The sequence below is a fragment of the Roseibium sp. SCP14 genome, from assembly GCF_040329475.1.
GTDB lineage: Bacteria > Pseudomonadota > Alphaproteobacteria > Rhizobiales > Stappiaceae > Roseibium.
In genome coordinates this window covers 1-57,497 of sequence record NZ_JBDZYH010000014.1, presented here as the reverse complement: position 1 = coordinate 57,497, position 57,497 = coordinate 1, and the positions used below count along the sequence as shown (strand labels likewise).

At 57.5% G+C, this 57,497-nt stretch carries 50 protein-coding genes and 2 pseudogenes (1 of these 52 running past the window's edge); 41 read left to right on the top strand and 11 right to left on the bottom strand.

What is annotated here, in order from left to right; all coding sequences use genetic code 11:
- The 7 genes in view from ABLQ08_RS31275 to ABLQ08_RS31245 are tightly spaced (at most 53 nt apart) and all read left to right on the top strand, a layout consistent with a single transcriptional unit that may run on beyond the window.
- Positions 1 to 1,212, top strand: the 3' portion of a protein-coding gene (locus tag ABLQ08_RS31275; RefSeq protein WP_352950674.1) for a glutamine synthetase family protein. It extends 99 nt beyond the left edge of the window; 1,212 of the gene's 1,311 nt are visible here — the last part of the coding sequence; its start codon lies off the left edge, out of view; the stop codon is at positions 1,210 to 1,212.
- Positions 1,212 to 1,943, top strand: a complete 732-nt coding sequence (locus ABLQ08_RS31270) for an ABC transporter ATP-binding protein (RefSeq protein WP_352950672.1) — start codon at positions 1,212 to 1,214, stop codon at positions 1,941 to 1,943. The genes ABLQ08_RS31275 and ABLQ08_RS31270 overlap by 1 nt, the downstream gene beginning before the upstream one ends.
- A gap of 26 nt (positions 1,944 to 1,969) precedes the next feature.
- On the top strand, positions 1,970 to 3,124 hold the full coding sequence (locus ABLQ08_RS31265) for an ABC transporter substrate-binding protein (RefSeq protein ID WP_352950670.1): 1,155 nt from the start codon (positions 1,970 to 1,972) through the stop codon (positions 3,122 to 3,124).
- A 53-nt stretch (positions 3,125 to 3,177) separates the two neighbouring features.
- Positions 3,178 to 3,882, top strand: a complete 705-nt coding sequence (locus ABLQ08_RS31260) for an ABC transporter ATP-binding protein (RefSeq protein ID WP_352950668.1) — start codon at positions 3,178 to 3,180, stop codon at positions 3,880 to 3,882.
- A 1-nt stretch (position 3,883) separates the two neighbouring features.
- Positions 3,884 to 4,780: a branched-chain amino acid ABC transporter permease gene (locus ABLQ08_RS31255; RefSeq protein ID WP_352950666.1), complete on the top strand. Its 897-nt coding sequence runs from the start codon at positions 3,884 to 3,886 to the stop codon at positions 4,778 to 4,780.
- Complete coding sequence (locus ABLQ08_RS31250) at positions 4,777 to 5,808, top strand: branched-chain amino acid ABC transporter permease (RefSeq protein ID WP_352950665.1); 1,032 nt, start codon at positions 4,777 to 4,779, stop codon at positions 5,806 to 5,808. Before ABLQ08_RS31255 ends, ABLQ08_RS31250 begins: the two co-directional genes overlap by 4 nt.
- Positions 5,809 to 5,817: 9 nt before the next feature.
- Positions 5,818 to 6,756, top strand: coding sequence for an acetamidase/formamidase family protein (locus ABLQ08_RS31245; protein ID WP_352950663.1), 939 nt, complete (start codon positions 5,818 to 5,820; stop codon positions 6,754 to 6,756).
- Between the two features lie 13 nt (positions 6,757 to 6,769).
- Here the strand turns inward: ABLQ08_RS31245 and ABLQ08_RS31240 are convergent, their stop codons facing one another.
- The 5 genes and pseudogenes from ABLQ08_RS31240 to dctP (ABLQ08_RS31220) form a co-directional block, all read right to left on the bottom strand.
- Positions 6,770 to 7,720: a 3-hydroxyacyl-CoA dehydrogenase family protein gene (locus tag ABLQ08_RS31240; protein WP_352950661.1), complete on the bottom strand. Its 951-nt coding sequence runs from the start codon at positions 7,718 to 7,720 to the stop codon at positions 6,770 to 6,772.
- On the bottom strand, positions 7,717 to 8,883 hold the full coding sequence (locus ABLQ08_RS31235) for a serine hydrolase domain-containing protein (RefSeq protein ID WP_352950659.1): 1,167 nt from the start codon (positions 8,881 to 8,883) through the stop codon (positions 7,717 to 7,719). The genes ABLQ08_RS31240 and ABLQ08_RS31235 overlap by 4 nt, the downstream gene beginning before the upstream one ends.
- Positions 8,880 to 10,520, bottom strand: a complete 1,641-nt coding sequence (locus ABLQ08_RS31230; RefSeq protein ID WP_352950657.1) for a TRAP transporter large permease — start codon at positions 10,518 to 10,520, stop codon at positions 8,880 to 8,882. Before ABLQ08_RS31230 ends, ABLQ08_RS31235 begins: the two co-directional genes overlap by 4 nt.
- A gap of 34 nt (positions 10,521 to 10,554) precedes the next feature.
- A pseudogene (locus tag ABLQ08_RS31225) lies at positions 10,555 to 10,782 on the bottom strand (TRAP transporter small permease subunit); the annotation flags it as partial.
- A 122-nt stretch (positions 10,783 to 10,904) separates the two neighbouring features.
- Positions 10,905 to 11,906 carry a TRAP transporter substrate-binding protein DctP gene (gene dctP / locus ABLQ08_RS31220; RefSeq protein ID WP_352950655.1) on the bottom strand — a complete coding sequence of 334 codons (1,002 nt, stop codon included), beginning with the start codon at positions 11,904 to 11,906 and terminating at the stop codon, positions 10,905 to 10,907.
- Between the two features lie 113 nt (positions 11,907 to 12,019).
- Between dctP (ABLQ08_RS31220) and ABLQ08_RS31215 the strand changes: the two genes are divergently transcribed.
- Positions 12,020 to 12,976, top strand: coding sequence for an AraC family transcriptional regulator (locus ABLQ08_RS31215; RefSeq protein WP_352950653.1), 957 nt, complete (start codon positions 12,020 to 12,022; stop codon positions 12,974 to 12,976).
- A 63-nt stretch (positions 12,977 to 13,039) separates the two neighbouring features.
- Here the strand turns inward: ABLQ08_RS31215 and ABLQ08_RS31210 are convergent, their stop codons facing one another.
- Entirely contained in the window at positions 13,040 to 13,942 is a 903-nt protein-coding gene (locus ABLQ08_RS31210) for an oxidoreductase (protein ID WP_352950651.1), read from the bottom strand.
- Between the two features lie 147 nt (positions 13,943 to 14,089).
- Between ABLQ08_RS31210 and ABLQ08_RS31205 the strand changes: the two genes are divergently transcribed.
- The gene (locus ABLQ08_RS31205) at positions 14,090 to 14,752 is read left to right on the top strand and encodes a TetR family transcriptional regulator (RefSeq protein ID WP_352950649.1); all 663 of its coding nucleotides are present in this window, start codon (positions 14,090 to 14,092) and stop codon (positions 14,750 to 14,752) included.
- 120 nt (positions 14,753 to 14,872) lie between these two features.
- On the opposite strand, the gene ABLQ08_RS31200 is transcribed toward ABLQ08_RS31205, so the two are convergent.
- Positions 14,873 to 15,859 carry an aldo/keto reductase gene (locus ABLQ08_RS31200; RefSeq protein WP_352950647.1) on the bottom strand — a complete coding sequence of 329 codons (987 nt, stop codon included), beginning with the start codon at positions 15,857 to 15,859 and terminating at the stop codon, positions 14,873 to 14,875.
- A gap of 11 nt (positions 15,860 to 15,870) precedes the next feature.
- Entirely contained in the window at positions 15,871 to 16,644 is a 774-nt protein-coding gene (locus tag ABLQ08_RS31195; RefSeq protein ID WP_352950747.1) for an SDR family NAD(P)-dependent oxidoreductase, read from the bottom strand.
- 114 nt (positions 16,645 to 16,758) lie between these two features.
- On the opposite strand from ABLQ08_RS31195, the gene ABLQ08_RS31190 reads away from it, so the two are divergent.
- The gene (locus ABLQ08_RS31190; RefSeq protein WP_352950645.1) at positions 16,759 to 17,673 is read left to right on the top strand and encodes a LysR family transcriptional regulator; all 915 of its coding nucleotides are present in this window, start codon (positions 16,759 to 16,761) and stop codon (positions 17,671 to 17,673) included.
- A 759-nt stretch (positions 17,674 to 18,432) separates the two neighbouring features.
- On the opposite strand, the gene ABLQ08_RS31180 is transcribed toward ABLQ08_RS31190, so the two are convergent.
- Positions 18,433 to 19,182, bottom strand: a complete 750-nt coding sequence (locus ABLQ08_RS31180; protein WP_352950643.1) for a class I SAM-dependent methyltransferase — start codon at positions 19,180 to 19,182, stop codon at positions 18,433 to 18,435.
- Between the two features lie 422 nt (positions 19,183 to 19,604).
- Between ABLQ08_RS31180 and ABLQ08_RS31175 the strand changes: the two genes are divergently transcribed.
- From ABLQ08_RS31175 to ABLQ08_RS31150, 6 genes are all read left to right on the top strand, one after another.
- Entirely contained in the window at positions 19,605 to 21,695 is a 2,091-nt protein-coding gene (locus ABLQ08_RS31175; RefSeq protein ID WP_352950641.1) for an alpha-amylase family protein, read from the top strand.
- 132 nt (positions 21,696 to 21,827) lie between these two features.
- On the top strand, positions 21,828 to 22,844 hold the full coding sequence (locus ABLQ08_RS31170) for a LacI family DNA-binding transcriptional regulator (protein WP_352950639.1): 1,017 nt from the start codon (positions 21,828 to 21,830) through the stop codon (positions 22,842 to 22,844).
- Between the two features lie 418 nt (positions 22,845 to 23,262).
- Positions 23,263 to 24,534 (top strand): ABC transporter substrate-binding protein, encoded by a 1,272-nt coding sequence (locus tag ABLQ08_RS31165; protein ID WP_352950637.1) that lies wholly within the window; start codon positions 23,263 to 23,265, stop codon positions 24,532 to 24,534.
- Between the two features lie 125 nt (positions 24,535 to 24,659).
- Positions 24,660 to 25,601 (top strand): carbohydrate ABC transporter permease, encoded by a 942-nt coding sequence (locus ABLQ08_RS31160; protein WP_352950635.1) that lies wholly within the window; start codon positions 24,660 to 24,662, stop codon positions 25,599 to 25,601.
- Positions 25,598 to 26,425, top strand: coding sequence for a carbohydrate ABC transporter permease (locus ABLQ08_RS31155; RefSeq protein ID WP_352950633.1), 828 nt, complete (start codon positions 25,598 to 25,600; stop codon positions 26,423 to 26,425). Before ABLQ08_RS31160 ends, ABLQ08_RS31155 begins: the two co-directional genes overlap by 4 nt.
- A 21-nt stretch (positions 26,426 to 26,446) precedes the next feature.
- Entirely contained in the window at positions 26,447 to 27,556 is a 1,110-nt protein-coding gene (locus ABLQ08_RS31150) for an ABC transporter ATP-binding protein (RefSeq protein ID WP_352950631.1), read from the top strand.
- Between the two features lie 110 nt (positions 27,557 to 27,666).
- Here ABLQ08_RS31150 and ABLQ08_RS31145 read toward each other — a convergent pair whose 3' ends face one another.
- Positions 27,667 to 28,863: an HAD family hydrolase gene (locus ABLQ08_RS31145; protein WP_352950629.1), complete on the bottom strand. Its 1,197-nt coding sequence runs from the start codon at positions 28,861 to 28,863 to the stop codon at positions 27,667 to 27,669.
- A 114-nt stretch (positions 28,864 to 28,977) separates the two neighbouring features.
- Here ABLQ08_RS31145 and ABLQ08_RS31140 point away from each other — a divergent pair, with 114 nt between their 5' ends.
- Positions 28,978 to 31,458, top strand: a complete 2,481-nt coding sequence (locus ABLQ08_RS31140) for a glycoside hydrolase family 95 protein (protein WP_352950627.1) — start codon at positions 28,978 to 28,980, stop codon at positions 31,456 to 31,458.
- Between the two features lie 106 nt (positions 31,459 to 31,564).
- Here the strand turns inward: ABLQ08_RS31140 and ABLQ08_RS31135 are convergent, their stop codons facing one another.
- The gene (locus ABLQ08_RS31135; RefSeq protein WP_352950625.1) at positions 31,565 to 32,554 is read right to left on the bottom strand and encodes a LysR family transcriptional regulator; all 990 of its coding nucleotides are present in this window, start codon (positions 32,552 to 32,554) and stop codon (positions 31,565 to 31,567) included.
- A gap of 105 nt (positions 32,555 to 32,659) precedes the next feature.
- Between ABLQ08_RS31135 and ABLQ08_RS31130 the strand changes: the two genes are divergently transcribed.
- The 24 genes and pseudogenes from ABLQ08_RS31130 to ABLQ08_RS31015 all read left to right on the top strand — a co-directional run.
- The gene (locus ABLQ08_RS31130) at positions 32,660 to 34,015 is read left to right on the top strand and encodes an aspartate aminotransferase family protein (RefSeq protein WP_352950623.1); all 1,356 of its coding nucleotides are present in this window, start codon (positions 32,660 to 32,662) and stop codon (positions 34,013 to 34,015) included.
- Positions 34,016 to 34,018: 3 nt separating this feature from the next.
- Positions 34,019 to 34,948 (top strand): 3-keto-5-aminohexanoate cleavage protein, encoded by a 930-nt coding sequence (locus tag ABLQ08_RS31125; RefSeq protein WP_352950621.1) that lies wholly within the window; start codon positions 34,019 to 34,021, stop codon positions 34,946 to 34,948.
- Positions 34,949 to 34,999: 51 nt separating this feature from the next.
- Positions 35,000 to 36,172, top strand: a complete 1,173-nt coding sequence (locus ABLQ08_RS31120) for an iron-containing alcohol dehydrogenase (RefSeq protein ID WP_352950619.1) — start codon at positions 35,000 to 35,002, stop codon at positions 36,170 to 36,172.
- Positions 36,173 to 36,176: 4 nt separating this feature from the next.
- The gene (locus tag ABLQ08_RS31115; RefSeq protein WP_352950617.1) at positions 36,177 to 36,623 is read left to right on the top strand and encodes an acyl-CoA thioesterase; all 447 of its coding nucleotides are present in this window, start codon (positions 36,177 to 36,179) and stop codon (positions 36,621 to 36,623) included.
- A gap of 87 nt (positions 36,624 to 36,710) precedes the next feature.
- Positions 36,711 to 37,715 carry a TRAP transporter substrate-binding protein DctP gene (gene dctP, locus ABLQ08_RS31110; protein ID WP_352950615.1) on the top strand — a complete coding sequence of 335 codons (1,005 nt, stop codon included), beginning with the start codon at positions 36,711 to 36,713 and terminating at the stop codon, positions 37,713 to 37,715.
- A gap of 72 nt (positions 37,716 to 37,787) precedes the next feature.
- Positions 37,788 to 38,336, top strand: coding sequence for a TRAP transporter small permease (locus ABLQ08_RS31105; protein ID WP_352950614.1), 549 nt, complete (start codon positions 37,788 to 37,790; stop codon positions 38,334 to 38,336).
- Positions 38,333 to 39,622 carry a TRAP transporter large permease gene (locus ABLQ08_RS31100; RefSeq protein WP_352950612.1) on the top strand — a complete coding sequence of 430 codons (1,290 nt, stop codon included), beginning with the start codon at positions 38,333 to 38,335 and terminating at the stop codon, positions 39,620 to 39,622. Before ABLQ08_RS31105 ends, ABLQ08_RS31100 begins: the two co-directional genes overlap by 4 nt.
- Positions 39,623 to 40,014: 392 nt before the next feature.
- Positions 40,015 to 41,433, top strand: coding sequence for an FAD-binding oxidoreductase (locus tag ABLQ08_RS31095; protein ID WP_352950610.1), 1,419 nt, complete (start codon positions 40,015 to 40,017; stop codon positions 41,431 to 41,433).
- Between the two features lie 129 nt (positions 41,434 to 41,562).
- Positions 41,563 to 42,378: a transporter substrate-binding domain-containing protein gene (locus ABLQ08_RS31090; protein WP_352950608.1), complete on the top strand. Its 816-nt coding sequence runs from the start codon at positions 41,563 to 41,565 to the stop codon at positions 42,376 to 42,378.
- An 80-nt stretch (positions 42,379 to 42,458) separates the two neighbouring features.
- Positions 42,459 to 43,214 carry an amino acid ABC transporter ATP-binding protein gene (locus ABLQ08_RS31085; protein ID WP_352950606.1) on the top strand — a complete coding sequence of 252 codons (756 nt, stop codon included), beginning with the start codon at positions 42,459 to 42,461 and terminating at the stop codon, positions 43,212 to 43,214.
- Positions 43,215 to 43,218: 4 nt separating this feature from the next.
- Positions 43,219 to 43,890, top strand: coding sequence for an amino acid ABC transporter permease (locus tag ABLQ08_RS31080; RefSeq protein WP_352950604.1), 672 nt, complete (start codon positions 43,219 to 43,221; stop codon positions 43,888 to 43,890).
- An 11-nt stretch (positions 43,891 to 43,901) separates the two neighbouring features.
- Positions 43,902 to 44,567, top strand: a complete 666-nt coding sequence (locus ABLQ08_RS31075; protein ID WP_352950602.1) for an amino acid ABC transporter permease — start codon at positions 43,902 to 43,904, stop codon at positions 44,565 to 44,567.
- Positions 44,564 to 45,307, top strand: coding sequence for an SDR family oxidoreductase (locus tag ABLQ08_RS31070; RefSeq protein ID WP_352950601.1), 744 nt, complete (start codon positions 44,564 to 44,566; stop codon positions 45,305 to 45,307). The genes ABLQ08_RS31075 and ABLQ08_RS31070 overlap by 4 nt, the downstream gene beginning before the upstream one ends.
- Positions 45,304 to 46,053, top strand: coding sequence for an SDR family NAD(P)-dependent oxidoreductase (locus tag ABLQ08_RS31065; RefSeq protein WP_352950599.1), 750 nt, complete (start codon positions 45,304 to 45,306; stop codon positions 46,051 to 46,053). The genes ABLQ08_RS31070 and ABLQ08_RS31065 overlap by 4 nt, the downstream gene beginning before the upstream one ends.
- Before the next feature lie 8 nt (positions 46,054 to 46,061).
- On the top strand, positions 46,062 to 46,796 hold the full coding sequence (locus ABLQ08_RS31060) for an aspartate/glutamate racemase family protein (protein WP_352950597.1): 735 nt from the start codon (positions 46,062 to 46,064) through the stop codon (positions 46,794 to 46,796).
- A 114-nt stretch (positions 46,797 to 46,910) separates the two neighbouring features.
- Positions 46,911 to 48,581, top strand: a complete 1,671-nt coding sequence (locus tag ABLQ08_RS31055; RefSeq protein WP_352950596.1) for a thiamine pyrophosphate-binding protein — start codon at positions 46,911 to 46,913, stop codon at positions 48,579 to 48,581.
- 6 nt (positions 48,582 to 48,587) lie between these two features.
- Positions 48,588 to 50,684 (top strand): hydantoinase/oxoprolinase family protein, encoded by a 2,097-nt coding sequence (locus tag ABLQ08_RS31050; protein WP_352950594.1) that lies wholly within the window; start codon positions 48,588 to 48,590, stop codon positions 50,682 to 50,684.
- Positions 50,681 to 52,300 carry a hydantoinase B/oxoprolinase family protein gene (locus ABLQ08_RS31045; RefSeq protein ID WP_352950592.1) on the top strand — a complete coding sequence of 540 codons (1,620 nt, stop codon included), beginning with the start codon at positions 50,681 to 50,683 and terminating at the stop codon, positions 52,298 to 52,300. Before ABLQ08_RS31050 ends, ABLQ08_RS31045 begins: the two co-directional genes overlap by 4 nt.
- Entirely contained in the window at positions 52,297 to 53,499 is a 1,203-nt protein-coding gene (locus ABLQ08_RS31040; protein WP_352950590.1) for a pyridoxal phosphate-dependent aminotransferase, read from the top strand. Before ABLQ08_RS31045 ends, ABLQ08_RS31040 begins: the two co-directional genes overlap by 4 nt.
- Before the next feature lie 12 nt (positions 53,500 to 53,511).
- Positions 53,512 to 54,327, top strand: a complete 816-nt coding sequence (locus ABLQ08_RS31035; protein WP_352950588.1) for an NAD-dependent epimerase/dehydratase family protein — start codon at positions 53,512 to 53,514, stop codon at positions 54,325 to 54,327.
- On the top strand, positions 54,324 to 55,529 hold the full coding sequence (locus ABLQ08_RS31030) for an NAD(P)/FAD-dependent oxidoreductase (RefSeq protein WP_352950586.1): 1,206 nt from the start codon (positions 54,324 to 54,326) through the stop codon (positions 55,527 to 55,529). Before ABLQ08_RS31035 ends, ABLQ08_RS31030 begins: the two co-directional genes overlap by 4 nt.
- Before the next feature lie 23 nt (positions 55,530 to 55,552).
- The gene (locus ABLQ08_RS31025) at positions 55,553 to 56,467 is read left to right on the top strand and encodes a LysR substrate-binding domain-containing protein (RefSeq protein ID WP_352950584.1); all 915 of its coding nucleotides are present in this window, start codon (positions 55,553 to 55,555) and stop codon (positions 56,465 to 56,467) included.
- 116 nt (positions 56,468 to 56,583) lie between these two features.
- Entirely contained in the window at positions 56,584 to 57,333 is a 750-nt protein-coding gene (locus ABLQ08_RS31020; RefSeq protein WP_352950582.1) for an SDR family NAD(P)-dependent oxidoreductase, read from the top strand.
- Positions 57,334 to 57,385: 52 nt separating this feature from the next.
- Positions 57,386 to 57,497 (top strand): annotated as a pseudogene (locus tag ABLQ08_RS31015) (electron transfer flavoprotein subunit beta/FixA family protein); the annotation flags it as partial.

The window sequence follows — 57,497 nt, the reverse complement described above, 5'->3', positions numbered from 1 at the left end:
CGTGGCATGGGCTGGGTGCCGACAAACGTGCAGATCACCTGCTTCGATACGATTGCCGACAGCCCCTTCGGTTCCTTTGGTGACCTTGCTCTGGTTCCCGATGCAACCGCCCAGGTTCATGTCGACTTCGAAGACGGAACGCCTCCTGAACATTTCATGCTGGGTGATATTCGCACGCTTGATGGTCAGCCCTGGGGGTTTTGCACACGGTCGATCCTGCGTCAGGCGCTTGAACGTCTGGAGAAACTATCCGGGGCTCGATTGCTGGCCGCTTTCGAGCATGAGTTTCAGTTCGCCAAGGGGGCAACGCTGATCCATCAGGGTTTTGGTCTGCAGGGCCATTCGGAACATGCGCAGTTCGGCGAGACCCTGATTGCAGCACTCGAGCTGGCTGGGCTGCAGCCGGACAGTTTCATCTGCGAATACGGTCCCGATCAGTTCGAAGTCACGATTGCACCTGAAGAGGGCATCAAGGCCGCGGACAGTGCAGTCATCACCCGGGAACTGGTGCGTATGTCCGCGCGGCGTACCGGCCAGCAAGCGACCTTCACACCAATCCGCGATGTGGCGAGCGTTGGTAATGGCGTGCATGTGCATATGAGCTTTGTCGGTGAAAGCGGGCCGATGACCTACGATCCGGATGGTCCGAACGGCATGTCCGAATTAACGGGAGCGTTTTCCGCGGGTGTTCTGAAATATCTTGAGAGCATTCTGGCGCTGACGGCGCCGTCTGTCATTTCCTATGAAAGGTTGACGCCGCACCGCTGGAGCGCGGCCTACAACAATCTCGGTCTTCAGGATCGGGAAGCAAGCCTGCGGATTTGCCCGGTCACGGCGAAGGACCCGCATGGCATCGCCCGGCAATTCAACATTGAGTATCGAGCTGCTGATGCCGCGGCTTCCCCACATCTGGCGCTTGCCGCAATTGTGCATGCGGGATGTCAGGGAATTGAGGAGAACCTTGCTGCTCCGCAAGTCACCGAAGAAGACCTGTCATTGCTCAGTGGTGAGGATCTTGCGGCCAAGGGGTTCGTTCGCCTTCCCGAAACGCTCGAAGAAGCGCTTGCCCGCTTTGCTTCTAACCCGACCGTCACCGGATGGTTCGATCCGCAATTCGCTGACGTTTACGTGGCCCACAAGAAGGCGGAAGCCGCCTTTCTGGAAAACATGGACACGGCGCAGCGCTGCGCTGCCTATGAGGAGGTCTATTGATGTCGGCGCTGGTGCTCGAAGGGATTTCGAAACAGTTTGGCGGTGTGCGGGCCGTCAGCAATGTCAGTTTCGAAGTGGCACCCGGTGAGGTTCGCGGTCTGATCGGACCGAACGGCGCAGGCAAGACCACCCTGATCAATCTGATTTCGGGTCTTTTGACGCCAACAAGCGGAACGCTCTCCCTGGCGGGAGAGATACTGGATGGTCAGGGATCGGCGGACCGGACCCGCAAGGGGATCGCCCGAACGTTTCAGAACCTGCGCATCTTCGAAAATCTGTCCGTGGGTCAGAACATTGAAGTGGCGCAGATTACCGCGCGATCGGAGGGACATGAGGACAGTCCCGCCATTGCTGAAGCTATTGAACGTTTCGATCTTTCCGGAAAACTGGCAATGCCTGCCAGCGCACTGTCCTATGGACATTTACGGCGCCTTGAAATCGTGCGCGCGCTCGCACTGAACCCGAAGGTGCTGATGCTCGATGAGCCCGCTGCCGGAATGAATGAGCAGGAAACGGAAGAACTCGCCGCAGGACTGGAATGGGTCAAAACCCGCTTCGGTTGCGCAATTTTGGTCATCGATCACGATCTCAAGTTCATCATGACGCTGTGTGACAGGATCACAGTGCTGAACATGGGGGCAATGATCGCTGAAGGTACGCCCCGGGAAATAACAACAAACCAAGACGTAATTGATGCCTATCTGGGCGAAGACCATTCAAATGCCGCCTGAGGCGGCACAAAAACAGGAGAGGGACAGTGAAAAAATTTGGACTTACTCTTGCCGGGCTCGCCTTTGCAGCTGCACCGGCTTTCGCTGCCGACACGGTCAAGATCGGCCTTGCGGTTCCCATGACCGGTGATTACGCACCTTACTCGGAGTTTCAGGGTGCGCGCTGCATGGTGGAAAAAATAAATGCCGATGGCGGTATCAACGGAATGCCGATTGAACTGTTCGTTCAGGACACCGGCTCCGACACGCAAACTGCAATTTCACTGGCACAGAAATTTCTCGATGACGGTGTTGTCATGCTCGGCACCATTCCGTTTTCGGACACCATGATCCCGGTCGCCCAGGTGGCCGCAGGCTACGGCGTTTCGATCTTTCAGCCGCAGTCGACGCAGGTCGAAATGCATGCCGGCATTGTCGACAATTTCTTCACCGGCGTATCGCCGGACCCGTTTACGGCAACGGCTGCCGCCAACTACGCACTGGAACAGGGCGTCAAGAACGTCGTCCTGTTCACGTCGGATGAAGGCGGTTCGTGGTCGGCACGCACACCACTGTGGTTCGGTGAAGTGATCGAGGCAAATGGCGGCAAGGTACTTTCCAAGCTCAACTTCAGTTTCGGCACCTCCGACTGGTCGCCGCAGATCGCTGAAATCAAGGCGCTGGAGACCCAGCCTGACGCCGTCTACATTTCTTCCATCATGCCGGATGTCGGCGTTCTGGTGCGTCAGCTGCGCAGCGCCGGTATTGATGCCTGGGTTGTCGGTTCCGACGGGTTCGACGATCCCTCCCTCGATGCCATCGGATCCGACGATCCGAGCCTTCTGGACAAGGTCTTCTTCGCAACGCTGGCTCCAAGCCACGAAGACAGCGCGGTCGTCAACTTCATGAAGGAATGCAAGGAAATGGGCCACGATGTGAACGGGCTCTTCCCGGCAACCGGCGCCGATACGATCATGGCGGTGAAGTTCGGTGTCGAAACTGCGGGCAGCCTCGATCCGGCGGCAGTTTCAGAAGCGATCCGCAGCGCCGACAGTATTCCGGTTCTGACGGTAAATTCGATTTCCTTCAAGGATACGAAGACCTACGCGCAACGGACGATCCCTGTGATCGGCTACAAGGACGGCAAGCGGGTGCTCGTAACCAACGAAATCCCGGCCAACGTTCCGGCCAACTGGAACTAGGATCCACGGCGCGGCCATCGTCTGGTGGTCGCGCCGCAGGATCATGTCTCATCATGCTCATACTTCAGGATTTACATGTCTTTCATGGTCCGATTGAAGCGGTCCATGGCATTTCCCTTGAGGTGCCTCAGGGAAAATGCATCTCTCTTCTGGGACCGAACGGTGCCGGGAAGACCTCGACCATCTCGGCGATCACCGGCATTGCGCGATCAACGGGAGAAGTCCGTTTTGAGGGCCGCGATCTTTCCCGTGAAAGCGTGGAAGCGCGCATTGCCGCCGGTATCGCCGTTTCGCCGGAAGGACGCCGGATCTTTTCAAACCTGACGGTCTTGGAAAACCTCACCCTTGGAGCTGCCCTGCAAAAGGACGCAAAGGAAAAGGCACGGGATCGCGATCATTGGTTCTCGCTTTTCCCGATCCTCGCGGAACGTCGGGATCAGCCGGCCGGAACACTGTCCGGCGGCGAGCAGCAGATGCTGGCCATCGCACGCGCACTGATGGCGAGACCCAGGATCCTGCTTCTGGACGAACCGAGCCTTGGGCTGGCGCCAAAGATCGTCCGGCAGATTTTCGATCTGATCGCCTCCTTGAAGGAGCGGGGCATGACGATCCTACTGGTGGAACAGAACGCAACGCAGGCTTTGAAGCTTGCGGACTACGCATATCTCATGAGTTCCGGACGGATAGTAGCGCACGGAACAGCTGACGAATTGGGCAAAAGCGACAGGCTGATGGCTGAGCTGACGGGGGTTGCCTGAGATGGAATATATCATTCAGCAGGTCTTGAATGCACTCAGCTTCGGTGCGGAATACGCACTGCTGGCGCTGGGCCTGGCAATCGTGTTTTCGATCATGGGACTTGTGAACTTCGCGCACGGTGAGATCATTGCCGTCGGTGGGTACACCATGGTGGCCTTTGCGTCGCTGTCCATCGGCAATCCGTTCATCGTCATGGGCGGTGCGGTGCTGGCGGCGATGCTTGCGTCACTCACCCTGGAAAGAGTTGCTTTCAGGCCGGTGCGAAAGGCCGATCCGACGACAGGACTGCTGACGGCCTTCGGTGTTTCAATCGTTCTGCAGAATCTTTTCCTTCTCTTCGTTTCGCCCCGACCGATTGCGGTGACATCACTCTATTTCCTTGATTGGCCAATCGAGATAGCGGGCATCAGGCTGGCGTCGCTTCAGGTGTTCGAAGCGCTGACAACGATAATTGTCATTGTCGCCTTGATGCTGTTCTTGCGCCGAACCGTGCTCGGGCTGGCTGTCCGGGCGGCTTCGCTGGATTTTGAAATGGTGCGGCTGACCGGTATCCGGGCGAACAGGGTCTTTGCGATGGCCTTTTTGATTTCCGGCCTGCTGGCCGGTCTCGCCTGCATCTTCATCATGGCGCGCCGTGGCAGCGTCGACCCGCATCTTGGATTTGAGCCGGTGTTGAAGGCCTTTGTCGCCTGCGTTGTCGGCGGGTTCGGCAGCTTGCCGGGAGCCGTTCTCGGCGGTTTCCTCCTTGGAGCTGTCGAGGTCGCGATGCTGGTAATGCTGCCCCAAAGTCTTGGTGGCATGACCGACGCATTCGTGTTCGTGATCGTTGCACTGATCCTGATCTGGCGCCCGGACGGCATTCTGTCTCCGGCGGTGGAGAAGGGAGACAAACTGTGATCCGGTTAAGTTCAAGCCAACGATCCGGTCTGATCGGTGCAGCGCTCCTAGCCCTCGTGCTGATCGCAATCGGGGTTCTGGTCACTTATTTCGGATCGCGCTACCAGATCCGTCTTGTCTACTCCGCCTATGTCAATCTCATCGTGGTGCTTGGGCTTCAGGTTTTCATGGGCAATGCGCGCATCACCAATCTGTCTCACAGTGCCTTCATGGGAGTTGGAGCCTATGCGGCGGCGCTCTGTGTGACGCCTGAGAAGATCAAGAAAATCTCGTTGCCCGAAGCACCTTGGGGTCTTGCGGAATTTTCGCTCGATCCCGTTCTGGCCGCCGTAATCGCGATCGTCGTGACGGCGCTGCTTGCTTTGTTCCTGGGCATGTTCATCGTGCGCCTGACCAGCACCGGCGCGACCATTGTCACGCTTGCGGTTCTGGTGATCGTCCACGCGATCTTCCTTTACCGGACGGATATTTTCAAAGGTAATCAGGCCTTTTTCGGTATTCCGCAGGTCTTTGACCTGACCTCGGTGATCGTCATTGCAATTCTTGCGGTGGTTGCCTGCCGCATGTTTCGTGAGAGCCGGTGGGGCATTCAGTTGAGGGCCAGCGCAGATGACGAAGTCGGGGCTGCTGCGATGGGTGTCCAGATCTACAGGCTGCGTTTGATTGCCTGGGTCCTCGGCGCTGTCATTCTGGCAGTCGCGGGCATTTGCTACGCTTACTTCCTCGGGACGATTTCGGCCCGGCCCTTCTATTTCAATCACGTCTTCCTGACCCTGGCGATGCTGATCCTGGGGGGCATGCGAACGGTTACCGGGGCAGTGCTTGGCACGTTTTTGATTTCCTTCGGCCTGGAAGGTGTTCGGTATCTGGAAACCGGTCCGGTTTTCTTAGGTATTGATCTTCCCGAAGCTCTTGGACTGTCCGGCATCGCGCTCGGGGCGGTGATCGTCTTGACTATGGCACTCCGACCGACTGGTATCATGGGCAATCGGGAAATCGAGGATCTGTTTGCCCGGCAAAAATCTTAGGAGGTTTTCGTGGCCTGTAACCACACAATTCATAAGCACACGCATCATTTCGGCTGGGACAACTCGATCGATCCGATCCTGACAGTGCAACCAGGCCAGACGATTGAAGTCGAAACCATCGACAGTTCCGGCGGCCAGCTGAATGAGAACTCGGCAACTGCCGATCTCGGCAATCTGAGTTTCGAGAAAGTCAACCCGGTCACCGGACCGATCTATGTTGAAGGTGCGGAGCCGGGCGATGCGGTGGCCATCACCTTCCTCGATTTCAAGCCCTCCGGATGGGGCTGGACAGCAAACATTCCCGGCTTCGGTCTGCTTGCCGACCAGTTCACCGATCCGGCACTGCATATCTGGAAATATGATGCCGTATCCATGAAACCAGCCCTTTACGGACCGGGTGGGGCAGTTCCGCTCAAACCCTTTGTCGGCACCATCGGGCTTGCCATGGCCGAACCGGGTCTTCACTCGGTAGTTCCGCCGCGCAGGGTCGGTGGCAATCTGGACATTCGTGACAACTCGGTCGGCACCACTCTCTATCTGCCGGTTGAAGTGGCGGGCGGCCTCCTGTCGCTCGGCGACACGCATGCGGCCCAGGGCGACGGGGAAATCTGCGGCACGGCGATTGAAAGTCCGATGGATGTTGCGATCAAGGTCGACCTGGTAAAGGGCGCGAATTTTGCCTTCCCGCGCTTTGAAACGGATGGACCGGTCTCTCGCCATTTCGACACCAAAGGCTATCAGGTAACAACGGGCATTGGCGAAGATCTGATGCAGGCTGCACGGGACGCGGTTTCGGGAATGGTTGACTGGGTCGCCGCCAACACCGGCATGAGCGCTCTGGATGCCTACATGCTGTGTTCCGTCTGCGGCGACCTGCGGATTTCCGAGATCGTGGACATGCCCAACTGGACCGTGTCTTTCTACTTCCCGAAGAGCGTTCTCGGCTAGAAGGCGACAGGTCTCAATCCTGGTTCCTGGAGGAGGAGTTTGCTTCCTCCAGTGCTGCAAGTGTGAACTGCAGCACGAGCCTGTCTCGACGGCGAGCCAACTCGGCGGGTGAGAGATCACCTGTTGCCGCCGTGAGGCCGGCCTCAAGAGTGTCGACAATTTCGGGCGTGAGGCGCGGCGCTCCAAGGTCATCCCACCAGCTATGCATCGGTTCGCCCAGATGCTCGCAAAAACCTCGAATTCCCCCTTCTCCGCCACCAAGATGAAACAGTGCGCTGGGTCCGAGGGCTGCCCATCTCAGTCCGGGACCAAACGCAACGGCCTTGTCGATGTCTTCAACACTCGCAACTCCTTCTGCCGCAAGGTGGATCGCCTCACGCCAAAGGGCTGCTTGCAGTCTGTTTGCGACATGACCTGGAACCTCCTTGTTCAAACAGATGCAGACCTTGCCGAGGCTCTCGTAAAAGGTCTTTGCCTGCTTTAGGACACCATCGTCCGTCTTATTGTTGTCCATGAGCTCGACCAGAGGAATGAGGTGCGGTGGATTGAACGGGTGCGCAAGCACAAGACGTCCGGATCTGGCAAATCCCGCCTGCATGTCGGATAGTTTCAGGCCTGAAGTCGAGCTGCCGATAATCGCAGTTTCTTTCATGTGAGGTTCGATCCGGGCATAGAGCGCGTGTTTTATTTCCAGTCGTTCCGGAACGCTTTCCTGAATGAAATCGGCTTCCCGAACGGCTTCACCCGGGTCGTCGGTGAAATGCATCTTGGAAACATCACCGGCATGTTCATGGCCAAGAGCGGACAGAGTATCGGACGCACTGTTGACCAGCGCGGTCACGCGTTCCCGTGTCTGCGGTGAAGGATCGAAGACGGAAACATGGCGTCCTGTGGCGGCAAAAAGCGCGGCCCAACTCATGCCGATCGTGCCGGCACCCAAAATGGCGATGTTTGGATTTTTCATGATGCGACTTTTCCGTTGAGGCCGGCATAGACGGCATTTCGAAGACCAATGCGATGCACAGTGCGATGATCGGGGGCGTGGGTCATAAAGACGACGATGAGCTCGTTTTCCGGATCGACCCAGAAATTTGCGCCTGAAATCCCTGGCCAAAGAAATTCTCCAGCCCCTCCGGGCAGATGGTCGAGACGCTTTGTGCGCACCGCAAAACCAAGCCCGAAGCCCAACCCGTTATCGGGCCAGGGTGCGGTTATGCCGAGCGCCGGTGTATAGGATCCATAGCGAACATTTTCCGGCAGATGGTTTCGAAGCATGAGTGCCAGTGTTTCAGGTCGAAGCAGCGTTATGCCGTCAAGGTGACCGCCATTCTTCAGCATGCGGGCAAAGCGCATATAGTCGGAAACTGTCGAGCAAAGGCCGGACCCTCCAGACCACCATGATTGATCTGTCGTCATCAAGGGAGCCAGGGTGTCGCGAACAGGAGATGCCGGGATGTCTGCGATCCGGTCTGGCTGCGGCTGGAAATCGGTGTTTCTCATGTTCAGAGGATCAAGGACCAGTTCCCAAACGGCGTCATCGAGTTGCTGTCCGGTCTGAACCTCTACAATGCGTCCGAGAAGATCCGTGGACATGCCGTATTCAAACACCTTTCCCGGCTGGTGCAGGAGAGGCAGTGATGCGAGTGTTTCCGCCATCGACGCGTTGTCCGACCGGAAATTGTAGACGTTCGTGTCCTGATAGCGCCTATGAAGCCCGTCTTCGCCGAACCAGCCGTAGGTAACGCCTGATGTGTGGGTCAAAAGGTCAAGAACGGTTGGAGGACGTTCAACATCCTCCACATCGCCGGAAGAGGATAGGACACCTTGTTCGCCAAAGCCCGGAATAAACCTTGAAACCGGATCATTCAGAGACAGCTTGCCTTTCTCGACCAGCCTCATCGCGGCGACGGAAACGATCGGTTTGGTCATCGAAGCAATCCAGAACATGGTGTCCTGCGTGACAGCCCCGCCATCGGAATTCCGCGTGCCGAAAGATTCTGAGAAAACTGGTTTGTCGGATTGGCGAATTTCGATTGCACCGCCTGTCAGACGACCAGCTGCAATTTCATTCGATAGCCAGTTTCTGACCTTCGCGGAGTTGAAAAGCGTTCGGGTCATTGTGATCATCGTAGGACCTCCGGCAAAAAGGTTACGAGATCGGGTAGGGCGAAGAACAAAAACACCATGGCAAGAAAGGCTCCGACAAAGGGCAGTGTGCCTATTGAGATCTGCCCGAGAGTTACCCGTCCTTCCGACACACCTGACAGGACATAGAGGATCATCCCGACCGGCGGCGTGATAAGGCCGATTTCCACGAGCATCACGAGCACGATGCCGAACCATAGGAGATCCCATCCGGCGGCCTCGATGACCGGCAGGATGATAGGCAATGTCATGAGGACCATGCTGATGGGTTCAACAAACATTCCAAGGATCAGGTAAAGGACAACAATCGCAATGAAGAGACCGATATCAGAAAGATCGAGCGACTGCACGAATGTCACCAGGGCTTGAGGCATTGAAAGAAAATCAACCGGGAAACTCATGACTGCGGCGCCGACTGCAATGATCAGCAGGAAAGAGGTTACCATGACGGCTTCTTCCAACGCGGCGATGAATTGCGGCAATGAAAGTGTTTTGCGCGCGAAACTTATGAGCAAGGCTCCCAGAACGCCGACGGCGCCGGCTTCTGTTGGTGTTGCAAACCCCGCATAAAGGGAGCCGAGAACCAGGGTCATAAGGATGAGAAAGGGGACAACACCCTTAAGTGCGGTAAGCTTTTCGCGTAAGGGAACAGGCAGGCCGCCTGGAGCTGCCGAACGATCAAAAGTGCTCCAGACAAGAACCACCAACGAGAAGGCCGCGATCATCAGCAGCCCCGGTATGATCCCGGCCATGAAGAGATCCGTGACAGGAACGCCTGCCATCGGGCCATAAACGATCATTGCGATGCTTGGTGGGATAAGAATTCCCAGCGTGCCACCAGCCGCAAGCACGCCATAGGCAAGTTCGGGTCGATAGCCCTCACGCATCATCTCCGGACCGGCGACGCGTCCCATGGTGGCCGCCGTTGCCAGACTGGATCCGGAAACGGCGGCAAAGATACCCGATGCGAGGATCGAGGCATGGGCAAGGCTTCCGCGCAAGCGTCCCATTCCCGTGCGCGCGGCAGTGAACATTTCAGAAGAAGCGTTACTGCGTACGAGAACTGCGCCCATCAAAACAAACATCGGGATAGCTGCCAGTTCAAAAGTGTTGACCGCTTCCCATGTCCGCTCTCCGATGGTGTTCAGCGACACTGGTGGCAGCCAGAACATCATGGCGAAGATGCCGATGGATAGCAGGCTGAAGACGACCGGCAGGCCCGTGAAAAGGAGAAAGAAGAGTATACCGATTAAGCTGGTCGACTTGAGCGCAAGATCAGCATTCTCGCTTAGAACGAAGAGCGAAGTTACCGGAACCAGAATGAGGCCAGACACCACGAGCGTTGGCCCTCCGCCCGACAGGGCTGCACCCAACGCGGTAAGCAAACCCAGGCAAACGACGGATTGCAGCGGTGAAGGGTTGAGCGGCAGGAAATCGGTTGCCTCCAGAGCGGCAAACACAAGCGCCGCGATCACAGACAGGAGGGCCGGTCCGTTGGATCTGGCGTCCTCGCTGAATGCCAGGGCCAGAACCAGACCGGCAAGTCCTGCAACAGCAGCTGATTGAGGTATCCAGAGCGGTGTGTTCAAAAAGGCTCCAGCTTCGCGCTCCGCTGTCAAAATTCTCCAACCAGAAGCCGGAGACTTTCCAGATCAACACCAGGGTTATGAACAGCGCGATCCATGTCAGCGCGGATCTCAGAACTTCCCGCGCCTTCGGCGAAAACCTGTTCAACAGCAGGTCGACCCGCACGTTGCTGTCTCGCCCTGCAACAAAGGCGGCACCAAGGAAAGTGATTGCCACGACAAGATAAGTCGAGACTTCCGTCACCCAGATCGTGGCATGACCGAAGAAACTCCGGCCAAAGACTTCGATGTTCACGCTGATCAGCATTGCCAGAACAGCGAGTATTCCGAGAGCGCGCGACAGGGCCTGGACGGAACGTGAGACAGCAAGGGGCTGACACCCCCTCGCTGCTGCTTCTGTCTGAAGGGTCATCCGGTTTACTCGACAGCACTCTTGGCGGTTTGAAGAACCGTGTCTGCGTCGAGGCCAGCGCGTTCCATGTCTGCTCGCCAGGCTTCGATGACAGGTGCCTGAATTTCAACTGCGTATACGCGTTGCATTTCCCGATCGGAGATTTCGGTAAAGTCGACGCCGGCTTCCCGCCATTGTCCCGGCAATTCGGCAGCCCGTTCTCGCCACCGTGCTTCAAAATCGGCTTCGATCTTTTTGAACTCAGCAGCCACCTTGACGCGAAGGTCCTCAGGCAATTCGTTCCATGCATCATTGTTGACCAAAACCGGGGAGGGAACCACGCTACCGAGTTTCCAGTTTGCGGCATGAGTAATGACCGCACCGAAGCCGGCGCCATAGGCCCAGCAGCTGTCGGTGATAACACCTTCAATGACACCCCGCTCAAGGGCTGGCAGCACTTCTCCGGCTGACAGGGAGACCGTCGTTGCACCGAGCTCCGCCCCGATCAGACCGGTTCCCCTGTTGTTCACGCGTAACTTGCGGTCCTTCCACTCCTCGAGGGTCGTGATGGGTTTCGTTGAAAACAGTGTTTGCGGACAGAAAGCGGTCTCCATCAACTCGGTCGAATTGTAGGTCTCGTCATAAACCGCCCGTACCTGATTGCCGTAGTCCGACGCCGAAAGCGCCTTCAGGTCGTCATAGTTCTCCGAAAGACCGGGCAGGCTCGGCACGGTGAACAGGGGCTGCGAGCCGGAGTAGTAACCGGTCAGTGGCAAGGTCATTTCAACAAGGCCATCGCGCACCGCCTCAAGCAGCCGGTTGCCCTTGATCAGGGACGAGTTTGCAGTGATGACCAACTGCCCATCGGTTGCGGTGGCAATGCGCTCTGGAATCGCCAGAGCCACTTCTTCGTATATGGTTCCCTTGACCGCGAGATAGGCAAGCGTCCACTCGGTTGGTTGTGCCTTGACATTCGTTACCATAAGCGATGCACCGCCCAGGAGTGCGGCAAAGATGGTTTTCCTCATATGTTCCTCCCAATTCTGCTGCAAATTACACAGGAAGGAGCGGCGCTTTCTTGTGCTGGAAACCATCGGTTTTTGTGATAGCGTCCACTGCGAAAAGCTCGAGGCAATCACAAATGAAACTTTCCAGGATGACGAAACTCGGCTCTTGCCTGCCATTGATCGGCCGCACCGCCGATGTCGGCGAGGAAAAGAGCGACGATCACTGGAAAGCGGTTTTCGGCGGTATCTGGGGAACGAGCGATATTCAGCCTGTTGTCGAGGGTCAGATATCGGGAAGCCTTCACAGCCGGAAGGTCGGCGATCTGACGTTCAATCGCATCGAGTTCGGCAACCAGCAATTCGAGAAATCGCACAATCGCGGCTCGGAAGAGGAACCGTTCTTCTCGCTCAGTTTCCCTGAAAGCGGTACGGCGGTCTGCCAGATCGCGGATGTGCAAGCACAGTTGCTGCCGCAAAACACATACCTGCTCAACAATGGCCTGGCAGCCAGGCTTCGTGTTGAACGCGACTACTCGACGTTTAACGTCAAGATACCCGTTACCTCGCTTGAACACCGGCTCGGCCGGAAATCCAGCATTCTGTCGCGTCCCGTCGTCCAGCCCGATGCGATTTTTCACATGTTGCAGAGGCTGATCGTAGAACTGTTGGAAAATGTCGATGAGATGGATGATCGAACCGTCGGCTTCATGACAAATCAGATGCTGGATACGGTTGCCTTTTTCCTGTCGTCCGGTGGCTGCGTGTCGGAAGACAGCCTTGCCGTTCAGTCCGTCCGGGCGCGGGTGTTGGCCTACATTGATACCAAGTTTAGGGATCCCAACCTGCACCCCCAGGCAATCGCCCAGGCTTGCGGGATTTCCCGCAGTTATCTCTACAAGGTGTTTTCCGACGGGCCATCGCTGATGGAACGCATTCGAAGCCGCCGCCTAGAAGCTGCCCGCGGAATGATCGAGCAGCGTTCCGGCAAACTGTCGATGACACAAGTCGCGATGACCTCGGGTTTCTCGAGCTCCAGTGAGTTTTCCCGCCTTTTCAAAAAAGAATTCGGCGTCGCACCCAGCAAACTTTAGTCCAGACGCAAACCGCTTGGTCGGGAGTGCGGACGCTGCCGTGAAGCGAAAGCGAAGTTTCTTTTAGCCCCGGGTTTCAAACCGGCAACCGGTCAAGTTTTCCGTGTAGGCCCAAAGCTCTTCGGCCAGCGCGTTATCCAGCGCCTTTCTCTTGACCTTGATCTTGCTTGCAGGACCACGAATGCCGAACCGGGGCCCGTAGAAATCGCCTTTGCCTGCAGCCGGGTCGGTTGCTGCCCGCAGTTGTGGCGCGGCACCTGTTTCGACGGAAGCAGCCAGCCATTTTGACAACCTGCCGCCAATTCCGATGCTTTGTTGTCTCTCTGTTGCCGCCAGACCCGGATGAGCTGCCAGTGACAGCGCATTCGCACCAGCCAGATCGAAGCGCGTTTGAAGAGCGTATGTAAACAGGAGATTTGCAAGTTTGCTGTCGCCATATGCCTTAGTCCGGGAATAGTGGCGTTCGTTCCAGTCCATATCGTCGAAACGGATTTCTCCAACCCGGTAAGCGCCGCTGGTGACCGTCACGACCCGAGCGTTGCCGGTTTGCAGAAGGAGCGGAAACAGATGGGCAGTCAGGGCAAAATGACCGTAGTGGTTGGTTGCCATATGCATTTCGTGTCCTTGTCCGGTATGGCGCAAAGTTTCCAGATTCACGACCCCGGCGTTGTTCAGAAGGATGTCGAGCCTGTCATGACAACTCACAAACGTATCTGCGAACCGGGTGACTGAAGTCAGGTCCGTCAGGTCCAGTGGCAGACAGGACAGTTTTGCAGCAGGCAGTTCCTGATAAATCCGGGCGATCGCTTGTCCGCCGCTTTCCGGTCGCCGGCAGGCGATAATGACCTCGGCCCCCTTGCGAGCCAGCTCCAAAGCCGACTTGAACCCCAATCCGACATTGCCGCCGGTGACAATGGTGCGCTTGCCCGTCAAGTCGGGAATATTTGAAAAAGTCCAGCCGCTCAATGACGCCTCCACTGGGATTGCAATATAAGAGAATCAAGTTCACTTAAATCCTGATATACAGCGCATGCCCTTGCCGCAAGAGGTTAAGTGAATATCGTTCTCTTAAGGCGAGCTGAACTTTTGGAGTGCATCTGCTAGAACGCAGCCATGACAGAGAAATTCCTCCGCGCACGAAGCACCGAGCAAAAAGACGTACGGCGCCAGCAAATTCTGGAAGCGGCACAGAACGTTATCCGACGTGAGGGAATAGAGGCCCTGACCTTGGCGGGAATTGCCGCCGAAACGGGCATTACAAAATCTGCTTTCTACCGATACTTCAAAAGCAAGGAAGAAATCCTGGCTTACATCTTGATATCGGAAGCTCACAGGATCACGGATCAACTTGGAGCGAAGGTTCACAGCTGCAACTCGCTTCGGCAATTTGCCGCCGTATTCGCAGAAACCTGCGCCCGACAAACCCTTTTCTGCACGCTTGCCGCAGATCTGGCACGTATTCTGGAGCGCAACATCGCGCTGGACCGGTTGACCGATATCAAGCGGGAATTTGCGAAGATCCTACGGGAATGGACGGATCTGCTGCTTGACGCCTCAGTTACAACGGACCGCGTCACTGCAATCGAATTTGTCCGAAGCGCTTACGTGACGCTTTCAGGTCTTTGGCCGATGACACAGGAACGGCCCGTTGTGCAACAGGCTATCAGGCAGGCCGGGCTGGACGGCGGGTTTTCAGATTTTGAGCGAGAGTACACCCGCCTCCTGAAGATTATCGCAAACGGACTTGTATGTGATCAGGCCGCTTCGCGGGTCTGAACGATCGTCTTCACTGACCGGAACCTGGCAGCGGATCCGGGCGTGAAGGCTGGACGTCGGAGCAGGAAACGTTTCTTGCCCCTTCGATCCAGACACCGGGGAACCGGACGAGAATTGCCTTCACCAATAGTGATGTACATGCTGCGCAACGCGGGATTGATAGAGGTCACGCAGGGTGGCCATCACTTCCGGAGAAAGAGAGGCTGCATCGCTGGCGGCGGCATTGGCCTTTGCCTGCACATCTGTCTTCGCCCCGGGAATGACAACGCTGACGGCGTCTTCCATAAGAATCCAACGAAGGGCAAATTGTGCCATGGTTACGTTTTCCGGCACCAACTGGCGAATCTCCTCGACCACATCCAGCGCCAGCTCATAGGGCACACCGGCAAACGTTTCACCCTTGTCAAACGCCTCGCCATTGCGATTGAACGCACGGTGGTCATCGCTCGCAAATGCTGTTGATGTGTTCATTTTACCGGTCAGGAGGCCAGAGGCGAGCGGTACCCGCACGATGATCGCCACATTACGTGCCTTTGCCTCACGGAAAAACAGGCCCGCCGGGCGTTGCCGGAAAATGTTGTAGATGATCTGAACCGAAGTGACACCGGGATATTCAATCGCTTTCAACGCCTCTTCGATTTTCTCGACCGATACGCCGTAACCCTTGATTTTCCCATCCTCAACGAGGCCTTCCATCACGTCAAAAACATCGGGGCGATAGAAGACTTCAGTCGGCGGACAGTGGAGCTGAACCAGATCAAGGCAATCGGTCTGAAGATTGTCGCGGGACCGGTCCACAAAAGCGGTCAGATTGTCTTTGGTAAAACCTTCTGGCACATGGGGTGACAGTCGGCGTCCCGCTTTGGTCGCCACAAAAGGACGTTCCCCATCGCGTTCTTTCAGGACTTCGGCAATGATCCGTTCGGAGCGGCCATCGCCATAGACATCTGCCGTGTCGATGAAGGTGGTTCCGGCATCCAGAGCGGCGTGTAGCGCGCCCCTTGCATCCGCTTCGGACACGTCGCCCCAACTGCCACCGATTGCCCAGGCGCCAAAGCCGATTTCGGAAACTTCGCGGCCTGTGCGGCCAAAAATTCTGGTTTTCATGAATATGCTCCTTAAGGCATAAGCTGGCCGCCGTTCACCTCGATGACCTGGCCGGTGAGGTAGCCAGACAGGGTGGGCGACGCAAGAAACAGAAAGGCCCCGACACAGTCTTCGGGACAGCCTTCGCGCCCCATCGGGATCGTGGCGATCTGGGCGGCAAAGACATCTTCGGGCGTATAGCGGTCATGAAAGGGCGTTTGGATGACGCCGGGCGCTACCGCGTTCACACGAATGCCGTCGGCGACAAATTCCTTCGCCTGCCCACGCGTGAGGCTACTGACATAGGCCTTGGCCGCAGCGTAGAGCGCCGCGCCACCGCCACCGCCATTGCGCGCCGCGATGGACGTCGTGTTGATGACAAAACCATTCTCCGCCAAACGCACATAGGGATATGCTGCGACGGTTGCTTCCCATGCCGAGTGCGCATTCAGGTTAAACACCCGCGTAACGTGCTCCGGGCTGGCCTCGATCGTGGGGATCCTGCCGAGCATGCCACCCGCATTGTTGATCAACCCATCAAGGCCGCCAAGTGTTTCGGCAGCTTGTTGAACGACCTGCGTTGCAGCGCCTGGTGTGCTCAGGTCTCCTTGAATGAGTTCGATATATTCAGGTGCCTGTGCTTGTAGGGCACTGGCTGCTGTTCCGCTCTCATTAAAGTGCAACGCAACTTTTGCGCCCTGTGCTGCAAAGGCAAGAGAAACCGCGGCCCCGATACCCGTAGAGCCCCCGGTGACAAGAATGCGGCGCTCAGCGAGATCGCCAATCTTGATCTGATCCAAAGCCATGTTCACCCGTTGCCTCTTGTCAGCCGTCGATGGAGGCAAATTACACCTGTGGAGCTTGCAAATGGATCGTGATTGAATGAACCTGATTCAATCTTGGAATGAAGCTTTTTCACAATGATTACTGGCAACCGAACCAACCTGGCAGATCTGCGACTGTTTCTCACAATCGTTCGCCGCCAAAGTTTCACCTCTGCTGCGATCGAACTTGGCATTACGCCATCAGCAGCCAGTCATGCCATGCGGCGGCTGGAGGAAAAGCTGGGCGTAAAGCTTTTGAACAGAACCAGCCGAGCAGTTATGCCTACCGATATTGGGCTGGACTTGGCGAAAAGCCTGTCCGACGGATTCGACGCAATTGATCAGGCTATTCATTCGGTTGACGCACCGGGTGCGGCAAGGTTTGGAGAATTACGGATCAATGCCTTTGCAGATGCGGCGCAACTGGTGCTTGCGCCCGCTTTGCCGGAATTTGCACGCAGATTTCCTGATGTCCGTCTAAGCCTGGCTGTCGAGGAACGTCCCATCGATATTGTCGCTGAGGGCTATGATGCCGGAATCCGCTATGGTCATCATGTGCCCGAAGATATGGTTGCCGTCCCGTTGACCGGTCCGCAGCGCTGGGTTGTTGTCGCAGCGCCCAGCTACATCGAGGAACATGGCGTGCCAAGATCACCTTCTGAGCTGGAACAGCACACCTGCATTCAATTGCTGCTTGGCGATGACTCCAATTATCCGTGGGAGCTACGCGAAGGAGACGGTGAAAAGGCATGGCGTGTTCCGGGCAACATAACCATAAAGGACACCGCAACGACGATCGCGGCTGCAAAATCCGGTGTGGGTCTGGCTTACATTCTCGAGGCCCGCGTGAAACAGGAGTTGGTGGAGGGCAGTTTGCAAATCGTCCTGGACGAGTACGCAGCTGCCGGAGAACCTCTGCATATCTACTATGCAAGCCGGCGGCATAATCACCCGGGACTGAGGGCATTGACCAATATAATTCGCCGGCACAATAACCTTTCGTCAATTTAGGATTTTTTTATGTCACACCCCAGATCACACACGTCGCACAACCTATCGGGGCGATGGCGGCACAGGCAAGTGAATGGCTTCTTGAGCGAATTGAAAGAAAGGGAAATCCGGCATTGCCACGGGAAAAGCTGTTTGCTCCGGAATTCGTTCTCGGGACGTCCTGCGCACCGCCGTCCAATTAGGAATTGTTCAGCGTCTTTCCGGTCTGGTGGCAAAACCCGGAACAAGCGGGTGTGCGTGCATGCCCGTTGGAACAGAATAGTTTGCAGTTTGTTGCGGCGCAGGAGCAAATCAAGGTAGCGATCATGCCGACAACGGCCCTGCTGTTGAACAGGTTCCTGAAAGAGAGCCTTGCGGCGAACGATCGAAGTGGCAGCGGTCGAATTCACGAGCGATGAGATTTCAAACAACCGAACCCTCAACTCGAATGCCCGGTCGACAGCCATCCGCGGTCCGTTTCGACGCTGACAGGCAGGTGCAAGGTCGCGATGCAGGAGGCAACGGCGTGCGTGATCCCGGGATTGGAGCGTGCAATGGCGTGCTCCGCGGACACAGGCTACTGTCGTAGCTTTCATGGTTCGCGATACCAAAGAAGGCATCGATATTGCGGCTTCGGATGAAGGTCTGTTTCCTTCGCGCACCCCCTCTGGATGTTGGACCAACTTGCATTCCTGTCTTGATCCAAGCCACCCAAGTAACCGTGGGTTCGTCACAGCCGGCGCAGATCGGTAAAAGGACGTGGATCCCGATTGGGGTGAGCTAGTCCTTTACGCAGTCTATGAGGATCGTAGGGGGATGTTCGAGAAAGTAACGCCAGTATTCGCGATCATCGCTTCCATCTGGAGACGGCGATAGCTCGGGCGCATGAACCGTAAAGCCGTGGAACCCGGCGTCGCTGAAAGCGGCTTCGTAGGCCGCAACCGGCAGGTAGTAATTCTCGACCTCAATCCTGGAACCGTCAACATAACCCGACCAGGTGATCGGTGCGCCGTCGCAAACCTGATCAGCCAGCTCAATGTCAAAGCCATAATCTTTGTAGTTGGGGGGGGGTCGAAAATCATAGACGCCTGGGTTTGTGGTGAACGTTACGAAGCGCCCTCCCGGCTTTAGTCGGCTGGCAAGACCCCGGCACATGCGTGCAAGCTCGGTGCGGTCTCTGGCATAAACCAGCAGCCAAGCTGCAACGACCAAATCAAATTCCTGGCTTGGAACCACCGATCGAGCGTCTTCGACCCGATATTCGATCCCGGTCGGCGCCTGAGCTTCCTGATCGCGAGCGAGTTCAATCATCCGTTCGGAAATGTCTACTCCAACCACCTTCGAAGCGCCTGCCCGACGAAGAATTCGGGTAAAATGCCCCTCGCCGCAGGCGACGTCCAACACCTTCTTGCCGGAGACGTCCCCAATCAGTTTCATCAACGAATATGTCTCGATCCGCGATCTCCACTGCTGTTCCTTCACCTTTTTGTATTGCTCAGCCAGGTGGCCTTTGTCGAAGTCAGTGGTCATGATCGCTGCATACTTCCGCGGTTGAAGGGATTTGGTGATGTGCCCGGTTGAAGTTTTTCTCAGTTCAACTTCTGACTATCGTGCACGGGATTGTTGTGCCAGGCAACCCGCCCCTGACACCTGCTTTCTGGCGCTTCGGCAACTCGCTTGCACCGGAGGCGCCTCATAGTCGAACAGAGCGATCTGACTTGTTGCGGCCGGTCAGAGTTTTCATTTCAATCCTTGGAACTCAATTGCCGTCTCGCCGACCGTTTCGATGAGCGGATGTAATGCCGCTCATGCCTCAGTCCCTTGCCTTCTTGCTTGACACACAATCAAAATTGAAAAAAATGAAAACGATATTAAAATAATTCGCATGCGATTGAGTTTAGCCAAATTCCGCTCGCGTGCTGATGGCAGATTAGGAAAAGCGATCTCTCAGAATGGCGAATAACGGCACACCGAAATGCGAGTCTTCGGCAAGTCTGACAGACTTCCGATACCGGCAAATCCATCTCGATTTTCACACTTCCGAGCACATTGCCGGCGTCGCGGAGAATTTTGATCCCGATGAATTCGTGCAGACCCTTCGCAATGGAGAAGTGGACTCTGTTACCCTGTTTGCCCGGTGTCACCACGGTTGGTGCTACTATCCGACCAATGTTGGCAAGCCGCACCCTCATTTGCGCCGCCCGGACCTTCTTGGCGACATGATCAAGGCCTGTCACGAGGCCGACATCGCGACGCCGGTGTACATTTCCGTTCAATGGGACGAAGTCGTTGCTCGGGAACATCCTGAGTGGCGTGTGATGCAGGCACAAAACCGTGCCGCCAACTATCCAGGAACCGAGCCGTCGGCGATGAACCAGTTGACGCCAACCTGGCATACGCTGTGTATCAACCACAAAGGGTATGTCGACTACCTGGTCGACCTGACGCGTGAAGTTGTCGAACGCTACAATCCGCCGGGGCTCTTCATGGACATCCTCGGGTCGCATGAATGCACCTGCAATGCCTGTCTGGAGTCGATGAAAAAGGCAGGTCTCGACCCGCTGAGGGCCGAGGACCGCCAGGCCAATGACCGTGCGGTTCTCATCGCGTTTTTCAAGCGGCTCAATGCAGAGGTTCATGCCTCGCACCCGGAATGCCGCATGTTCTACAACTCGGGTCACATCTTCAAAGGTCAACGCGACCGCTACGATTTTTACGGTCACCTGGAGCTGGAAAGCCTGCCCACCGGTGGCTGGGGATATGATCATCTGCCGACCTCCGCCCGTTATGCCGACACGCTGGGAAAGGATTTTCTGGGCATGACGGGCCGCTTTCACACTCATTGGGGTGAATTTGGCGGCTATAAACGTCCCGAGGCCCTGGAATATGAATGTTGTCATATGATTGCTCTCGGGGCGCGCTGTTCGATCGGGGACCAGCTGCATCCGAAGGGCCGGCTGAACGCGGATACCTATGACCTTATCCGTCCCGCCTATCAGAGGGTGAAGAAGCTTGAACCCTTTGCCCGAAACGCAACCTATGTCAGCGAAGTTGCCATCTTGTCGAACGAAGCGCTGCAAGCATCGGAAGACTGGTCCGAGGGGCGCAACAATCCGTCGGACGATGCGGCGGCGCGCATGCTTCTTGAAATGCACATTCCGTTTGATGTGATCGATGCGGATGCGCAACTGAACCATTACCGACTGCTGATCCTGCCGGACGACATTCGTCTGGATACGGGATTGGCCAAACGCCTGGAAACGTTCGTCAGACAGGGAGGTGCGGTGATTTCGACAGGGTGTTCGGGCCTCTGGCAGGACAGGGATGAATTCGCGCTCGATATCGGGGCGGAACTTGAAGCGCCGTCGGTTCCGTTCGATCCGAGCTATCTGCAAACGCAGACTTTTCTGGACGAAAATCTCATCGGCTCGCCGATAGTCATGTACGATCAGGCATTGGCGTTAAAGGCGACCGACGGTGAAGAGCTCGCACACATTCTGCCCTCTTATTTCAACCGTTCCTGGGACCGCTTCTGTTCCCATCTCCACACGCCGGAAGATCCGGATGCCGGCACGCTTGGCACGGCCATTGTGCAAAAAGGGAAGGTCGTTCACGTCGCTTACCCTCTGTTCAAGCTTTACGGGCGTCTTGGACAGCCTCTCTACAAGTACCTGTTTCGCGGATTGGTCAAGCGCGTGTTGCCCGATCAGTTGATCAGGACAAGCCTGCCCTCGGCAGGGCGGGTATCCGTAACCCGGCAGAAAAACGAGGATCGCACGATCGTGCATCTTCTATACGCACCTACGCAGCTGCGCGGGCGCGGAATTGCCTACAATGACGGCGAAACCCGTGCCATCGAGATCATCGAGGACGTGCCCGTACTCAACAACATTCAGGCGGATGTCCGCCTTCACAAGAAACCCCGCGCCGTCCATTGTGCCTATGACGGCGCCGAACTTGACTGGGATTTTGACAGCCGGAACCGCTTGAGGGTGCATGTGCCGGAAATGCATATTCATTCGGCGATCGTGATCGATCACTAGGCACAGAGGTTGCTGCTGGCTTGGCAGTAGACCCGGGAGAAGTTGCTGCGCCTTCTCCCAAAAACGCTTTTCGCTTGACCTGCGCGGGCTCGATGAACCATGAAACAGTGAAGGGCTCGCTCAGGAACCAAGATGAAAAAAACCGATAGAAATCCGACCATTCAGGATGTTGCGCAGGTAGCAGACGTGGCAATCGGCACCGTGTCTCGCTATCTCAACGGCTTCTCGCTGCGAAAGAGCAACCGGCTTCGGATTGAAAAGGCAATCGAGGAGCTTGGCTACCAGTCCAATTCCCTGGCCAGGTCGTTGAAGACTGACCGCACGAACGCTGTGGCGTTCGTTGTGCCGTCGTTCGACGAGTTCAATTCCCGCATTCTGACCAGTCTCGTGACGCGTTTTCGAGCTGCGAACTACACCGTCGTCACATTCCACCACGAGGACAACCCAAATTCGATCGTCGAGGCGCTGGAGGCTATCGCCATGCGCAAGATCGACGGCGTGATCATGTCCGGCGCGCTGGAGGCGCGAGGAGCGGCTCAATCTCTGCTGGACGCCGGCCGTCCGGTGATCCTTTACAACAACGATATTCGCGGTCTCGAGATCGATCGAGTTCTGGTCGACAATCGGGATGCCGCGCGGCGTGGTGTGGAGCATCTTTTTCAGGCCGGGCACCGGCGTATCGGCATTGTGACCGGCGATGTCACGACAAGTTCGGGCGCCGAGCGTCTGGAAGGCTACAAGAGGGCTCTGACCGAAGCCGGCCTTGCCCATGATGATCAGATCATTTTTCCCGGCCGCTGGCGGGCCATCGATGGCTATGCGGCACTTGATACCTTCATGGCGCTGGAGGAGCCGCCAACGGCTGTCCTCATTTCCAGCTGTGTGATGGCCGAAGGCTTTCTTGAGGCCATGAAAATGAGGGGCGTTCAGATCGGCAAGGACTTGTCGCTGATCAGCTTCGACGACAACACGATGTTCCGACTGTTCTCGCCAGGCATTGCCGCCATCGCTCAACCGACGGAGCAGATTGCCGGATATCTGACTGATCTCATGCTCTCCCGCCTGGCGGGAGGGCTGCCGCCGGCATCGCGCACGTTTACAATTTCGTGCGAGCTGGTCGTGCGTGAATCGATCCGGAACCTGACTTAGAACTACCGGACGCGCGACGTCACTGGCCGTGACGAACCGGGCTTTTGCAATGCCCGCCTATCAGGACCGTTGCACCTGCTTAAGCGGTTTGCGGCGTCTCATCCGACGAAACTGCATTTTGTCTTCTTTCCTGCGTTGGTTTTACCTCCTACGCAGCACGCATTGCATGCCAATTTTCGAGTTTAAATTATCAATTATTGAAACAATTCATTATTGAGTTCTGAAAGAAGGATATTATCAAGTCTGTTTGAAAAGTGACTAAAAAACAATGAGATAGAAATTATCTTGCTGAGAAATTTCAGAAAATAGAAGGAGTGGAATTCAGTTCCATAAGGGCAATTTTCAAGTTCGTCATTGACATTATTATTCAAAGACGAAAAAATTGAAATCGTTTCACAAATTGCTCGGGAGGAAATTCATGAAACTGATCAAATCAGTTGTTGCGGCTGCTTCTTTGGTGCTATCGGCCTCGGTTGCTTCTGCGTCGGACGACGTGAGTGGTGAACTCACGATCCTGAACTGGCTTGGCGGCACGGAAGGCGCGCTGATCAAGGCACTCGAAGAGGGGTTCCAGAAAAAATATCCCAACGTTGAAATCAGGGACATCAATCCGGCCGCAGGCGGAGGCGACGCCCGCGCCGGCATTCGATCCGCGCTTTTGTCCGGCGAGCAATTCGACCTATTGCTCAATACCTGGCCGTCTTTCGAGAAAGAGCTGATCGACGCGGGTATTATTCGCGACGTTGACGAGTATTGGACCAAATACAACTGGAGCAATGCGATCAGTGACAGCTGGCGCGCGCTTGGAACATATGATGACAAAACCTATGGCGTCTATTTCCTTGCCGGAAACCGGTCAGGTCTCTGGTATCGCCCCGACGTATTCGAGGCGGCGGGAATTGCTTCGGAGCCGCAGAACTGGGATGAGTTCATGGCGGCAATCGGGAAGCTTGGCGATGCCGGGCTGGTTCCGGTCTCCATAGGTGCCCGTTCCTGGGCAACCACCGAATGGTTCGAAAACCTGCTTCTCAAGACCGCTGGTGCGGATTTCGCCCGCAAACTGGCAGCCCACGAAGTCAAATGGACCGATCCGGCTGTCACGGAAGTATTCGCCACCTGGAAACAGATGCTGGATGCAAACTGCTGTGAAAGAGCGGAAAAGATGCTCTCGATTCACTGGCCCGACACGGCCGACGCCGTGATGCGCGACAAAACCGCGGGTGTCATGCTGATCGGTGCGTGGGCGAACCAGCGTGCGGCTGGCGATTATGGTCAGAAGCCGGGTGTCGATTATTCCTTCTTCCAGTTTCCGGCCGTCAACGAACCGCATGACAACACCATGAGCATTGACGGCAAGAACTGGCTCGTGATGAGCCAGGCGAAGAACCCGGACGCCGCGGCTGCCTTCATTGACTTCGTTCTGAGCGAAGAGGGCTCCAACATCATTGCCGACAGCAATATTGCTACTCCCTCGGCGAATGTCGACGCGAGCAAGTACGATCCGATCGTTGCCAAATATGTCGCCGAATACGCAGGAGCAGACGTTGTCTTCGTCCTGGACGATCTGCTGCCGGCCGAGTTGAGCGGTCTGTTCCGTTCAAGTCTCCAGCGTTTCGTTCAGGACCCGAGCGACGAGACGATCGCTGATATTCAGTCAGCGCTGGAAGCGAAGGCTGAAGAAATCTACTGAGCCGTCGGCTCTCGTTGAGCCGCCGGCACTCCCAGGGGGAGGGACGGGACATCGCCACTGTTCGTCCCTCTTCCGGGTGTGACTGTGCTCGGCACAATCGAAATACACAAGGCTGGGAGGCCTTTATGGAAATGGTGACGGATAGACCCTCTACCTTGCGGTCTATCGCTTCTCTTTTCAAAAGCTGGATATCGCCTTCAGGTGAGCGGCAGGACTGGGTGGCTTATGTACTTCTTGCTCCCGTTCTGATCCTTTTCGCCATAGGCGTTCTTTATCCGCTGTTTGAAACCATTCGCGTCAGTTTCCTCGACTGGACCGGGCTCGGTCCGCAAAAACCAACGGGACTGAACAACTACTTCAAACTCTGGAAAGATCCCAGCTTCAGGAGCGCGCTGAGTGTCACGCTGACCTGGACCCTGGCGACCACCTTCTTTTCGGTGCTGATCGGCTGGAGCATTGCGCTGATATCCGGTCTGGATCCAAGGCGAACGATTATCTTTCGCGTTGCCATCTTTGCCGCCTACGGCGTGTCGGAAGTCGCCAGCGGCGTGATCTGGCTCGGCATTGTCCAACCGGATTTCGGCATGCTCAACGGCATCCTGAGAGGTATCGGTCTCGGCGACCTGGCCTATCCGTGGCTTGGTAACGCGGATACCGCCATCTGGGCGCTCGTTGCGGCCTATGTCTGGACAGCCGCCGGTCTGCCGCTGCTGACATGCTACGCTGCGATTGTTGCCATTCCCAAGAGCCAGATCGAGGCTGCCTATGTGGACGGCGCGACACATATGCAGGTGCTGCGTCACATTCTCATTCCCTATTCCATGCCGGGCCTTCGGGTTGCGATCTTCCTGATCCTGCTGAACTCCCTGAAAGCCTTCGACCTTATCCACGTGATGACGGAAGGAGGGCCGGTTCGCGGTACGGAAACGGTCGGCTACTTCATGTTCAAAGAGGCGGTTGTCTACTTCAAACAGGGTTATGGCGCGGCCAGTACGGTTGTTCTCCTGATCGGTGTGATCGTGATTTCCTTGCCTCTCATCTTCGAAAGATCGAGTGAAAGACGATGAACGAAATCTATAGACCGCCCCTGTGGCCTTTCCTCGTAATAGGTTTTGTCTCCCTCATCTGGATCATTCCTCTGTTCGGCATCGTCGCGATCTCGCTGCGGCCGGAATCCGAAACGCTGCAAGGCTGGTGGCGCATCGACGAATTCACGCTGACTTTCGACGCCTGGCGCAAGGTCTGGATCAACTATCCGCTCTGGGATGCGTTCGTGAATTCCGTGCTGATCGCCGGGCTGTCCGCACTGGGATCGGTCCTGCTCGCTCCGATGGGTGGATACTGCTACCAGTTCCTGAACTTCCCGGGGCGCCGTTTGACGTTTCTGTTGCTGGTCAACGCGTTCGTGATCCCAAATCAGGTGCTGATCATTCCGCTCTTTACCCTGTGGCGGGAAGTCGGCCTGATCGACAACATCTTTTCAGTGATCATTCCCTTCGTCGCCTTGTCGATGGCATGGGCGGTGTTCCTGGTGAAAAACTATCTCACCGACTTTCCGCGTTCGCTGATCGAAGCGGCCCAGATCGATGGTTGCGGCCATATACGCACCTTCTTCTCGGTCGTTTTGCCCAATGCGCTGACGCCCATGGCTGCGGTTGGCATCCTGCAATTCATGTGGACCTGGAATTCCCTGCTGCTGCCGATGCTGTTCTTGCGCGAAAACATCCCGTTGCCGGTGCTGCTGACCAAGATCAAGGGCACGTACGAACCAAATTGGGACCAGGTGGCGGTCGCCACGATCATCACCACGATCGTGCCCCTCGCCGTGTTCCTCTATTTCCAGAAATATTTCGCAGCCGGCGCGAGCAATCAGTCCGGCCAAAAAGGCTAACAGGTCGAACGGAGTATCAAAATGGCGACAATCGCACTGCAAAATCTGGTCAAGCGCTTTGGTGCCACCGAGGTTCTGCACAGCATCGACCTGAATGTCGAAGATGGCGAATTCATCGTGTTCGTCGGCCCGTCCGGCTGCGGCAAGTCAACGACCCTGCGCATGATTGCGGGGTTGGAGTCGGTGTCCGGCGGTCACATTCTTATCGGGGATCGCGACGTCAGCAAGCTGGTTCCGCGGGAACGCAATATCTCGATGGTGTTTCAGGACTATGCGCTCTACCCGCATATGTCGGTTCGCAAGAACCTGGGATTTGGCTTGAAAGTGGCCGGAACGCCGCGTGCGGAAATCGACCGCAAGGTGGGCGAGGCTGCGGAAATCCTCGGCCTCAGTCCGCTTCTTGAACGCAAGCCCCGCCAGCTGTCCGGTGGGCAGCGCCAAAGGGTTGCAATGGGCCGTGCGATCGTGCGCAGCCCTGATGTTTATCTGTTCGATGAGCCGCTTTCAAACCTGGACGCAAAGCTGCGCACGCAGATGCGCGCGGAAATCAAGAAGCTGCACCGGCGTGTCGGCAACACCGTCATCTATGTGACCCACGACCAGGTGGAAGCCATGACAATGGCCGATCGGATCGTCGTGATGAGGGACGGTAACATTGAGCAGGTCGGCAAGCCGGAAGCGCTTTATGCCCGGCCCAACAACACGTTCGTGGCTACGTTTATCGGCTCGCCGCCCATGAATCTCATCCGGGGAACGGTCGGCAGCAAAGATGGCGTTCCGGTCGTTGCCGTTTCCGACAACCTTGTCCTGCCAGTGCCGGAAGACCTTGTCGACCGCGCTACGCAAAACCAGTCGGTGGATCTTGGATTCCGTCCGGATATCTGTTCACCGGTCGGACACGAACTGTCTTCTGATGGAAGAAAGGTTACTCTTTCACTGACGATCGATCACATAGAAACGCTTGGCGCGGAGACCATGCTGACGACGCTCGTTGACGGAAAACCCGTCCTGTCGAAAATGTTCAATCCGCGTAGCGTGTCTCGGAATGACAATCTGGACTTCGTTCTGGCCGTCGATCAATGCCATCTGTTCGATGCCGATACAGGCCAAACGCTTCGCGATCCCGCGTGACCATGGGCCTGACCGGCCACTTGCGGCGTCATCAACGAGAAACCCGGCCTTTGGCCGGGTTTTTGAGATTTCGGCAGTTTGAAACCTGGGGTCGCGCACCGGGTCTTCGTTTATAGATTGTGCAATTTTTCCAGCAATTGCATTGGTTCGGTGATGGTCGCGTTCGGTTCCTCCAGCGGATGGTTTGGCGTCTTCCGGCGCCGTGGAGACCAGTTGATCCAGACCGTCTTGAGGCCAAGCGCATTCGCGCCGGCCATATCGCGGCGCAGGTTGTTACCGACATAGACGACATTTGCGGCGTCACTAGCCTTAAGTCCGAGTTTTGAAAACGCATCGTTGAAAATGCGTCGGTCGGGTTTTTCGACGCCGACGGCTTCGGAGATCGAGCGGGTGATGAAATGCCGGGTGAAACCGAGTTTACCGTGCACGTTGTCGAAGCTTTCAACTTTCCCGTCGGCAACCAGTGCAACCAGGTAGCCTTCTTCGGTCAGTGCCTCCAGCAGTTCCTGCGCACCTGGAATCGGGTGCGCATCCTGAACCACTCCGCCCCGGTATATCTCGCTTGCTTCGTCGATCAGCGTGTCGCCGCTGTCGAGCAGCACAGCCTTGATGCCTTGTTTTTCATCCCGCAACTTATCGGTCTGCCTCAGGACGAATTCCGGAATGCGCTCGTTCAGTTCCTGCCAGGTGATGAACGGAACAGATGACAGGTCGAATGCATTGTCGAATATCAGGCTCGGTGTGAATGCCTCGGACCGCATATAGGTGCGGGCAAGGTAATGGTCGTAGGGTCTGAGGCTGGCAAGCTGGTCGCGATAGGCTGGTTGCACAAGAATGTCCATGCTTCCCGCCCGATCGCGGCAACAACCGATCAGGCGCTCGCCGTGGGTCTCGATGTGACTGAGGCTGGAGAAGAAAGCATGCTTGCCCGGCTCTGAATAGAGGTGAACCCGGCCGTTGCGGATCGGCAGATCTCGTTCGTCACCAAAATGATCGGCAAAGCGCCCGTGAGAACTCGCCTCGACCCGGGCGACTTCCTGATCTCCATTCAGGTGAACCCAGATGTGTTCGAGCTCATAGAGATGCTGAATGTCCCAGTCCCACCAGATTGCATATTCGATCACCGTTTCGACACCCTCGTTGAAGGTGATCGAGTGTCCGCTTGAAGGTGAGGAAGAGGGCTCGGTGATCAGGGAGACACCCACGTGATGCGGAAGAAACGGTTCGTTTCTGTCGAAAAGAATGGTTGGCGCGTGTTCGCGAGCGATTTTCAGCACCTGGGTGGTTGTTTTAGGGATCGGTTTCATAGCAATATTGAATTAGTTGATATCGATTCATATACTAAATGAAAAACGGACCGGCGCAAGAGCCTGCTTACAGGGCTGGATCCGCATTCGCACCCTCCTGCCTCAGAGGTCTTTATGCCCGACAATTCGAGAACCCCGCTGCTGCTGCAATATTCGTCTCCGGCAGCACATTGGAACGAGGCGCTGCCGCTCGGTAACGGACGGCTGGGGGCCATGGTGTTCGGTCGAGCTGGCACACCCCGGATTCACCTTAACGAAGATACTTTGTATAGCGGCGAGCCGGACCAGATCTACGAGCCGCCTTTCATCGGCGACCGGGTCGCCAAAGTGCGCGAGATGCTTGAAGAAAAGCGCTTCGCGGAGGCGCAGGAAGAAGTGCGTCGGCATTTTCTCGGACGGCAGGGGGCATCATACCAGCCGGCGGGCACCTTGAACCTGACGATGAAACAAACCGGCGAAGTGACAGGCTACAATCGCGCGCTGGATATTGAAAAGGCGGTTCATACCGAAATCTATCGACAGAATGAGATCACGTTCAGGCGGGACACATTCGTGTCTCATCCGGACCAGATCGTGGTGATGCATCTGGCTGCGGATCAGGCCGGTGCAATCAGTTTCGATGCTCATTTCGACAGTGTTCATCCCACGGCTCGCACGGTCTTTGACGGGAATCTGATGGCGTTGCGCGGCCAGGCGCCAAGCTTCAGCCTCCACTATGGCAACCTGTTTCAACGGATTGAGCAGCTCGGTGATCAGCACAAGTTTCCTGAACTCTACGACGAGGCGGGATTCTTGCGGTCCTATGTGACCCCGGATCGATTGGGGGCCGGTCAATTTGTGCTTTACAACGAAGACGGCCAGGGTCGCGGCATGTTTTTTGAAGCTGCGCTGAAGGTCGATTACGAAGGCGGTTCCTGCACCTGGAAAGACCATCGTCTGATGGTGAGAGGCGCGGACCGGGTGACATTGCGGATATCGGCCGCAACGAGCTTTAACGGTGTCGACAAAAGCCCCAGTCGGGAAGGCGCTGATCCTGAGGCGCAGAACAGGGCGAATCTTAAGGCCGCAGAGGCGCATGATTTCGCTGCGCTCAAGGCGCGTCACGTTGCCGACTTCGCCCCCCTGATGCGGCGGGTCGATCTCCGGCTCGGGGACGGATCAAGTCCGGCGGGGAATACCGACGAGCGTCTTGCCCGCTTTCAGGCGGAAGGGGATCCCGCACTGGCCGCACTCTTGTTTCAGTATGGCCGATATCTGCTTGTTTCGGCGTCGCGCCCCGGTACGCAGGCTGCTCACCTGCAAGGGATCTGGAGCGATGCCAATGTACCGATCTGGAGTTCCAATCATACGATCAACATCAACACCGAAATGAACTATTGGCCTGCCGAGGTAACCAACCTGTCGGAGTTGCACGAACCCCTGTTTGACATGATCGAGGAACTCGCAGTCTCAGGTGCAAGCAAGGCTGATAGCATGTTCGGTTTGCCGGGCTGGATGGCGTTTCACAACACCTCGATCTGGCGCGAGACCAATCCGACAGGCAATTCCCCGCAGTCGGCATTCTGGCCGATGGCCGCGGGCTGGCTGCTCAGCCACATGTGGGAACACTATCTGTTCACACGAGACAGGGAGTTTCTGAAACAGCGTGCCTTCCCGTTAATGGTGTCGGCCTGTGCGTTTTTTCTCGAATGGCTCGTGGAAGACAAGGACGGGTTTCTGGTCACCCCGGTCAGCACCAGCCCGGAAAACAACTATCTTGATGAAAATGGCAAGGATTGTTGCGTCAGCCAGGGATCGACCATGGACATGGCGATTATTCGGGAATTGTTTGCCCGGACCGCTAAGTGCTGCGAACTGCTGGATGAAGATGCCGTATTGCGTCAGACGCTGGAGGAGCGCATCGAACGGTTGTTGCCCTATCGTATCGGTGGCAAGGGGCAATTGCAGGAGTGGCATGAAGATTATCCCGATTGGAATCCGCACCACCGTCACGTTTCACATCTATACGGTGTTTTTCCCGGTGATCAGATAACGGAGGCAACACCCGACCTGCAGAATGCGGCGCGGCAATCGCTGGATATTCGCGGCGACGAGGCTACCGGCTGGAGTATGGGATGGAAGATCGCCCTTCATGCGCGCCTTGGCGATGGAGAGCGGGCCTACAGGATCCTTCATAACTTTCTGGAGTTTGTTGAGAACGACCGGCCAAAAGGACAAAAGGGCGGTGTTTATGCAAACCTGCTTTGCTCTCATCCGCCGTTTCAGATCGATGGCAATTTCGGCTATACGGCCGGTGTGGCAGAAATGCTGTTGCACAGTCACAACGGCAAGGTCGTTTTGCTGCCATCCCTTCCAGCAGCCTGGAGCGAAGGTTCTGTAAGTGGACTAAAAGCGCGGGGCGATTATGAAATTGCGATGGTTTGGTGCGGCGGCCAGTTGAAAAACGCGAAAATCAAGGCACGTCATGCAGGCAAGCTCGTACTGGAAACAAGAAACCTCGTTGAGTGCAAATCGAACACAACGCTCCTGCGCGGAACGCACTTTGTTCTGGAAGTTGAAGCCAGTGAAGTAGTTGAACTCAGGTCAATCGAGTAGCCGGGTTGGGTGGGCATGTGTGCTGCACAGGTTTGGCAGTCGCCAGCCAAAACCTATGAATGTTGAATAGTCACAAAAGCAACTTCCGCTCAATTCGCCCGTTCACTCAGTCGGAAAACTGTCTCTGTTGCAAACCTGATTTATACGTGCGTTCTTCCAACGGTACCTTTGACAGTTCGCCTCGGAAAAACTCCAGAAACGCGTCTTCCGCCCGGTTCAGGCGTGCATTCGGATTGGTCACGAGATGAACATCGATTTCCAGCGTGTCCTCATAGGGAGGCAGACGCCAGAGCTGGCCGCTTTGCACGTAGGCGTCGGCGACATGGACGGGTAGGGGGCCGAATCCGAGCCCGGCAATGATCATGCGCATCGCTTCACCCAGGTGGGAGGTGGAACCGGTAACCTGGTCGTCCAGTTTGTGATGGGCTCGCATCAGGGCTACAGGACGCAGAGCGTCCCAGAGTTGATCTGTTTTGAAAGTCACCGATGAGTGGCCTCGGAGATCCTGGACTTTCAGGTTCGACTGGCCGAACAGCGGATGCGTCGGGCCGCAGAAAAAGCCGAAGTAACACCGGTAGACCTGCTCGTAGACCAGCTTGGCATGCTTGTCGTAGACAAGACAAATACCGAGACCGGCTCCTTTTTCCAGCACCGTTTGCCGAACTGCCTTGCTCGGCATCACATTGATCTCGAAGCCGACCTTTGGATGCAGGCTGTGAAACTGCGACAGCACCCGGTCGAACAGGTCACTTTCGATACGGCTGAACGCGGCAACCGTCACCTTGCCGGTCAATTCGTCTTCAATGCCTTGTCCGGCAGAAATCGCCCGCGAAATCGTACCGTAGACCTCAATGCACTCCCGGTAGAGATGCTGCCCGGCAGGTGTGACCCTGAAGGTTGACGGACTGCGTTCGATAAGCTGTGTCTGCAGACGGTCTTCCAGCCGTTTCAGCGCCTGGCTCACCGAAGGTTGCCGCAATCTCAATCGGTTGCCCCCCTTGGTCACGCTGCCTTCCTGCACCACGACCATGAAAGTACGCAACAGATTCCAGTCCAGTTCTCGGGTCAGTCGCTCGCTGTCGGTCGGTGTCTTCATATAGATGCTGCCTATGAGATATATGCTCATTATCTATTTGAGTGATAACCCGCTCACACCGTAATCAGCAAGGCGAAAACAACTTGATTACGGGGAGTGTCCTGAATGACCGCGAAAGATGGTCGCTCGACGGATTCCAATCTTTTTTATCAATCACGCTCCCGCCGCCCGGCGGTCGATCGGGCGGAAGGCATTTACATCTGGGGGGCGGACGGCAAGCGCTACATTGACGGATCCTCCGGCGCCATGGTCAGCAACATTGGTCATTCCAATCCGAATGTGCTGGCGGCGATGAAGGCGCAGATGGACAGCGCAACCTTCGCCTATCGGCTGCATTTCGAAAATGAACCCGCCGAGAACCTGGCAACCGCGATTGCCGATCGTATGCCTGAGGGCTTGAACCGTGTGTTCTTTGTTTCGGGAGGGTCGGAGGCTGTCGAAACCTGCGTGAAATTTGCCCGTCAATGGGCGGTCGCGACGCGACAGAACGAGCGCTGGAAGGTAATTTCCCGTTTTCCCTCCTATCACGGCTCGACCTTGGGCGCGCTTGCCCTGACCGGCTACGGACCATTGAAGGATGCCTTTGCACCGCTGTTCAAGGACATGCCCAAGATACCGGCCCCGACCTGCTATCTCGACCGGGACAATCTCTCAGATCATGACCGCGGCTTGAAATATGCCGAAATGCTGCGCGAGGAAATCATCGCCCAGGGACCGGAAACCGTTCTCGCCTTTGCCATGGAACCGGTGGGCGGCGCTTCGACCGGCGCACTGGTGGCCCCTGACAGCTACTATGCCCGCGTCCGGGAGATCTGCGACGAGTTCGGTATTCTGCTGATCATGGACGAAGTCATGAGCGGTGTCGGCCGGACCGGCCGGTTCATGGCTTCGGAACACTGGAACGTGCGTCCGGATCTGGTCGCGGTTTCCAAGGGATTTGCCGCTGGCTATGCACCGCTCGGTGCGATGATCGCCCGTGAGGACATGGTCGAGGCCGTTCTGGATGCCGGCGGATTTGCCCATGGCCACACCTATGCGGGCAACCCATTGGCCTGCTGCGCAGGACTGGCCGTCCTGAACGAAATCGAACGCCAGGGGCTGATCCCTCACACCGCCGAGATGGGCAAGATCCTGATAGACGGCCTGCAGGACCTGATGGACCGCCATTTCTTCATCGGAGACGTGCGCGGCAAGGGCCTCCTGACTGCGTTCGAATTCGTAGCGGATCGCGAAACCATGGCACCGCTGCCGAAAGCGCTAAATGCCTATGACCGCTTTGTCGAGATCTGCTACGAGCGCCAGCTCATCACCTATTCCCGCCGCACCCGCGGCGGCAAAGACGGCGATCATTTTCTTGTCTGTCCGCCGATGATCGTCACGGTTCAGCAGATCGATGACATCCTGAACATTCTCGACGACAGCTTGCGCGCCTTTGGCCGTGAAGCCGGATTGGCGGGGTAGGGTATGCAGCAGAAAGTCATCATCACCTGCGCGGTAACGGGCTCGATCCACACGCCCACCATGAGCCCGCATTTGCCGGTCTCACCGAACGAAATCGCCGACCACGCGATCGCGGCAGCGGAGGCTGGAGCCTCCGTCCTGCACCTTCATGCGCGTGATCCGGAAACAGGCGCTCCCAGTTCCGATGTCGATCTGTTCCGGCAATTCCTGCCGCGCATCAAGCAGAGTTGCGACGCCGTTCTGAACATCACCACCGGCGGCAGCTCGCAAATGACGGTGGAACAGCGCCTGTCGGCCCCGGCGCAATTGTCGCCGGAAATGTGCTCGCTCAACATGGGATCGATGAATTTCGGCCTGTTCCCGATGGCGGAGCGTCATGCCGACTGGAAGCACGACTGGGAACCCCGTTTTCTGGAGAACACCCGGGACGTCGTCTTCAAGAACACATTCAAGGATATCGAGACCGTGTTTTCGAGGCTGGGCGACGACTGCGACACCCGTTTTGAGTTCGAATGCTACGACGTCGGTCACATCAACACGGTGGCCTTCTACATGCGCCAGAAGCGCATCAAGGCACCGGTCTTCCTGCAATTCGTGATGGGTGTCCTGGGCGGAATGGATGCCAGCCCGGAAAACCTGATGCACATGAAGGCAACAGCCGACCGGCTGCTGGGCGACCAATACCGGTTCTCGGTTCTGGCTGCCGGGCGCCAGCAGATGCGGCTTGGCACTATGGGTGCCGTGCTGGGAGGAAATGTCCGCGTCGGCCTGGAGGATTCCCTGATGATCGCCCGCGGCCGGCTCGCCGAAAGCAATGCCCAGCAGGTCACCAAGATCCGCCGCGTGATCGAGGAACTCGGTCTGGAAATCGCAACTCCCGACGAGGTGCGCGAGACGCTGCACCTCAAGGGAGGCGACAGGACCGGGTTCTGACATGTCGATGGCGCGCCTCAACTTCCGCCCGGTCTTCAGAGGAGTTTTCCTGTGACCCCGTTCGTCTTCAACACGACTGCGCAGATCGTGTCCCGTCCGGGCGCTTCTTCAGACCTGCCGGTACTGGCTGGTTCCTTGCTGGGCGACGACATCCTGTTCATTACCGACAGGGGCATTCGCGCTTTGCAATTGGAGCAGCCTATTCTGCGAGCGCTGCAGCACTCGGGAGCCACCGTCACCGTTTTTGATGCCGTGGAGGCGGACCCCAGCCTCGATACGCTGCAGCAGGCAACGGAAACCGCCCGGAGTATCGGCTGTACCGGCGTCGTGGCCCTGGGTGGAGGGTCGTCAATGGATGTCGCCAAGCTGGTGGCGCTGCTGGCCGGATCCGGAGAGGACATCGACCGGGTCTGGGGTGTCGGCAATGCCAAGGGGCCGCGTCTGCCGCTGGTCCTGATCCCGACCACTGCCGGCACCGGTTCCGAAGTCACACCCGTTTCGATCATCACCGTGGACGGCGAGGAAAAGCGCGGTGTTTCCTCGCCGCTTCTGTTACCGGACATTGCTGTCCTCGACGCAAACCTAACGCTCAGCCTGCCCTCCGGCGTCACGGCGGCCACCGGCATCGACGCCATGGTTCACGCGATCGAGGCCTATGCGTCGAAAAACGCCAACAACAATCCGATGTCGCGCATTCTGGCTGTCGAAGCTTTGCGGCTGCTCGGCTCGAACATCGAAACGGCGGTCTTCGATCCGGACAATATCGAGGCACGCGGCAAGATGCTGCTCGGTTCGGCGCTGGCAGGTATGGCGTTCGCCAACTCACCGGTCGCCGCCGTGCATGCCCTCGCTTATCCGATCGGAGGCTCATTCCATATCCCGCATGGCCTGTCCAACGCGCTTGTGCTGTCGGAGGTTCTGCGCTTCAACGCGGCGGACAGCGCCAACGGGTCCTACCTGCGCTACGCCGAACTGGCCCCGCACGCATTCGCGGATCTGACCGCTGCTGCCGAGCCGCGGGATCTTTGCGCAACCTTCGTCAACCGCCTTGCCGACCTTTCGGTCAAACTCGGACTGCCGGCCCGGCTTCGCGACGTCCAGATCCCCAGGAATGCCCTGTCGAAGATGGCGGCGGACGCCATGAAGCAGACGCGCCTTCTCGTCAACAATCCGCGCGAGCTGACCGAAGCCGATGCTCTCGCCATCTACCGGGCCGCATGGTGATTTCATGAGCAGACCTGTACCGCTGAAACGCAGTGATTTTCCGGTGACGCAGCCGCTTCAGACCCGTTGGAGCGACAATGACATCTACGGGCATATGAACAACACCGTGCATTACCAGCTGTTCGACACGGCCCTGAACATGTGGCTGATCGGGGAGGGGCTTCTGGAGCCGTCGCGCAGCGAGACTATTGGCGTCGTCGTCGACACGGGCTGCAGCTACTTCGCCGAGCTTGCGTATCCGCAACCCGTTCTCGCAGGCCTGCGCGTGGAAAGACTGGGCAGGTCCTCCGTCACCTACCGCATCGCGCTGTTCGGCGACGGCGAAACCGCCGCCGCCCAGGGGCATTTCACTCAGGTGCTGGTCGACAGAAAGACGCGCAGGCCCGTACCGATCAGCGACCGCTGGCGCGATGTACTGACCAGGGCTTCCATTCCCGAGCCTTGCAGCTAGCGGAGAAGGCGGCCCGTCTCGAGCTCATCCCCTCAGACCTTCAAACCCCGGCATCGGCCGGCAACAAACCCAAGGGAGGAACCATCCATGAAACTGACAAACCTGACCAAAGGTGTGGCGGCAGCCGCTCTGGCGCTGTCACTTGCGCTGCCTGCGGCGGCAGCCGACATGCGCCTGAAATTTGCCGGAGTGTTTCCGGTCGATCATCAGGGCAGCAAGATGATGGAGCAGATCAAGGCGGATATCGAAGCGGCTGATGTTGGCCTGAAGGTTTCCGTGTTTCCGGCCAACCAGCTGGGATCCGGCGAAGCACTGCTTGAAGACACGATCCGAGGAAACATCGACTTCACTGCCGCCTTCATCTACGCGCACAAGGATCCACGCCTGGAATTCCTGTCGATGCCCTTCCTCGTCTCCGGATGGGACGATATGGACGACACAATGCGGAACCTGGATTCCGAGTTCAACACCGTCCTGCAGGATATCCTCGGGGATTTGGGGTTGAGGCTGCTGGTCAACAACCCGGAAGGTTTCGTCGGTATCGTCGCCACTGAAAAGCCCGCCGACTGGAACGGCATGGGCGACAAGGGCGTGAACATTCGCGTCTGGTCCTCCAATGTCATCAAGTCGATGGTCGAATCCCTCGGATACCAGGCAACGACCATGGCCTGGGGCGACATCTTCCCGGCGCTGCAGTCCGGAATCGTCGACGGCGCGATCTGCTGCACCAAGACCGCAACATATTCGATCTTCGCCAAGTCCGGCGTCGGCAAATACTTCATCGAATACAATTCGGTTTCCGAACTCACCTCGTTCTACGCCTCCCAGAAAACGTGGGACAAGCTGAACGAAGAACAGCGGCAGGTCGTGCAGGCCGCCTTTACCAAGGCGTCGGACGATTTCTTCGCCTACAACAAGGAAAACGACGAAGCTTTCGCAAAGAAGCTTGAAGAGAACGGCTACGAGATCCTGCGCCTATCCCCGGAAGAGCAGGCCAGCATGGCCCAGCATGTTCAAGAGAACATCTGGCCGCTGATGGAAGAAGCCGTCGGCAAGGACATCATCGACCGGCTGGTTGCTGCCAAGCAGTAAACCGATCACCCGGCAGGACCGGCCCAAGGGATCGGTCCTGCCTTGTCCTTTAAGACAGCACGCGGGGGACACATGACATCCGTGACCGACAAACTGCCTGTAGCCGTCGGCAGGCCTCTCAACCTGATCCTCAAAGTCATGCGGCTGATCGTAACGGTCAGCGGTTTTGTCATGGCAGGCACCTTTCTCTTCGTCGTGCTGGTACGAAACTTCGGTGGCAACCTGTTTGCCTTCGAGGAATGGTTGATGGCGATCAGCTTCTGGGGCTTCTTCATGGGGGCGGTGCTGGCTTCCGAACGCCGGATGCACATCAATGCCGATATCCTTAGCGTGATCATCACGAACCCGCACCTGGCATGGTGGCGTCAACTCGTCGTGCAGATCATCGAATTCGTGGTCACGATGATCATCTCCTATTGGGCTTATCTGATGGTGCGCGACGAAATTCTGTCCTATCCGATCTGGCAGACGACGGCCGCGCTGAAGATCCCCTTTCTGTTCTGGCGTACCGGGATCTTCCTCAGTTTCATTTTCATGTCGGTGTTCGCAGCTGCCCATCTTTACGTCCATATCGTGGACCGCAACGCGCCTGCGAGCGGCCGCGCGGAGGTGACGTCATGATCATTTTCGGCAGCATCGCCATCATCTGCGGACTGCTTCTGCTTGGTGTCAGTGTCTATGTCGCCTTCGGCGCGGTCCTGATGTTCCTCGCCTATACCGGTGGACATGACGTTGCGGGTTATCTGCCATCGGGCGAGTGGAAGATGAACACCATCGTCTTGCTGGCGATCCCTCTGTTCATGATTGCAGGCGGCATCATGGAGAGGGGTCGGATTGCGGCACCCCTCATCGCTCTTGCCGAACTGTTCATCGGTCATATCAAGGGTGGTCTTCCGGCGGCCTCCGTCTTGGCCAGTGGCGTCTTCGGTTCCATTTCCGGCAGCGCCAACGCAACGCTCACCTGCATCGGCGGCATCATGATGCCGCACCTGCGCAAGGCGAATTACCCGGACGGGCTTTCCGCTGCCCTGATCGTCAATGCCTCGCCGCTTGGCCTGCTGATACCTCCGAGCGCCTCGCACATCCTTTATGCCTGGGTGGCGCAGCAATCGGTACTGAAGGCGTTTCTGTCCACCGTCATTCCCGGGATCATCCTGATCACCCTTCTGATCATCGTGAATCAGGTCTGCCTGCGCAAATACAACGACGTGAAGGTCACCGAGCGCCCGAAGGACTTCCTGCCGATGTTCGGGCGGCAGAGTATCAAGGCCTTTCCGGCAATGCTGATGCCGGGCATCATTCTGGGCGGTATCTACGGAGGCATCATGACCCCGACCGAGGCCGCGGGCGTTGCGGTCATCTACGCCATCCCGATCGCCATCTATGTCTACAAGGGCCTGACCTGGAAAACACTGGCGGAAACCGTGCAGAATTCCGGCGTCACCATTGGCATCGTGATGATCATGATATTCCTTGTGCTGATCGTCAGCCGCTTCCTGATCTTCGAGGACATTCCCAACATCGCCAAGGACATGGTCTATTCGGTCAGCGACAACCCCATTGTCATCCTGCTGATGGTCAATCTCGTGATGATCCTCATCGGCATGCTCATGGACGATATTTCCGGGCTATTGCTGTCGACGCCGTTGCTGTTGCCAATCGTTCAGGGTGTTGGCATGGATCCGATCCACTTTGCCGCGGTGCTCGGCGTAAATCTCGGCATGGCCAACGTTACACCTCCCACCGCGCCGCTGCTTTACCTCGGTGCTCAGGTGACGGAGACGCCCGTAAACCGATTGTTGTGGCCAACGCTCCTGTTCATCATTTTTGCCTGGATGCCGACACTTGTGCTCACCACCTTTGTACCTTCGCTATCCCTGTGGCTGCCGCAGCTGCTGCTGGGGTGATGCGCTACATCGCAACCCAAGACCGCGTCCTTGCCTTGTGCAATGAAGGCCGGTTGTCAGGCTCAATCAGGCAGGAAGGAAGCCGCTACTGGAAACCTTGATTGAACCTGCGAGTGACCGGGATCAGGGTGCAAGACAAACTTTGTCGGAAAGGGGGGGCACAGGGCTTCAACCCGAATTCGACGGCTATCATCAGGCAATGCCGTTTGAAGCTGGGCCATAAGATTTCAGCCACTTACGACCATGGTCCCGCCCAGCATTTGTTTCGGGTGCGCAGAATTTCTTTCATATTCGGCTGAACAGGCTGCTGCATATTGCTCCGCGAGAACATTCAGTGTGGCGGTGAGGACCGAGGCAACGGCAGGACCGCCCGACGGCAGCAGGGTGATGCGATGACTTCCAAGGCGCTTTCCGATCACCTCTTGGGTCTTCTGGGCCCCAATGGCTGGCTTACGAAGGACATCGAGCGCTATCAGGCCGATTGGCTGAACAGGCGGTCTCCGCAGATTCTTGGCGTTGCACGTCCCGCCACGACGGAGGAAGTGTCGGCGGTCTTGCGTTTGGCCCATGATGCAAATGTCCCGGTGACACCGCAGGGCGGCAATACCGGTCTTTGCATGGGAAGTGTGCCGGAAAACGCAGGCGCAATCATCCTGTCCCTGTCGCGAATGAGACGGATCGTGTCAGTCGACCCGCAGGACTTTGCCGTGACGGTGGAAGCGGGGGTCGTGCTGGCGGATCTGAATGGCGAACTTGAAAATCATGGCCTGATGCTGCCCATGCACCTGGGATCCGAAGGCAGTGCCCAGATCGGCGGATTGATTGCGACAAATGCAGGTGGCAGCCACGCGCTTCGATATGGAATGATGCAGGATCTCGTTCTGGGACTTGAAGCGGTGTTGCCGGATGGTTCGATCTGGAACGGCAACAGGTCACTGTTGAAGGACAATGCCGGTTATCAGCTGAGGCGATTGTTCTGTGGCTCGGAAGGGACGCTCGGCGTGGTGACCAAGGCAGTCCTCAGGCTCTACCCGAAACCGCGGCAACGAGCTGCCGCCCTGATCGCGCTCGAAGACTTTCAGGCTGCTGTCGGTTGTGGTGCAGGTTTGCGCCGGGAATTTGGGGAGTTCATCTCGGCCCTGGAGTTTTTCACCGAGACGGGACTGGATCTGGTTCTGAAAAACATCTCGGATCTGAGCTTTCCGTTGGAGACGCGATCACCCGTCTACATGCTGGTCGAACTATCCTCTTCTTCCGCGTCGGTAAACCTCATGGCAATGCTGGAAACCGCACTTGGAGAGGCATATGAGCAGGAGCTCATTCTGGACGGCGTCATTGCATCGAATGAGGCACAGCGGCTGCGTTTCTGGAGACTGCGCGAGGAAATGCCTGAGGGCCAACGCTTGGAAGGGGCGCAGATCAAACATGACATTGCAGTGCCGCCGTCCCGGCTGGATGCCTTTGTTTCCCGCACCTGTGCCGGTCTCAAAGGCCTCATGCCCGGGCTCAGGATCAACCTGTTCGGGCATTTGGGGGATGGGAACATTCACTTCAACCTGTCACCGCCTCCCGGCGTTGTGGAGTTCGGCGACAAGGGCGATGGGCTGTCGCACTTCATCTACAGTCAGACAACAGCGGCTGGTGGCAGCATTGCCGCGGAACACGGACTGGGCCGGACGAAACTTCAGCACGCGGATACGCTTCGCAGCCCTGTCGAGCGTCGTCTGATGCGACTGATCAAGACGGCAATCGATCCAAAAGATGTGATGAATCCGGGCGTTATCGTTCGCCGAAACCTTGATCAAGAATAACTTTCCAATCAGCTGCTTTTCTTGATTTCGGCGGGGCTTACCTGCCTTCTACCTTGCTCTCCTGAGCAGCGGCGCTGCTCGAGCTGCATCCGCAGTGCAGCGCCCGATACTAGGGAGGAGAATATGTTCATGATGTCCAAGCTGAAGACTTGGGTCGGTGCGGCAGCGCTGGTTTGTGTAGGTCTGACTGGGCAGGCAGGTGCCCAGGAAAAAGAAAATTTGTGGTCCGATGTTCAAGAGCGCGGCACACTCCGTGTCGGAGTTGCGGAAGCTCCGCCTCTTCTGGTCCGCGATCCGAAGACAGGTGAATGGTCGGGCTACTTCCTGGATGTGATGGAAGGATTTGCCGAAGCCATCGATGTTGAGGTCGAGCCGGTGGAAACGACCTGGGGCAACATGGTTGCCGGATTGCAGGCAGGAAAGTGGGACATTTCCTCGGCGTTGAACCGCAAGCCGCAACGGGCGCTTGCGGTGAACTACTCCATTCCGATCTGGAGCTACGAGATCGGTCTGCTGCATGACACACGCAATCCCAAAATTACCGAGGACATGACGTCCCTGGCCGATTTCGACAAGGAAGACATCACGATTGCCGTGATGCAGGGTGCAGCTGGTGATCTGTCCATCACTCCGCAGATCAAGAACGCCAAGATCATCCGCCTGGATGGTGCCAATGAAGGACGTTTGGCGATCATTTCCAAACGCGCTGATGTTTTTGCGACCGATAGCGACATTCACCGGATCACGATCCTGCAGAACCCGGACTGGGCTGCACAGGTCCTGCCGGAGCCGGCTATTGCGAAGCAGGGTATCGCCTTCGGTCTGCGCAAATCTGTTCCGCTGGAAGATGTCCAGGTGCTCGATATTTACCTGGAAGAGCAAGTCGCGACCGGTAACGTCCAGCGCCTCTACGATGCAGCAGTAGACGCGATGACAGCCAAATAAGCTTCCCCTGAACCTGGCCGTCCCGCGGCGCAGCGGGGCGGCAATTTTGTAGCAAGACTTTCTCGGAGGAGGGGCCGTCAATGTCCTTTGTAAAGATCGACAAGCTGGTCAAGCGCTATGGATCTTTGTCGATATTCGACGGGTTTGATCTTGCGATGGAAAACACCGACCGTCTTGTGCTGATCGGGCCATCCGGTTGCGGCAAGTCAACTCTCCTGCGCTGCATGATGGGACTTGAGGACATCGCAGGCGGCACGATCCGTCTCGGGGACGAGACGTATGTCGAGGGGGCCGAAAACGGGAAGATGAAGCTGAACCGGAAGGTGCAGAAGGAGGTCGGAATGGTGTTCCAGCACTATACCCTGTTCCCACATCTTTCGGTTCTGGGCAATCTCTGTCTGGCGCCGGTTCGCTCCAGGGGGATCGGCAAGGCGGAGGCGAAGGACAAGGCGATGGACCTGCTGACGCGTTTCGGACTCGCGGATCGCGCAGAGTTTTATCCATCCCAGCTTTCGGGCGGTCAGAAACAGCGGGTTGCGATTGCCCGGGCGCTGATGCTCGATCCGAAGCTCATGTTGTTCGACGAGGTGACGTCCGCCCTCGATCCGGAGCTGGTCAACGAGGTCGAGAACACGATGATGGCACTGGCGGAAGCCGGCATGCCGATGATGATCGTCACCCACGACATGTTCTTTGCCCGCAATATCGCGACACAGGTCGTCTTCCAGGAGCGGGGCAAGGTGATCGAAGCAGCTCCCCCGGAAGAATTGTTCGGCAACCCTCGGGAAGAGCGGACGCGGAACTTCCTGCGCAACGTTCTTCATATCGAGGGGTGAGGCAATGAACTACGATTTTGACTGGTTCTACGTCAAAAAGGGGCTGCCCAAGCTGCTCGAAGGTCTGATGGTCACTCTGGAACTGACACTCTGGGCGAACGCCATCGGACTCGTTCTGGGGTTTCTCGTGGCGCTCGGCATGCTAACGAGGATCCGGCTGATCACCTGGCCGCTGACCGCCTATATCGAGTTCTTCAGATGTACGCCCGCGCTTATTCAGCTGGTCTGGTTCTTCTTCTGCGTGCCCATTCTCTTCAATGTCTGGTGGAGCGCGGAATTCATGGGCATTCTCGCTTTGGGCCTGAACCTTGCCGCGTTCAACGCCGAAGCCTATCGCGCGTCGATCCAGTCGATCCCCACTGCCCAGACCGATGCCTGTACGGCCCTTGGTCTGAATGTTGTCCAAAGAATCATTTTCGTGATCCTGCCCCAGGCGCTCCTGCTGTCTCTGCCTGTACTGATCACCAATGGCATCGGCATCTTCCAGCAATCCGCCCTGGTCGCGCTCATTTCGGTGCAGGATCTCATGTATGAGGGCCGTTACCTGGCAACACAGACCTTCCGGCCGATCGAGACGCTGACGACCGTCGCCTTGCTCTATTTTGCCGTGTCGTTTCCGGTGTCCCAGATGGTGACTTTCGTTGAACGGCGCACATCGCGTCTCCTGCAAAACTGAGGAGGACCGAGATGGATTTGTCCTTTGGCTTCCTGCTCGAATATTCCGGCGTTCTTTTCGAGGGCCTGCTGAACACGTTGAAATTCGTCTCGCTCGCGGCTGTCCTGGGACTGGTCTGGGGGTTCGTTCTCAGCCTTGGCCGGACGTCGAAGAGTTCTGCGATCTATGGCCTGACGACCATCTACGTCGAGTTCTTCCGTGGAACGCCGGTTCTCATCCAGCTGTTCTGGGTCTTCTTCTGCCTGCCGCTGTTCCTGGGGATCGAGCTTTCCGGCTTCGCCTCTTCGATCATTGCGCTGACGCTCTATTCCGGTGCCATCATTTCGGAATCTTTCCGCGCAGCGCTGAAATCCATTGAACGCTCGCAATTTGATGCCTGTACCGCATTGGGACTGTCGGCTGGTACCCGAACGCTGTTCGTCATTCTGCCGCAGGCGGTGCTGCGCGCAATTCCCAATCTTCTTTCCAATGTCGTGTCGTTGTTCAAGGAGAGCGCCCTGGTCTCGGCGGTCGGAATGACAGATCTGATGTATGTCGGCCAGAACATTGCCAACAACGTCGCCCGGCCCGTTGAAATACTGACCACTGTCGCGCTCATCTATTTCGCCATTGGATTTCCGCTCACGCGTGCAGTTACCTTCGTCGAAGGCAGGTTGTTAAAGGTCGTCAAGGCATGAGTATCAAAACATCAAAAAAAGTCCTGGTCACCGGGGCAACCAGCGGCATCGGCCGGGCCGTTTGCAGGAAGATGTCGTCAGACGGACACAAGGTTCTGGCGCTTGGACGCAACGAGACCGCGCTCAGCGAATTGCAGGCATCCGGCAATGTCACCCCGCTGGCTCTCGATGTGACCGACCGGGACGGTCTTGAAAGCGCCCTTCAGGGAGAGGCCATCGATGTTCTCGTCAACAATGCCGGCATCATGCCGCCCGTGGTTGCTTTCCAGGACATGGATCAGGTGGATATCGATGCCACTTTGGAAGTCAACCTAAGCGCCGCCATCGCCCTGACCCGTCTCGTTCTTCCCGGGATGGTCGGGCGCGGTTCGGGACATCTGTTTTTTACCAGTTCAACATCCGCACATGCTGCCTTTCCGAACATGGCCGTCTATGGCGCTTCCAAGGCGGCGCTGTCGGCCTTTGCCGCCTCGCTGCGCTGCGATCTGGCAGGGACCGGTATCCGCGTGACCGAAATCGTTGCCGGCCGGGTCGAGACGGATCTTTACCGTGGCGTTCTGGATGCCGCCGCGCGGCGGAAAATGTACAGCACCAGCCGCGCGGTCCAGCCGCAGGATGCAGCAGACATGCTGTCGGCGGTTCTGCAAATGCCCGAGCATGTCGACGTGACGCGCTTCGATATTCTGCCGACCGACCAGTATGTCGGCGGCGGTGCCATGGTGGAAAGGAAAGCACGGTGAGGGATCTGAATGTTGTCGTCGTCGGGGGTGGTGCCGGTCTCGGGCAGCTTCTGGCGGAAATGGCCGTAGACGCCGGCGCAAGCGGTGTCGGCATTATCGACCTGAATGAAACCGCGGCACAGGAAGCCCTGGAACAAGCGCGTGCAGCAGGATTGAAGACCTCGTTCGCAGCCTGTGACATTTCAAGCGGACCAGCGGCACATGCGGCGTTCAAGAGCGTCGCAAGCGGTCTCGGGCGGGTCGACACGCTGATCAATTCGGCGGCCATTTACCCGCGCAAACCTCTTCTGGAAATCAACGACCGGGACTGGGATGCGTTCAACGGCGTGAATATCAAGGGCACCTACCACATGATGGTCGCGGCGGCGCACCACATGCGTGCGCATCCCCTTCAGGGCAAGGTCCGGGGGCGTATCGTGAACATCACGTCGGTCGATGCTTTCAAGGCGCATCCGCAAAACGCTCACTATGCCGCGACCAAGGCTGCCGTTGTCAGTCTGACCAAGTCGTTTGCCCACGAGCTGGCGCCCGACGGCATCCTGGTCAATTCCGTGGCACCCGCCGGAATGGCGACCGAAAAGGCACGCGAAGCCGGTTTCCTGGGTGAACTTGCCGCCGCCAGTCCGCTTGGCCGGGGCGGTGAACCGCGTGAAATGGCCGAATGGGTCCTGATGGCAGCAGGACCGAAGAACACTTACATGACCGGCGAAAACATCATTGTTTCCGGCGGCTACATTTACGCCTGAGATTTCCGATGACCACTTACCGTTCCAGATCGAAAACCCAGTCCTGGGCTGGCGAGACAATCGGCATTCTCGTGCTGGATTGTTATTATCCATTCATTCCGGGAAATGTCGCCAACGCGACAACTTACGGATTTCCGGTCCGCTTCGCCGAAGTGAAGGGCGCAACGGCCGACCGGCTGCTCTACCAGGCCGACCCGGCCCTTCTGGATGATTTCATCGAAGCCGCAAGGCAGCTTGAGAGGGAAGGTGTCCGTGCCATTACCGGGGCATGCGGCTTCATGGCCTTGTTTCAACGGGAGATCCAGGCTGCGGTCAACGTGCCGGTCTTCGCGTCTTCCCTGATGCAGATCCCATTCATTCATGCGCTGACGGGCAAGCGTGTCGGCGTTGTAACCGCCGATGCCACTTGTCTGAAACCGGCGCATTTCGAGGGCACCAGCGTATCCGGTGATATTCCTGTTGCCATTGGCGGCATGGAGGGTGTACCGGCCTTCGTTAGCGGTATCCTCGACAATATCGGCGAGCTGGACGATGCCGCGATCCGGCAAGGGGTGGTTGCCGTCGCCCGCAAGCTGCAGTCGCAGCATGATGATCTGGGAGCCATCCTGCTGGAATGCAGCGATCTGCCGCCCTATGCGGCGGACATTCAGGCGGCGACCGGGCTGCCGGTCTTCGATTTCATCACGATGATCAACTACGTGCACCAAACGCTGACACGAAAACCGTTTCACGGATACGTCTAGCGATGGACACTTCAGACCGCATAGAATTTCTTGCTGATCTGAAAAATTTCTCGTCCTGACCTCTTCGGTCCAACAGCGTTATCGTCGGCAGACAAAGCAATAAGGTGGTGATCAATGGAACGACGCATTGGCGGCAAGCTTCTGGTCGAATGTCTGCAGGCACTTGGCGCGACGAAGAGTTTTGGTGTCCCCGGCGAGAGTTATCTTGCCGTGCTGGATGCGCTGTACGACACCCGCAACTCGCTGGACTTCGTCCTGTGCCGCAACGAAGGCGGCGCCGCTTTCATGGCGTCCGCCTACGGCAAGCTCACCGGGACGCCGGGTATCTGTTTCGTCACCCGCGGTCCCGGAGCGACCAACGCGTCGATCGGCGTGCACACCGCGATGCAGGACAGCGCACCGATGATCCTTTTTGTCGGTCAGGTCGGCACGGACATGAAGGATCGTGAGGCCTTCCAGGAAATCAATTACCGCGCCTATTTCGGTGACGTTGCCAAATGGGTGACGGAGATCGAGCATGCCGACCGGATACCGGAAATCATCTCCAGGGCCTGGATTACGGCGCAGTCCGGCCGTCCGGGACCGGTGGTGATCGCTCTGCCGGAAGATGTTCTGGCCGCAGAAACCCGATGCCCACCACTGAAAGGAGCCGTCCCGGTCAGGGAGGCGGCTCCGGCGGATGAGACCGTAGACGCGATTGTGCTGGAACTGTCGAAGGCACAAAGACCGCTGATTCTGATGGGAGGTGGTGGCTGGACCTTGAAAGGCAGCCGCGATCTGCAGGCCTTTGCCGAGGCCGGCGATCTGCCTGTTCTTGCCGCGTTCCGCTACCAGGACCGGTACGACAATCACAGCGAGACCTATGTTGGCGATGCCGGTGTCGGAATGACACCGTCGACGAAGGACCTGATCAAAAGCGCGGACGTGATCGTTGCGGTCAACATCCGGTTCGGGGAAATGACGACGGATGGCTATACACTTCTGGAAGTTCCAACACCTGCGCAAAAGCTGATCCATATTCACGCCTCGGACCGGGAACTGGGCAAGGTCTACCAGCCGGACATGGCCATCCACGCGGGTCCGAATGCTCTTGCAGCCGCTCTGGCCGGTCGCAACCTCCAGGGGCCGTGGGCGGCATGGCGCGAAACCGCACGCCGGAACTACCTTGCCTCCTTTGAAGCGCCGGATCAGCCCAGTCCGGTGGACATGGTCAAGGTAACGGCCTTCCTGAGAGAAAGACTTCCCGAAGATGCGGTTCTGACCAACGGGGCGGGAAATTTTACGGTCTGGCCCAACAAGTTCTTCCGGTTCGGTCCGGGACAGCGCCTGCTGGCACCGCAGTCGGGTGCAATGGGATATGGGGTTCCGGCGGCCATTGCCGCCAAGGTCGACAATCCCCGGCGGACGGTGGTCTGTTTTGCCGGAGACGGTGATTTCCAGATGAATTGCCAGGAACTCGGTACGGCCATGCAGGCGAACGCCCAACCGATCATCCTGATCCTGAACAACGGCATATACGGCACGATCCGGATGCATCAGGAGCGGACCTATCCGGAGCGTGTCCTGGGAACGACGCTTGAAAATCCCGACTTCGTCACGCTGGCAAAGGCCTATGGCTACCATGCCGAACATGTCGGGAAGACAGAGGATTTCGAAGCGGCCTTCGAGCGCGCGCTGGCATCTTCAACCGGCGCGGTTCTCGAACTGAATGTATCGCCTGAAGCCCTGACACCCCGCCAGACACTTGGTCAGATGCGCGCAACGGCGCTTGCTGCTGCGGAGTAAAAGCGAATGCCAACAAGACAAGACATCAAACTCGGCGCGGATATTGGCGGCACGTTTACGGATATTGCGCTTGATGTGCGCGGAAAACTCTATTCGACAAAGGTCCTGACAAACTATGGCGCTCCCGAACAGGCCATTCTCGACGGGATAGGGATTGTCGTGGATCAGGCGGGGATTGCCTGGTCCGACATCGATATCATCATTCACGGCACGACCCTGGCAACCAATGCGCTGATTGAAAGACGTGGTGCGAAAACGGCGCTGGTAACGACCGAGGGTTTCAGGGATGTCATTGAAATCCGGACCGAAAACCGGTTCGAACAATATGACCTCAATCTCAAGCTGCCGAAGCCCCTGATCCCCAGACAGCACCGCTACACGGTCAAGGGCAGGGTCGATGCCGGGGGAACTGAAATCCAGCCGCTTGATGAAGCGGCGCTGGAAGCGCTTGGCGAGGAACTGCGCGATGAGGGTTTCGGCGCAATCGCCATCGGCTTTATTCATTCCTACCAGAACGGGGCACACGAAAGACGCGCCCGCGAGATCCTGGCCCGGAAGCTGCCGGAAATTCCGATCTCGCTTTCTTCCGAAGTCTCGCCGCAGATGCGCGAGTACGAGCGTTTCAATACCGTCTGTGCCAACGCTTACGTGCGTCCGCAGATGCAGGACTATCTCGTTCGCCTCCAGGAGCGCCTGAAAGAGCATGGGGCGGGCTGTCCGGTCTTCATGATCCATTCCGGCGGCGGCTTGATTTCGGTCGAAACCGCAATGGAGTTCCCGGTCCGGCTTGTTGAATCGGGACCGGCGGGCGGCGCGATCTTCGCCGCTGATATTGCCGCCCGTTTCGGGCTGAAGAAGGTCGTCTCCTACGATATGGGCGGAACGACCGCCAAGATCTCCCTGATCGAGGATTTTGTACCGCAAACCGCGCGGACTTTTGAAGTTGCCCGGACCTACCGTTTCTGCAAGGGCTCGGGTATGCCGATCTCCATTCCGGTCATCGAAATGATCGAAATCGGTGCCGGTGGCGGTTCGATCGCATGGGTGGATTCCATGGGACGGATCCAGACCGGCCCGGAATCGGCGGCGTCCGAACCCGGTCCGGCCTGTTATCAGCGCGGGGGAACCCGCCCGGCGATCACGGATGCGGACCTGCTTCTCGGCAAGATCGACCCGGACAACTTTGCCGGCGGGGCAATAAGGCTGTCGCCGTCGGCGTCCGAAAATGCCGTTCAGTCGGACGTGGGCAGCAAGCTCGATCTCGACCCCTTGGAAGCCGCCTTCGGTATCTGCGAGGTGGTCGATGAAAACATGGCCAATGCCGCACGGGTCCATGCGGTTGAAAACGGCAAGAACATTTCGGACTACGTTATGATTGCCTTTGGCGGCGCGGCACCGCTTCACGCTGCCCGGCTGTGCGAAAAGCTCGGTATCGACCGGTGCCTGATACCGCCCGGCGCGGGTGTCGGCTCTGCAATCGGTTTCCTGAGAGCGCCGTTCGGCTACGAAGCACTGGCGTCGAGGCTCGTGCGCATGTCCGGTTTCGATCCCGGCGGTCTGAACGCCATGTTGGCGGAGCTGAAGGAAGGCGCGGTCGGCTTCGTCCGGTCCGGAACCGACGGTCCGGTCACTTGCGAGATCATCGCCTTCATGCGCTACAGCGGCCAGGGTTGGGAAATTCCGGTCGAAATTCCGGATCGGGAGCTGACTGCCAAAGATGCGGACCTGATCAACCAAAGGTTCCGTGAGGAATATGCCCGTTTCTTCGGCCGGGCGATCGACGGCCTCGACGGGCTGGAGACGGAAATCGTGACCTGGTCCGTCAAGGCGACGAATGAAAGACCCGCGCCCGAAAGCCGGTCACTTGGAGAGGGTGGGGAGCTCAGGCTTCCCGAAGAGGGCCGCATGGTCTTCGATGCGGCTGCGAACCGCCTTCTGGAAAATTCGATCCTGGAACGGACGTCTCTCAAGGAAGGAGACAGGACCCCGGGGCCGTCTGTCATCGTCGAACGGGAAACCTCGACCGTCGTCACCTCGCCCTTTGACGCCGTCATGCAAAGCGATGGAACCATTTTGTTGATCCGCAAGGAGAACCGGCCATGAGCGGCATCTCGGAAATCCGCATGCAGGTCATGTGGAACCGCCTGATCTCGGTTGTCGAAGAACAGGCGATGACGCTGCTGCGCACCGCATTTTCCACGTCGGTGCGCGAAGCCGGTGACCTGTCCGCCGGCGTGTTCAATCCGGACGGCCTGATGCTGGCGCAGGCGGTGACCGGAACACCGGGGCATGTGAACACCATGGCCGAGGCCGTGTTGCATTTCCTGGAGGAGATTCCGCCGGAGGAGATTTTTGAAGGCGATTGTTACGTCACCAACGACCCGTGGAAGGGGACGGGGCATCTGCATGACATAACGATGGTTGCGCCGTCATTCCTGGACGGCAAACTCGTCGCTTTCTTCGCCTGTACCGCCCATGTGGTCGATGTGGGCGGGCGCGGCTTCGGCGCCGACGGCAAATCGGTTTATGAAGAAGGCATCCTGATCCCGATCATGAAGTTTGCCGAGCGGGGCGAGGTCAATCGAGACCTCATCAAGATCCTGCGCAACAACGTACGCGAAGCTAATCAGGTCGTGGGCGACTTCTATTCCCTGGCGGCCTGCAACGAGGTCGGACACCGGCGCCTGACCGACATGATGCGCGAGACGGAGATGGAAAGTCTCGATGAGCTGAGCGGCTTCATCTTCAGCCGTTCACGGCAGGCAACGCTTGAAAGAATTTCAGCCCTGCCGAAGGGAACCTACGAAAACGAGCTGAACGTCGACGGTTATGACGAACCGATCAGGCTTGCAACGACACTGACCGTTTCCGATGACGGCGTGAACGCGGATTTCACCGGGACCGACGGTGTCAGCAAATGGGGCATCAACGTCCCGATCATCTATACGAAAGCCTATGCCTGCTACGGTCTGAAATGTGCGATCGCTCCGGACATTCCGAACAATTCCGCCTCGCTTGAACCCTTCACCGTCTCGTCGCCGGTCAACATCCTCAACGCTCAAAGACCGGCACCGGTCTCTCTGCGCCATGTGATGGGGCACATGGTTCCCGATCTGGTGCTTGGGGCGCTTGCCAGGGCATTGCCGGGTAAAATTCCAGCCGAAGGTGCGGCAGCTCTGTGGAACATTCACCTCTCGGTCCGCCCGCAGGAGGGCAAGGAAGGCCGGCACGCCGAAGTTCTGATGTTCAATTCCGGCGGGGCAGGGGCACGAGCAGCCCTGGACGGCTTGTCGGCAACGGCGTTCCCTTCCGGTGTGCACACGATGCCGATCGAGGCGACGGAACATACCGGACCTGTGGTGATCTGGCGCAAGGAACTGCGACCGGACAGCGGCGGCGACGGCCGGATGCGCGGCGGCCTCGGACAGATCATCGAGATAGCTCCCGCCGACGGTCACGAATTCGACTTTTCCGCAATGTTCGACCGTGTCTACCACCCGGCCAAGGGCCGTGACGGAGGCAGGGAGGGCGCGCCCGGCGTCGTTGAACTGGATGATGGAACGAAACTCAGGCCGAAAGGCTGGCAACATGTGCCGGCCGGGCGGCGCCTGATCCTGAAAGCCCCCGGCGGCGGCGGTTTCGGAGACCCTTCCGAGCGTTCCGAAGAGGCGCGCTCAGCCGATGAGATTGCAGGTTATGTGACGGAGAACCGGAAATGAGCCTTCTTGCCAAAAGAATGCAGGTGGTGAAGCCGTCTCCGTCGATGGCGGTCAGCCAGGCTGCCAAAAAGCTTCGGTCAGAAGGGATCGACGTCATCGATCTCGGGCTGGGCGAACCGGACTTCAATACGCCGGATCACATCATCGAGGCGGCGCACAGGGCGGCCAGGGATGGCGATACACGCTACACGGCGACCGGCGGCGCTCCGACCACCAAGGCGGCCGTCGCGGCAAAGTTCGCGGGAGAAAACGGACTGGAGTTCGCTCCGGACGAAATCGTCGTTGCCAATGGTGCCAAGCAGATCATCTTCAACGCTTTAATGGCTACTTTGGAGATTGGAGATCAGGTGGTTCTGGCGGCCCCCTATTTCGTATCCTATCCCGACATGGTGCTGATGCTGGGCGGGGAGCCGGTTGTTGTCGATTGCCCGCGCAGTGCCGGTTTCAAATTGACCCCGGAAACTCTTGAGGCGGCGCTGACCCCCATGACGAAATGGGTCATCTTGAACACCCCATGCAACCCGTCCGGTGCGGTTTACTCTGAAAAGGAACTGCAGGCGCTGGGCAACGTGCTGGACAAGTATCCCGACGCACTGATCCTGTCAGATGAAATCTACGAACACATCGTGTTTGACGGCCTGGAATTCGTGTCCTTCGGCAAGGCCTGTCCGGAACTGAGAGAGCGGACACTCATCGTCAACGGTGTTTCGAAAGCCTATGCCATGACCGGTTGGCGGATTGGCTATGGCGCCGGACCGGCAGCCCTGATCAAGGGGATGACGACGGTTCAAAGCCAAAGCACAACGAATGCCTGTTCGATTGCCCAAGCCGCCACTGTTGCCGCCCTGAACGGCCCGCAGGATGAGGTCGCAACTTTCCGGCGCGCCTTCGAAAAGCGCCGGGATCTGGTGGTTGACGGGATCTCATCCATAGAAGGACTGGTTCTGGAGCCGCCTAAGGGCGCGTTTTATGCCTATATCGACTGCAGCGCCGTGATCGGCAAAAGGACAGTGGGCGGTACCACGCTGACCGATGATGCCTCGTTCACGCAGTATCTGCTCAACGAGGGTCAGGTCGCAGCCGTGCCTGGAAGCGCCTACGGCCTGTCGCCGTATTTCAGGCTCTCGACGGCAACTTCTGAAGACAATCTTTCCACGGCGGTCGAACGTATCAGGACCGCTGTTGCAGCACTCTCTTAAGCGGAAACCGAAATGCCTCACTTCAAACGAATTCTCATCACGGGTGCTGCCGGGCGTCTTGGAACGGAGTTGCGCAAGGGTCTTGCGCATCTGGCAGATCATGTCCGGCTAACCGACCGCGTGCAGATCACCGGCATTCAGCCCAATGAAGAAGCCATTGTTTGCGAACTGGGAGATGCCGATGCCGTTCTGGAACTGACCAGGGATGTGGATGCCATCGTGCATTTCGGCGGCGCACCGTTGGAAACGGATTTTGAAACGATCCTGGACAGCAATATCCGCGGTTCCTACCACATCTATGAAGGCGCCAGGAAAAACGGCGTCGATCGGGTGATTTACGCCTCTTCGGTGCATGCGATCGGGTATCACGAGGTCGAAGCGAATATCGATGCCGATGCGCCGGTCCGGCCCGATAGTCTTTACGGCGTTTCCAAGAACTTCGTCGAAAGCCTGAGCCGTCTCTACTGGGACAAGTTCGGTATCGAAAGTGTCTGTATCCGCATCTTTTCGTCTTTTCCGGAGCCGGCAGACCGGCGGATGTTGTGGAGCTGGCTGAGCTTCCGCGACTGCGTGCAACATGTCGAACGCAGCCTGCTTGCCCCCCGGGTGGCGCATACGATTGCCTACGGGATCTCGAACAATCGCATCCGGCCGGTCGATGACAGCAAGGCGTCGCATATTGGCTTTGCCCCGTTGGACGACACGGAAGCCTATCGCCTGCAGGTCGAGACGAGCACCGATAGACCGGATCCGCAGGCTCCGGGTGTCAAATATCTTGGCGGGTGGTTCTGCGAGCTTGGTCACCCGGAAGACGAGGTCAAAGCATGATGGACAACTATGACGTAGTCATCGTTGGCGGCGCAGTCATCGGCAGTGCAATCGCCTACTTTCTGACGGCAAATCCGGATTTCAACGGATCGGTCCTGATCATCGAGAAGGACCCCAGTTTTGCCAAGGCCTCCACATCGTTGAGCTCAAGCGCGATCCGGAACCAGTTTTCAAATCCGATCAATGTCCAGATCGGCCAGTTCGGTACACAGTTCATCCGAAACTTTGCCGAGACGATGGCCGTGGAGAACGAAAAGCCGGATCTTCAGTTTCACGAAGGCGGTTACCTGTTTCTGGCCGCAACCGAAGAGCAGGTTACGATTCTGCGGGAAAATCATGAAGTTCAGAGAAACCTGGGTGCCGATGTCGTCCTCTGGGATCCGGATGAGATCAAGGCGAATTTTCCGCACCTGAATGTCGATGATCTCAAGCTGGCAAGTTACGGTCGATCAGGCGAAGGCTGGTTCGACAATACCGGTCTGATGAACGGCTTCCGCAAGAAGGCGAGGGCGCAGGGAGCCGAGTATGTGATCGACGAGGTGGTCGGGGCCGTCCGGCAGGCGGACACCATCACGGGAGTGAAACTCGCAGGTGGCAGGCAGATCTCCTGCGGGCATCTGGTGAACGCATCCGGACCGAGGGCGAAACAGGTGGCGCAAATGGCGGGACTAACCATTCCCGTCGAACCCCGCAAACGCTCGCTTTTCGTTTTCGATTGCGCCCGGTCCCCGGAGGGGAGCGCGAATGTGAACGGTGGCAGGCTGCCGCTCATGATCGATCCTTCTGGCGTGTTCTGCCGGCCCGAAGGGCGCTTTTTTCTCTCCGGTTGTCCGCCCTTGAACGATCCCGAGGTCGATTTCGACGATTTTGATCCGCGCCATGAGGAATTCGAGGAAGTCATCTGGATGACGCTGGCCGAACGTGCGCAGTGCTTCGAGGCGATAAAGCTGGTGAACTTCTGGGCAGGGCACTATGCCTTCAATACGCTGGATCATAATGTTGTCGTCGGTCCACACAATGAGGTGTCTAACTTTATCTTTGCGAACGGGTTTTCCGGTCACGGACTGCAGCAGTCGCCTGCCATCGGCCGCGGCGTCGGTGAATGGATCACCTATGGCGGTTTCAGGTCTCTCGACCTGTCGCCGCTTGGATACGATAGAATAGTCGGGAACCGGCCTTTCCTGGAAAAGGCTGTTATCTGACCATGCGAGCGCATTGTTGAGAAATGAATTCGTCCAGGTTGAAATTGCCACCTTTAAATGCGCTGAAGGCGTTTCATGCCGCGGCACGGCACAACAGCATCCGCAGCGCGGCTGACGAGCTGCTTGTAACCCCGCAGGCCGTCAGTCAGCAGATCAAGCTGCTTGAGGATATCCTGGACGTCCAGCTGTTCGAGCGTAGGGGCCGTACCATCGAGCCGACGGAAGCGGCCATTTTGCTGGCGCGGTTCGTCGATGCGGGCTTCGAGGAGTTCAAGGAAGGCGTTAAGCGGGTTACCAACCAGAAGTACCGCGACCGTATCACTCTCAATGTCAGTCCCTATTTCGCAACCCGGTACCTCATGCCCCGGCTGGAGCGGTTCCGCAAATATGTCAGCGGCAGCGACCTGCGCCTGACGACGATGGTTGAAACGCCGGACTTCTCGCGAGACGACATCGATGTCGCCGTGCAGTGGGGATATGGAGACTGGGGCGACCTGGATTCGACCTTGCTGCTCAAGGACCCGAAGCTGATCTGCTGCACGCCGGAAATCGCAGCCGGTACCAAGACGCCCCAGGATCTCACCAGCCAGACATTGCTGCATCCGGTCCTGCAAAATTCGCTTTGGGCGGACATCCTGCAACACCTGAATGTGGAAGCTCCCGAGACGGCGGGTGATATCGCCTTCCATGACGCGGCGACCATGCGCCGTGCGACGATTTCAGGTCTCGGAATTGGCCTCATCTCGGTAATTGATGCCCAGCAGGATATCCGGGTGGGGGACCTTGTCGCTCCTCTCGGGACCGAACTGTTGAACGACCTGCCGGAGGACAAGGTTCCGGGCTTTTATCTGGTTCTACCCAAGGCGCACCGCCGGGTTTCGGGCGTTGCCAAGTTCTGCGACTGGATCCTGTCGGAAGATTGGCGCGAACCGGCCTGAGCCTGAAGGCGTGGCCAAATTTAACTGTCGTTACAGCAGAAATTCTTGATTTCGGGCCTGGCGCCGCGATGCCACCATCCGCAACATGAAATTCCGTTCGTGGGCGAGAGGCAGCAATGGATGAGAGATGTTTGATTATTACTGGTGCCTCCTCGGGCATCGGCGCTGCACTGGCCAAACGCTTTGCAGGTAAGGTTTCCGGACTTGTCCTTCACGCGAGAAGCTCGCGCAGGGAACTTGAAGCTGTCGCAGAACTTGCCGGGGAAACGGGGACGCGGACCGAGCTGTTTTTCGGAGATCTGTCGGACCAGGGCACTGCAACCGGAATGGTGAAGGCGGCCGAAAGCCGTTTCGGTAGATTGGATGGTATTGCCGCGAATGCCGGTTTTCCGGTCCTCAAATCGCTGGCGGAAGGATCGCTTGCCGACATTGAATATGCTTTTCGGGGCAACCTCTTCAGTTTCTTTGAGCTCGCAAAGGCCGGTGCACCGCTTCTGGCGAATGCGCCGTCTCCGCGGATAGTCGCCGTCGGAAGTTTTACGTCACATGTGTTCAGGACTGATATCCGGCAATTCCCGGTATCGGCTGCTTCCAAGGGCGGGCTTGAAACTGCAGTGCGCAGTCTGGCCGCATCGTTGAGCGTCGACGGGATCACCGTCAATTGCGTTGTTCCCGGGTTCATTCGCAAGGATGACAGCACGCGGGACGGTGTTTCGCAGAAGGAATTGGCCGAAACCGCACGGCGGATACCGCTCGGCAGGGCCGGAGAGCCGGACGAAGTTGCCGCCACAATCGAATTTCTGATGTCGGCGGAAGCCACCTACATCACGGGCCAGTGCCTGCATGTCAACGGCGGTCTGATCTGACCGCTGGTCCGTCTCTTTCAAATCCATGGACAATGAGGGAAAGGATACCGCCTTGAAAATCCTCGTACCCGTTAAGCGGGTCATCGATTACAACGTGAAAGTTCGCGTCAAGCCGGACGGTTCAGGTGTCGATCTTGCCAACGTCAAGATGTCCATGAACCCGT

Excerpts from the sequence above, each read along its gene's own strand:
- ABLQ08_RS31270 (WP_352950672.1), top strand. The coding sequence starts at position 1,212 with ATGTCGGCGCTGGTGCTCGAAGGGATTTCGAAACAGTTTGGCGGTGTG.
- ABLQ08_RS31260 (WP_352950668.1), top strand. The coding sequence starts at position 3,178 with ATGCTCATACTTCAGGATTTACATGTCTTTCATGGTCCGATTGAAGCG.
- ABLQ08_RS31255 (WP_352950666.1), top strand. The coding sequence starts at position 3,884 with ATGGAATATATCATTCAGCAGGTCTTGAATGCACTCAGCTTCGGTGCG.
- ABLQ08_RS31240 (WP_352950661.1), bottom strand. The coding sequence starts at position 7,720 with ATGAAAAATCCAAACATCGCCATTTTGGGTGCCGGCACGATCGGCATG.
- ABLQ08_RS31235 (WP_352950659.1), bottom strand. The coding sequence starts at position 8,883 with ATGATCACAATGACCCGAACGCTTTTCAACTCCGCGAAGGTCAGAAAC.
- dctP (WP_352950655.1), bottom strand. The coding sequence starts at position 11,906 with ATGAGGAAAACCATCTTTGCCGCACTCCTGGGCGGTGCATCGCTTATG.
- ABLQ08_RS31215 (WP_352950653.1), top strand. The coding sequence starts at position 12,020 with ATGAAACTTTCCAGGATGACGAAACTCGGCTCTTGCCTGCCATTGATC.
- ABLQ08_RS31205 (WP_352950649.1), top strand. The coding sequence starts at position 14,090 with ATGACAGAGAAATTCCTCCGCGCACGAAGCACCGAGCAAAAAGACGTA.
- ABLQ08_RS31200 (WP_352950647.1), bottom strand. The coding sequence starts at position 15,859 with ATGAAAACCAGAATTTTTGGCCGCACAGGCCGCGAAGTTTCCGAAATC.
- ABLQ08_RS31195 (WP_352950747.1), bottom strand. The coding sequence starts at position 16,644 with ATGGCTTTGGATCAGATCAAGATTGGCGATCTCGCTGAGCGCCGCATT.
- ABLQ08_RS31190 (WP_352950645.1), top strand. The coding sequence starts at position 16,759 with ATGATTACTGGCAACCGAACCAACCTGGCAGATCTGCGACTGTTTCTC.
- ABLQ08_RS31180 (WP_352950643.1), bottom strand. The coding sequence starts at position 19,182 with ATGACCACTGACTTCGACAAAGGCCACCTGGCTGAGCAATACAAAAAG.
- ABLQ08_RS31175 (WP_352950641.1), top strand. The coding sequence starts at position 19,605 with ATGGCGAATAACGGCACACCGAAATGCGAGTCTTCGGCAAGTCTGACA.
- ABLQ08_RS31170 (WP_352950639.1), top strand. The coding sequence starts at position 21,828 with ATGAAAAAAACCGATAGAAATCCGACCATTCAGGATGTTGCGCAGGTA.
- ABLQ08_RS31165 (WP_352950637.1), top strand. The coding sequence starts at position 23,263 with ATGAAACTGATCAAATCAGTTGTTGCGGCTGCTTCTTTGGTGCTATCG.
- ABLQ08_RS31160 (WP_352950635.1), top strand. The coding sequence starts at position 24,660 with ATGGAAATGGTGACGGATAGACCCTCTACCTTGCGGTCTATCGCTTCT.
- ABLQ08_RS31155 (WP_352950633.1), top strand. The coding sequence starts at position 25,598 with ATGAACGAAATCTATAGACCGCCCCTGTGGCCTTTCCTCGTAATAGGT.
- ABLQ08_RS31150 (WP_352950631.1), top strand. The coding sequence starts at position 26,447 with ATGGCGACAATCGCACTGCAAAATCTGGTCAAGCGCTTTGGTGCCACC.
- ABLQ08_RS31145 (WP_352950629.1), bottom strand. The coding sequence starts at position 28,863 with ATGAAACCGATCCCTAAAACAACCACCCAGGTGCTGAAAATCGCTCGC.
- ABLQ08_RS31140 (WP_352950627.1), top strand. The coding sequence starts at position 28,978 with ATGCCCGACAATTCGAGAACCCCGCTGCTGCTGCAATATTCGTCTCCG.
- ABLQ08_RS31135 (WP_352950625.1), bottom strand. The coding sequence starts at position 32,554 with ATGAAGACACCGACCGACAGCGAGCGACTGACCCGAGAACTGGACTGG.
- ABLQ08_RS31130 (WP_352950623.1), top strand. The coding sequence starts at position 32,660 with ATGACCGCGAAAGATGGTCGCTCGACGGATTCCAATCTTTTTTATCAA.
- ABLQ08_RS31125 (WP_352950621.1), top strand. The coding sequence starts at position 34,019 with ATGCAGCAGAAAGTCATCATCACCTGCGCGGTAACGGGCTCGATCCAC.
- ABLQ08_RS31115 (WP_352950617.1), top strand. The coding sequence starts at position 36,177 with ATGAGCAGACCTGTACCGCTGAAACGCAGTGATTTTCCGGTGACGCAG.
- dctP (WP_352950615.1), top strand. The coding sequence starts at position 36,711 with ATGAAACTGACAAACCTGACCAAAGGTGTGGCGGCAGCCGCTCTGGCG.
- ABLQ08_RS31105 (WP_352950614.1), top strand. The coding sequence starts at position 37,788 with ATGACATCCGTGACCGACAAACTGCCTGTAGCCGTCGGCAGGCCTCTC.
- ABLQ08_RS31100 (WP_352950612.1), top strand. The coding sequence starts at position 38,333 with ATGATCATTTTCGGCAGCATCGCCATCATCTGCGGACTGCTTCTGCTT.
- ABLQ08_RS31095 (WP_352950610.1), top strand. The coding sequence starts at position 40,015 with ATGACTTCCAAGGCGCTTTCCGATCACCTCTTGGGTCTTCTGGGCCCC.
- ABLQ08_RS31090 (WP_352950608.1), top strand. The coding sequence starts at position 41,563 with ATGATGTCCAAGCTGAAGACTTGGGTCGGTGCGGCAGCGCTGGTTTGT.
- ABLQ08_RS31085 (WP_352950606.1), top strand. The coding sequence starts at position 42,459 with ATGTCCTTTGTAAAGATCGACAAGCTGGTCAAGCGCTATGGATCTTTG.
- ABLQ08_RS31080 (WP_352950604.1), top strand. The coding sequence starts at position 43,219 with ATGAACTACGATTTTGACTGGTTCTACGTCAAAAAGGGGCTGCCCAAG.
- ABLQ08_RS31075 (WP_352950602.1), top strand. The coding sequence starts at position 43,902 with ATGGATTTGTCCTTTGGCTTCCTGCTCGAATATTCCGGCGTTCTTTTC.
- ABLQ08_RS31070 (WP_352950601.1), top strand. The coding sequence starts at position 44,564 with ATGAGTATCAAAACATCAAAAAAAGTCCTGGTCACCGGGGCAACCAGC.
- ABLQ08_RS31060 (WP_352950597.1), top strand. The coding sequence starts at position 46,062 with ATGACCACTTACCGTTCCAGATCGAAAACCCAGTCCTGGGCTGGCGAG.
- ABLQ08_RS31055 (WP_352950596.1), top strand. The coding sequence starts at position 46,911 with ATGGAACGACGCATTGGCGGCAAGCTTCTGGTCGAATGTCTGCAGGCA.
- ABLQ08_RS31050 (WP_352950594.1), top strand. The coding sequence starts at position 48,588 with ATGCCAACAAGACAAGACATCAAACTCGGCGCGGATATTGGCGGCACG.
- ABLQ08_RS31045 (WP_352950592.1), top strand. The coding sequence starts at position 50,681 with ATGAGCGGCATCTCGGAAATCCGCATGCAGGTCATGTGGAACCGCCTG.
- ABLQ08_RS31040 (WP_352950590.1), top strand. The coding sequence starts at position 52,297 with ATGAGCCTTCTTGCCAAAAGAATGCAGGTGGTGAAGCCGTCTCCGTCG.
- ABLQ08_RS31035 (WP_352950588.1), top strand. The coding sequence starts at position 53,512 with ATGCCTCACTTCAAACGAATTCTCATCACGGGTGCTGCCGGGCGTCTT.
- ABLQ08_RS31030 (WP_352950586.1), top strand. The coding sequence starts at position 54,324 with ATGATGGACAACTATGACGTAGTCATCGTTGGCGGCGCAGTCATCGGC.
- ABLQ08_RS31025 (WP_352950584.1), top strand. The coding sequence starts at position 55,553 with ATGAATTCGTCCAGGTTGAAATTGCCACCTTTAAATGCGCTGAAGGCG.
- ABLQ08_RS31020 (WP_352950582.1), top strand. The coding sequence starts at position 56,584 with ATGGATGAGAGATGTTTGATTATTACTGGTGCCTCCTCGGGCATCGGC.